Source organism: Streptococcus milleri, from assembly GCF_900636525.1.
In the GTDB taxonomy this organism is placed as follows: domain Bacteria; phylum Bacillota; class Bacilli; order Lactobacillales; family Streptococcaceae; genus Streptococcus; species Streptococcus hominis.
On sequence record NZ_LR134288.1, the window covers coordinates 370,343 to 428,013 of the forward strand.

The window sequence follows — 57,671 nt, forward strand, 5'->3', positions numbered from 1 at the left end:
GAGGAAATGTAGTTGTCCAGCATGCCATTCCCAAGGAAATGGTGGAGGCATACATTGCGTGGACGAAGGAAGTTGGGATTGACTTTGGCCTCGTTGGTAGTCATGAGGCAGCGCTTTCGACGCGAACACCGCTTATTGATGAAGCCATTGATATTGTTTATCCTAATTTACCTATTCAGCCGGATTTTTATCAAGATCACAACGTTTATCAAATGTGGACATTTGAAGATATTGGAGATAGCTTGCAATTGCCCAAAGAGTTAGAAGAACATCTACGATTGGTTCGCTGGCATCCGCATTCATCAGATGTAGTTCTAACAAATGGTTCAAAAGCATCTGGAGTTGCGACAGTTGTGGAGCATCTAGGGTTGAAGCCTGAGAATGTGATGGTTTTTGGAGATGAACTCAATGATTTAGAGTTGTTTGATTATGCAGGTATCAGTATTGCTATGGGCATTTCCCATGTAAAGATCAAAGCAAAGGCTGATTTTGTGACAAAAACAGTAGAAGAAGACGGCATTTTTTATGCCTTAGAGGAGTTAGGAATGGTAGAAAAAGAATTGCATTTTCCACAAGTAACGATGGAAACAACAGAAGGACCGAAAGCGACTATTAAAACCAACCACGGTGATTTGAAATTTCAATTATTTCCAGAACAGGCACCGAAGACAGTGGCTAATTTTATCGCTTTGTCAAAGAATGGCTACTATGATGGAATCATTTTTCACCGGATTATCAAGGATTTCATGATTCAAGGTGGTGATCCAACTGGTACGGGTATGGGTGGCGAATCTATTTATGGTGAAAAGTTTGAGGATGAGTTTTCTCCAGAATTGTACAATATCCGTGGAGCACTTTCAATGGCCAATGCTGGTCCGAACACAAATGGCAGTCAATTTTTTATTGTGCAAAACAGCAAGATTCCTTATGCACAAAAGGAATTGGAACGTGGTGGTTGGCCGACACCAATTGCTGAAATCTATGCAAGCAAAGGTGGAACGCCTCATTTGGATCGCCGGCATACTGTGTTTGGTCAATTGCTAGACGAGGCTTCTTATCAAGTGTTAGATAAGATTGCGGCAGTTGAAACTGGTGCAATGGATAAACCGCTTGAGGATGTCGTGATTGGAACTATTGAAATTGAGGATTGAGATGAAAATTGGTGAAAAACTAAAAGGCCGAATTACTGGTATTCAGCCTTATGGTGCTTTTGTGGAACTAGAAACGGGTGCCATGGGATTGATTCATATCTCAGAAATTCGGACAGGCTATATCGAAAATATCCATGAAATTCTGCATGTTGACGATCAGGTCTTGGTGCAAGTGATGGACTATGATGAATTTTCAGGCAAGGCTAGTTTGTCAATGAGAACTCTGGAAGAAGAGAAGCATCATTTACCTAAACGCCATCGCTTTTCAAATGACCGTTACAAGATTGGTTTTGCACCGCTCACTAAAAATTTGCCGACTTGGACCAAGGAAGCAATGGATTTTCTGAATCAATCAAAAGAAGAAACCAAATGACAAGAATTGTGATATTTTCATATAAAAGACCCCCTCAATAAGAGAGCATTGTATCTTATTGAGGGGGTTATTTATTCTCATACATTTTCAGGTGGATATCAATTCTGTATTCTTTGTTCAAACCACTATCACATTAAAGCATATTCATCTGGCAGCATGATGGTTTCTTTGCCATTATTGTCAGTCACAAAGATTTCTCGTGGAAAAAATGGATCGAAAGCGTCATTAAAATCAAAAGAGACAGTAGTTGACAGACTTGCCTCGGAAAATCGAAATGTTAATTTTCCTTGATGGTTGATGAGTTCGAATCGAAGAAGTTCATCTAATTCAAACACATCTTTTAAAAAATTATCAATGATGTACCAGAAAGAATCAATAATGTCATCTGGCAAACTTGTTACAACGCCAAAGCTGGCATAACGTCCACGTGTATTTGTAAAAGCCATTGTTTCTTCCTTTCTGTGCTCATTCATCAAAGTATTTTCTATATGATACATAAAATAAGCTTGAATTGCAAGAAATTGTTCTTTGAAAATCAAAAAGGACCAGAGGTCCCTTGACAACTTTAGCGATTCTTTAGCTCTACATAACGTTTGTACCAAATATTGACATAGGCCTGTGAAAAAGGTCCACGCTCATTATTAATCCAGTCTACTAAGATTTTTACATTTTCTTTGAGAATGTAATCTAAATCATTGGAGTAGCTCATCTGCCGTTTGTGGCGCTCGTATTCATCTACATCCAGCAATCGCTTTTCACCATTGGTGAAGACTTTGACGTCTAAATCATAATCTATGTATTTTAATGCTTCTGCATCAAGATAATAGGGGCTGGCTAGATTGCAATAGTAGGAAATCCCATTTTCGCGGATCATAGCGATAATGTTAAACCAATATTTTTTATGAAAATAGACAATAGCTGGCTCACGTGTCACCCAACGCCGCCCGTCACTTTCTGTGACCAAGGTATGGTCGTTGACACCAATAATGGCGTTTTCAGTTGTTTTTAGTACCATGGTGTCGCGCCAAGTGCGGTGCAGACTTCCATTATGCTTATAACTTTGAATTGTAATAAAGTCGCCTTCTTTTGGAAGCTTCATAATCTACCAACTTTCTACAATTTATCAGGTTATCGCTTTTATTGTAACATATTTTCATGAAAAAACATAAATAAACCTTACATTTTTTATAGATATTCTTTGAGAGCGCTCGCGATATCAGAAAAATCAAAGCCTTTGCGTGCGAGTGCTTTAGTAAGGCGTTGCTTTAAATCATAGCCGTCGTATTTTTTAGAATACTTGCGGTATTGTTTGTCTAATTCTTTGTAAAGCAATTCTTGTTGTTTTTCGTCATCGTTTTCTATGGTAAGGCTTTGATAAGCTATTTTTGCTTCTTCATAGGAAAAGCCTTTATTGATAAGCTGTTGTAAGATTTTATCGTGAAGTGCTTTTGTCGGGAGCTTCCCTTGATATTTTTTGAGTAATTTTTGAGCAACTGTTTCTGCTAGGTTTGTAAAATCATGTTGATGCAACTCATCATCAATGATAGAAGCAGCAATTCCTTTTTGCATTAACTTTTGCTTGAGCGCATACGCACCTTTGTCTCCTGAGAGAAGATTGGAATGGATAAATGAATGAGTATATTTGGCATCATCTAGCCAGTTGTCTTTTTTTAAGTTGTCAATAACGTGAACAATCGTTTCCTCTTCCATGTCGTGCTTGCGCAAATAATCATTGACTTCCTTTACAGTACGCTGCTTGAAAGAAAGATGATACAGTGCCAGATTTTTTCCATAAGAAAATTGAGCATATTCTTGGATTTCTTTCAGATCTTGCTCAGTAATGTTCATACCTTTTGACAACATAAAATGAACAATGGTATCTTCGGTGACATACAGTTTTTCCGTTTCGTCCAGCTCTAAGAGATAAAGCCGCTTTTTCTTTTCAATTTTTGTAATTTTCATGATTCTATTATACCTCAAAATATGGTAAGATAGGCTTATGAATCTGAAAGTAAAACAAAAAATCCCCTTGAAAATCAAAAAAATGGGAATCAACGGGGAAGGGATTGGATTTTATAAAAAGACATTGGTCTTTGTGCCAGGTGCTTTAAAAGGTGAGGATATTTTTTGTCAAATCACGACGGTTAAGCGTAATTTTGTTGAAGCAAAACTGTTGACGATTAACAAACGCTCCAAGTATCGAGTAGAGCCTCCTTGTGAGATTTATGAAAAATGCGGGGGCTGCCAGATTATGCACTTGCATTATGACAAACAGTTAGAATTTAAGGCTGATTTGCTGCGACAGGCTTTGAAAAAATTTGCACCTCAAGGTTATAAAAACTACGAGATTCGTCCAACGATTGGTATGCAAGAACCTCAATATTATCGAGCGAAGTTGCAGTTTCAAACACGGAAATTTAAGGGAGATGTAAAAGCGGGTCTTTATGCACAGAATTCTCATTATCTGATTTCTTTGAAAAACTGTCTGGTTCAAGATAAAGTAACGCAGAAAGTCATCAATAAAGTGGCTCTCCTTTTGGGAAAGTACAATCTTCCTATCTATGATGAGCGCAGGAGAGCCGGCGTTCGGACAGTCATGATTCGCAGGGCTCGAAAAACGGGACAGGTGCAGATGATTTTTGTTACGGGAAAGAAGTCGGACTTTTCTCCAGTCATTCGTGATTTGTCAGCAGAATTTCCAGAGTTGGAAACAGTGGCGGTCAATTACCATACGACAAAATCAAGTGAAATCTATGGAGATAGGACGGAGATTATCTGGGGGAAAGAAACCATTCAGGAAGGTGTTTTGGATTACGAGTTTTCCTTATCGCCTAGAGCTTTTTACCAGCTCAATCCAGAGCAAACAGAGGTGCTTTACAGTGAAGCAGTCAAGGCGCTTGATGTGACATCTGAAGAGCATTTGATTGATGCTTATTGTGGCGTGGGAACGATTGGCTTTGCCTTTGCTAAAAGAGTCAAGTCTCTGCGAGGTATGGACATTATTCCGGAAGCCATTGAAGATGCTAAGCGAAATGCCGAGAAGATGGGGTTTGACAATGCTTATTATGAGGCTGGGACTGCTGAAAGTATTATTCCTCGCTGGTACAAGGAAGGCTATCGAGCAGATGCCTTGATTGTGGATCCACCACGGACTGGTTTGGATGAAAAACTGCTTGAAACGATTGTTCGCTATGCACCGAAGAAAATGGTTTATGTCTCCTGTAATGTCTCTACTCTAGCTAGAGATTTGGTGCAATTGAGCAAGGTCTACGATGTTCATTATATTCAATCTGTGGATATGTTTCCACACACAGCCAGGACCGAGGCTGTAGTGAAATTGATAAGGAAAGAGGATTAGAATGAATATTTGGGAAAAATGCATAAAAAAGCCAAGGAGCTCTATAATCCGCATGAGGTATCGCCCTTTGTGTACGCTAATCATGTTGTAGCAGCTATTGAAGCAGAGGACGGAAAGATTTATATCGGCTTTTGCTTTGCTCCAACAACTTGAGGACTGTTGGAGGTTGCAGATAAAATCAACGAAGTTGGTATAATAAATGTAGTGTCTTTCATCTCTGTGCTGAAAGGGCAGCAGCTTTTAATATGTATCAGTATTCTGGGCAGACAAAAATGAAACGAGTATTGGCTTTTCGTGATAAACCGTCTTATGGTGGAGGTTCTGGTATGCCTTGTGGGGCATGTAGAGAATTTTTAATGGAGTTGAATCTTGAGAATCGTCATTTAGAGTTTATGTTGGATTTTGAAAAACGAGAAACGATTACTTTGGGAGAACTCATGCCTTACTGGTGGGGACAAGAACGTGCTGAAAATGACGGAAAATGATATGAAGCACTTTTACTGTATGTTAGAATAATATGCAAGGCGCCTCCTAACAACGAAAGTTCAAAGGATCAGGATGTAAAAATTGCAAAGAAGGTATCCTTTAGCAATACTATTGATATTTTATAGCGTTTGGTAAATGGGATAGAATGACTTGTTCATGAGTGAGTCTAGTTTGAAGCAGATGATAAATAGGCGACAGAAGTTGAGTAATAAAATGAAACGCAAATATTTTCAACTACTTCAGCAATAGAAAAACTTGTAGAAAACAATCTCTACAAGTTTTTTTATTTTACAAGGAAATATCTGTATTTTCCAATACTTTTTGTGCATCTGATACGATTGTTTCAATGATTTCTTTGCATGGTCGGATTTCTTTTATCATACCAGCAATTTGACCGCACATCATGGAGCCGTTTTTGGTATCTCCGTCATATACAGCTTTTGAGAGAGCTCCAATAGTAATCTCTTCCAGTTCCTCACGGCTGGTACCTTTATTTTCAAGTTCTATATAATGGTCTGTCATTTCGTTTTGGATACAACGAACGGGGGCACCCGCCCTCCTGCCTGTGACAGCTGTATCTGTATCATTTGCCTTGAGAACTGCTTCTTTATAACTTTCAGCGATTGGGCATTCTTCTGATGCGAGAAATACCGTACCGAGTTGAACTCCTTGTGCGCCTAAAACGAAAGCAGCAGCAAGCCCGCGACCGTCTGCAATACCTCCTGCACCAATCACGGGAATATCAACTGCATCAGTAATTTGTGGCAGCAAAGCCATGGTATTGGTGCTACCGATATGACCACCCGCTTCAGATCCTTCAGCGATAACAGCGTCAACACCTAATTCTTGCATTTTTTTAGCATGTTTCACGCTGGCAATGACCGGAATAACCTTGATACCTGCTTCTTTGAGAGCAGGCAGAATAAATTTAGGGGTGCCAGCACCAGTTGTCACAATAGGAACTTTTTCTTCGATGATAACATTCACAAGCTCTTCGACATTTTTCAGCATCAGCATCACATTAACAGCGAATGGTTTGTCTGTGAGTTTACGCAATTCACGAATTTCTTCGCGCAATTGGTCGCCAGTCATACCACCTGAAGCAATAATCCCCAAGCCACCCGCTTCTGAAACAGCAGCAGCCAACTGATAGTGAGAAATTTGCGCCATAGCACCCTGAAAAATTGGATATTTAATGTTTAATAAAGTTGTAATAGACATACTATCTCCTCAGTCCTATTTTTAAAATTATTATATCACGATTATAAAAGCGTTTTCAAATCTGTGATTTAATAACTTTTCTTTTGTTTGTGAAATATTTTGCTTTGAAGAGAGGATTTATCAATTATTTTAATTGTGAAAAATAAAGAATCGTTTTATTATAATAATTACTTATACTATATTAAAAATAGTTATAGATACTTAATTCAGAAAAATGGAATCAACTAAAGATAAAGAGAGTTTTGCTTTTACTTAGAGAGTAACTAATTTTTTATGTTATAATGATAGAAAATGAATCATGAGGTGAGAAATGGACAATATCATTGATGTCTCCATTCCTGTGGCAGAAGTAGTTGACAAGCACCCAGAAGTATTAGAAATTTTGGTGGAGCTTGGTTTTAAACCGCTTGCCAATCCAATCATGCGCAATACGGTTGGTCGCAAGGTGTCATTAAAGCAAGGCTCTAAGTTAGAGGGAACCCCTATGAATAAAATTGTCATGACATTGGAAGCAAATGGCTATGAAGTTGTGGGGCTAGACTAATGGCAGATGAACGAATTGAAATTTTGAAATCTATTTTGCTGGATTTGCATCATGGTGCAACAGCAGAAGAGGTTCAAGAGCAGTTTAACAAGCATTTTACAGGCGTTTCAGCTATTGAGATCAGTCTTATGGAGCACGAACTGATGAACTCGGATACGGGTGTAACCTTTGAGGATGTTATGTCGCTTTGCAATGTTCATGCGAATCTTTTTAAAGGAGCAGTGAAAAATGTAGAAGTTGCAGATACAGATCATCCAGGGCATCCAGTTCGAATTTTTAAGCAGGAAAATCTAGCTCTTAGAGCTGCTCTGTTGCGGATTCGGCGCCTCCTTGATACCTATGCTCAAACAGATGATGCAGAAATGAAGACAGAGTTGGAAAAGGGACTGATGCGCCAGCTGGACTTGGTCGGTCAATTTGACATTCATTATCAGCGCAAGGAAGAGCTGATGTTTCCGATTATGGAGAAATACGGTCATGACTCACCGCCCAAAGTCATGTGGGGTGTGGACGACCAGATTCGAGAGCTTTTTCAGGAAACAAAGACCGCTGCTGAAGATTTGTCTAACCTAGGTATCGAGCAAGCTCGAGCAACATTTGAAAATTTTGCGGCTGAGTTTGAAGCGATGATTTTCAAGGAAGAATCCATCTTGCTTATGATTTTGCTGGAATCTTTCACACAGGACGATTGGCTGAAAATTGCAGAAGAAAGTGATGCTTACGGCTATGCGATTATCAAGCCGGCTGAGAAATGGATGCCAGCTCGTCAATCATTCACGGAGGCAGAAAAAGAGGCTGCTGAGAAGACTGGAAGCGAAGCGGCAGCTAGTGATGAGCTTGTGTCAGACGGTACTATTCAGCAGGTCATTGAGACACCTGATGGGCAGGTCACCCTTTCTTTTAAGCCAAAAAAGAAAAAGGCAGAAAACAATTTTGATCGACAGGCCCAACAGTCTTTTGGACATGGCTATTTGTCAGTGGAAGAGGCAAATCTAATCTTGAATCATCTGCCGATGGAGATTACCTTTGTCAATAAGGAGGATATTTTCCAGTACTACAATGACAGTGTGCCAGCTGATGAGATGATTTTTAAACGGACGCCGAGTCAAGTGGGGCGCAATGTCGAGCTGTGCCACCCGCCTAAGTTTTTGGAGAAAGTTCGCTTTATTTTTAAGGAATTGCGCGAAGGCAAGCGAGACAAGTTTGTTATGTGGTTTAAGTCGGAGTCGCGAGGCAAATTTGTCCATGTGACGTATGCAGCAGTACGAGATAAAGCAGGAGAGTTTCAAGGGGTGCTGGAATATGTCCAAGATATTCAACCTTTCCGTGATATTGAAGAAGATTTCTACCGAGGAGTAGATTAGAAGGTATATGATGACGTACGAACAGGAATTTTTAAAGGATTTTGAAGCTTGGGTCAAAACTCAGGTGACTATCAACGAAATGGCTCTTGAAGAAAGTCAGAAAGTTTATGAGGAAGATAAAGATGAACGCGCTAAAGAAGCTGCGATTCGTTATGAGAGCCGCCTAGATGCCTATCAGTTTCTATTGGGGAAATTTGCCAATTATCAAGAGGGTAAGGGATTTCATGACCTACCAGACGGACTTTTTGGACAGAGAAATTATTGATTTTCTCTAGAAAACATGTTAAACTAAATGCATTAGAGGTGTTTTGAATCCCATTTGTCACAGAAAGCGGTGTTGCTGAGAAATCCGCACAAATGTCAAAACTGGTTGCTGATGGATGAAAATGAAATAAAAGTGTCTTTTTATTTTAAAGACGAGAGTTGCGGGCTCTGCCCGAAATTGGGTGGTACCGCGGATAAACACATTCGTCCCTGTCAGACTGATGACAGGGGCGATTTTTTATGGAAAGCGAGGGGAAGGATGACAAGAGCAGAGTTACCAGAACGAATCGAGACTGATCGGCTTGTCTTGCGAGTCCGCACAGTAGCTGATGCAGTAGATATTTTTGAATATGCCAGTCAACCAGAAGTCTCTTACCCAGCAGGCTTTCCACCCGTCAAGACCTTGGAAGATGAGATTTACTATCTGGAGCATATCCTTCCTGAGCGCAATCAAAAGGAAAATCTCCCAGCAGGTTACGGCATTGTAGTCAAAGGAACCGATAAAGTCATTGGTTCTGTTGACTTCAATCATCGCCACGAAGATGATGTGCTTGAACTCGGCTATACCTTGCACCCAGACTATTGGGGTCGCGGTTATGTACCAGAAGCAGCGCGTGCCTTGATTGACCTAGCTTTTAAAGAAATGGATCTTCACAAGATTGAACTATCTTGTTACAGCCATAATATTCAAAGTCAACGAGTCGCTGAGAAACTTGGCTTTACCCTCGAAGCTCGCATCCGAGATAGAAAGAATGTTCAAGGAAACCGCTGTGACAGTTTGATATATGGCTTGCTGAGGAGTGAGTGGGAGGAACAAAACTATTAGTTAAACTGTTCGAAAATTTCAAACAGTTGGGATTTACTAGTATTTGAGAGTAGGTGATAAATAGTGGAAGTGGGTCATATTATTACCCTGCTTAGTGGTGCGGGATTAGGCGCTATTTTGAGTGCAATTTTAGTTTTTGTCTCTAATAATAAGTCACGAAGTTTAGACTATATGAGCGAGGAACATCTTTATTATCGAAACAACTTAAGGACAATTATAAAAGATTTGTATTCGTTTAATGATCTTCAAAAACCATTGAATGAATTAAAGTTGTTATTGGATGCAAAAGGAAAGCGAGTAAGAAAGGTTGGTGGTTATTCAACTTATTTAAAGGATGGTCATATTTGGATACTGATCAATAAGATTGAGAGTGAATTAAAGAATAATGGCAAAGTACCTAAGGAGTTAATTGATAAATTAATTTCTTATTCGGAATTACTATTAGATTATGAATTGAGTTCCAGTAGAAAAAAAGTAAGATATAAAGTCTTTGAGACGTTTGTTTTTATATCTATAGTGTTGGGTACTGTGCTATCAGTAATTTGGTTTATTAAACCCAATTGGCGTGATGTGAATGGAAATATTGTTTCAGATTTGATACCGTTAATATGTATAGGCTTGTGTTTAACTTCATTTTTAATATTCTATTTTTTAAGAGATCATGTGAGATTGTCTTTTAGAAATGGAAATTCATTTCTTATGATTTTATTTATAATCTTTTATTTACTACCACTTTTTGGAATTATTCAACGCTATAATGAGAATGCCATCGAAGCACTCTCTCATATATCTTTTCTAGAAAATATTAATAAGGATAAGTTTATCTTTATTATTCGTGGAGCGTTATTTATTTTAGAAATATTATTCTTGTTATTGAGTATAGACGATGAAAAAAGCCAATATATAGAGGAAATTCGAGCTGTGGAAAACGCTGATATTTTTGAGAATCTGTTGAAAATTAATAATGCAATTGATAATGAAGATGATTCATCTAGTATTATGAACAATGACTATATTCGTTGCTTTCAAAAGTTTTTAGCTAAAAAAGATTCAAGAAAACTGGAGGAAATGATAGTCGAAGAGAAATGGGAAGAAGTTATAAGTGATATACAAAAGGAAAACTTATGGAAAAAGAGCTTGTATAAAAAGGAGATTACTTATTTAGAGAAATACTTAAAAGATAAAAAGTAATTTTTGTAAATATAGTTTTAGAAGAGATTTCATACTATTTTCAAAAAGTTTTTTACTACTTAAGATTACTTTAAATCTAAAGTTATCAATTTATATGACCGTTCAAAAAAATTTGGTTGTTAATTTTTAAACAATTATAATCATATATCGTAAATAGAGAAAGGACACACACATGTCTAAAGAACTTTCACCTAAATACAATCCAGCCGAGGTTGAGGCTGGGCGTTATCAAAAATGGTTGGATGAGGATGTTTTCAAGCCATCTGGCGATAAGAAAGCTCATCCGTATTCTATCGTTATTCCACCACCAAACGTAACTGGTAAACTTCACCTTGGTCACGCTTGGGATACTACTTTGCAAGATATTATTATCCGTCAAAAACGTATGCAAGGTTTTGATACTTTATGGCTTCCTGGTATGGACCATGCGGGGATTGCAACACAGGCAAAAGTTGAAGCACGTCTTGCTGAAGATGGTATCTCACGCTACGACCTTGGTCGTGAAAAATTCCTTGATAAAGTCTGGGAATGGAAGGACGAGTATGCGGCAACCATCAAAGAACAGTGGGGCAAGATGGGAATTTCTGTTGATTATTCGCGGGAACGTTTCACTCTTGATGAAGGCTTGTCTAAAGCGGTCCGCAAGGTTTTCGTAGAACTCTATAAAAAAGGCTGGATTTATCGCGGTGAATTTATCATCAACTGGGATCCAAAAGCTCGTACAGCCCTTTCTGATATCGAAGTTATCCACAGAGATGTCGAAGGTGCTTTCTACCACATGAACTACATGTTGGAAGATGGTTCACGTAGCCTTGAAGTTGCCACAACTCGTCCTGAAACAATGTTCGGTGACGTTGCCGTTGCGGTTAACCCAAATGATGATCGTTACAAAGATCTGATTGGACAAAATGTTATCTTGCCAATCGTTAACAAAGCTATTCCAATCGTTGGTGATGAACACGCTGACCCAGAATTTGGTACTGGTGTGGTTAAAATCACTCCAGCCCATGACCCTAACGACTTCCTTGTTGGTCAACGTCACAATCTTCCTCAAGTTAATGTCATGAATGATGACGGTACGATGAACGAACTTGCTGGTGAATTTGCTGGCATGGATCGCTTTGAAGCTCGCAAAGCCGTTGTTAAAAAATTGGAAGAAATTGGTGCGCTTGTTAATATTGAAAAAATGACACACTCTGTTGGTCATTCAGAACGTACGGGTGTTATGGTTGAGCCACGTTTGTCAACACAATGGTTCGTTAAAATGGATCAATTGGCTAAAAATGCGATTGCCAACCAAGATACTGATGATGAAGTGAAATTCTACCCACCACGTTTCAACGATACTTTCCTTCAATGGATGGAAAATGTTCACGACTGGGTTATCTCTCGTCAGCTCTGGTGGGGGCATCAAATCCCAGCATGGTACAATGCTGAAGGTGACATGTACGTTGGTGAAGAAGCTCCAGAAGGTGACGGATGGACTCAAGATGAAGATGTTCTTGACACTTGGTTTAGCTCTGCCCTTTGGCCATTCTCAACTATGGGCTGGCCTGACACAGACTCAGAAGACTTCAAACGTTACTTCCCAACGTCAACCCTTGTGACAGGTTACGATATCATCTTCTTCTGGGTATCTCGTATGATTTTCCAATCCTTGGAATTCACTGGTCACCGTCCATTTAAGAATGTCCTTATCCACGGTCTCATTCGCGACGAACAAGGCCGCAAGATGTCTAAATCTCTCGGTAACGGTATTGACCCAATGGATGTTATCGAAAAATATGGTGCTGATGCTCTGCGCTGGTTCCTCTCAAACGGCTCTGCACCGGGTCAAGACGTGCGTTTTAGCTATGAAAAGATGGACGCTGCTTGGAACTTCATTAACAAGATTTGGAATATCTCTCGTTACATCCTCATGAATAATGAAGACCTTATCCTTGACCAAGCGAGCGAAAATGTTGCAAAAGTTGCGGCTGGTACGGCTGGTAACGTAACTGACCGCTGGATTCTTCACAACTTGAATGAAACAATTGCCAAAGTTACTGAAAACTTTGATAAATTTGAATTTGGTGTGGCTGGTCATATCCTTTACAACTTCATCTGGGATGAATTTGCTGACTGGTACGTTGAATTGACAAAAGAAGTGCTTTACAGTGACAATGAAGATGAAAAAGTTATCACTCGTTCAGTTCTTCTTTACACCCTTGATAAGATTCTTCGTTTGCTTCACCCAATCATGCCATTTGTTACTGAAGAAATCTTTGAACAAATTTCTGAAGGTTCAATCGTAACAGCTGAATACCCAACAGTTAACCCAACGTTTGAAAATGAAGCTGCGCATAAAGGTGTTGAAAGCCTTAAAGACCTTATCCGTGCTGTCCGTAACGCACGTAGCGAAGTGAATGTTGCTCCAAGTAAACCAATTACACTTCTCGTGAAAACAAGTGATAAAGAATTGGAAAGTTTCTTCAATGCCAATGTCAACTACATCAAGCGTTTTACCAATCCAGAGCATTTGGAAATTGCTTCTGACATTGAGGCGCCAGAATTAGCTATGTCCAGCATCATCACAGGAGCTGAAATCTATCTGCCTCTCGCTGACTTGCTCAATGTTGAAGAAGAACTAGCCCGCCTTGACAAAGAACTTACTAAATGGCAAAAAGAATTGGATATAGTTGCCAAGAAACTCAGCAACGAAAAATTTGTCGCCAATGCCAAACCAGAAATCGTCGCGAAAGAGCGACAAAAGCAAACCGACTACCAAGCCAAATATGATGCCACGCAAGAGCGGATTGAAGAGATGGAGAAGTTGGAGGGGTAGTACGCATAGACCTAAAAAACACAGCAGAAATGTTGTGTTTTTGGCATAATGAGAATATTATTTCAGTGGAGTGTCAATTAAGTGAGTTATAATTTAGATTATTTATTTAAAAAGCATTCTGAGATAGAAAAAGAAATACTGAATCACTCTTTTTTTAAACTGAATAGAGATACAGCTATATATTATTTATTTTCTCGTTTGGAGACATCTATACTTATTTCCAAGGGAGAAATATTTACATTGTTTCAATCAGAAGATTTATTTAAATCTTTTAATTTGTTAGTTAATGTTATCCAAGATGCTGTCCCTTTTATTTTAAGCCATTTGAGTAATCAATCTAAAAATGATGAAACGATTGATATTGATCCATTAGAATTGATGAAACTATTAAACATAATTAGTGATTATTTAGAATTTAGTCGATTCATTGAACTTTATAAAAATAAGATTGTTAGAGTAATTATGACCGGTAACTATATTCAGTTTGAATATGAGAAAGACTTATTCAGGATTAATGATATTTATAATGGCTTTTGGCATAGTTTAGAACAAAGTAATGCTTTAATAGGGGTTGATCAATTACAGGATATCACTAATAATATGTTTGATTTGATAGTGGATATAAATTTTGGATCTTTTACTCTAGAAGAATATAAAGTTTTTTGTAAGGGACTTGACTCCTTAATATTTCAAAAATTGTCTAATCCAATTAAAATTGTAAATGAAGTAGGTTTCTTAGTACTTACTGAAGATGAATGGATTCATAAATTATCCCCATATATGTCTTCTTTATCTCATAATAAAATAGCAACCATAATTAACTATTTAAAATATGATTTTTCTAATAGTGAAAGTGATCCTAATATTTCTTACTTTATACCAATGAACGGTAAGTTATTGTTATCTTTTAATCTTTTCTTATGTCAGAGATTGGATAAAAATTTACTACGATTATTAAAAGAGAAAAATCTAAGTTTGTATCAGAATGAACAGAAGAAATTAGAGAAACATCAAATTGAACAAATCAAGGCAAATGCTTCTACATGGTATGATTTTGATGTAGACAAGGATGGAAGTCCGGGTGAAGATTTAATTGTTTATGACAAAAGAGAAAATATTGTTCAAATAATTGAATTAAAATATAAACTTCCTGTCCATACAGTTAAAGAAATTAAAAATTTGAAGAAATTATTATCAAAGGCTACCAAGCAAAATAGGACTGCAGAGAGAGAATTGAACATTCAAAATGTTTTTCAAAAATATTTTGATGGGAAGTATAAGGATATCACTCCTAAAAAAATTATTTTCTTTTCTTTAATAAATTATTCTATAGATTATTCATCGTCTAATCACGTTTTATTGGTTGATCACTATATTGAATTGTTAAAAAGATCAGGTTGCTCAAATAGAATGGAATCAACCTTTCAGGATAAATTCAAGGGGATCAATATATATCCCAAAATTAAATATAAGAAGATTAATCTATTTGGGAATGTTATTAAAGTTCCGAAAAATTATTCTAAGATTCCATAATAATTATTTGAGATTCTAGATATGTTTATCATAAAGATACATTTCAAAAAGGCTTCACCCATGTAACCAACCTACACCATTGATAATCCAATATCATCTATAAAGAAAAACGTGACCTGTGGCAGAGTGTTTTTGGCTTGAATAGGTTGATAGCTTGAAACCTTCTACCTACTATGGTGAAGCTGGTGGAGAAGCAGTCTTGTGGGGAGTACACTAATGAGCAAGTCTATCAGGAAGTGACTATCATAAGAATATTGATGCGAGTATCAGGGAAGCGGACTTGGTGTCTCTATGATTCAGACGACCTTAGACGATGATTTTCAGCAAGAGAAGTCCTGAAACAAGAAAGTTACCAACATCTTCTAACATCCCCACCTATCAAAAAAGAACAGCTCTATTATTGAGCTGTTCTTTTTAAACTGTTGGCAAATCCAAATTTAAAGTTTGTACGTGTATATGCCTTGATTTCTAAACCTCAAAATTATAGAGAGCGGTTGAGAGGTAGCGCTCGCCGTTATCTGGAGCAAGAGCTAGGACTTTTTTACCTGTTCCTAGTTTTTTGGCTACTTCAAGTGCAGCATAGATAGCTGCGGCAGAAGAAATCCCTACAAGAAAGCCTTCTTGTCCACCGACACGGCGTCCAAGGTCAAGTGCTTGATCAGAGGTAACACGGACAATACCGTCATAAGCTTGAGTGTCCAGTGTTTCTGGGATAAAACCAGCTGAAATTCCTTGAATCTTGTGGGGTCCAGGATTTTCACCGGACAGGATAGCGGACTCATCGGCTTCAACTGCGTAAACTTGTATATTTGGATTGACTTTTTTGAGAGCGTGAGAAACGCCAGAAATTGTACCACCTGTGCCAACTCCACCGACAAAGGCGTCCAATCCTTTTTCACCGAAAGCAGAGATAATTTCTGCTCCTGTTGTTCTTTCGTGTACTTCAGGATTAGCTGGATTGTTGAACTGTAGTGGTAGCCATCCGTTACGTTCTTTGGCGATTTCTTCAGCTTTGGCAATCGCACCTTTCATTCCCTCACTTCCGGGAGTGAGCACCAATTCGGCACCATAAGCTTGGATAATTTTGCGGCGCTCCACACTCATGGTTTCTGGCATAACAATAACGACCTTATAACCTTTAGCAGCACCGACCCAAGACAAACCGATTCCAGTATTTCCGCTGGTTGCTTCGACAATGGTTGCACCCGGCTGAATCAAGCCCTCTTGCTCAGCGGTCTCAATCATGCTGAGAGCAATGCGGTCTTTGACAGACGACCCCGGATTGAAAGCTTCTAGCTTGACATAGACATCAGCAGCGCCTTCTGGAACCAGCTTATTCAATTTCACAATAGGAGTATTTCCAATGAGTTCTGTAATGTTATGATAAATTTGTGCCATAAAATAATACCTCAATTCTATTGATACAATCAGTATAAAACGAAAAAGAGCCTTTGTAAAATATAAAAAAACTATCAAGTCGATAGCCTTTTTTAATATTTAGGATGAAGAAATGGGAACCTCAACTTTCCGCAATCCCTGCTCAACAATGTCAATTTTTCCATTAAACAGTTCAATCAAACTTTCTATAACGCTGTCTTTATCGTCTTTGTCAACAAAAATAGTCGTTTGTACTTGATCTGTAAAAGCTGTATCCTGCTCTTGCAACTGTTTGGCTTTAAGAAAATTTGGCAATTCTTGATATTGACTGTAGGAAAGAGTAAGCCTTAGTCCAAGTTGTTCTTTTATGTGGACACTTCCGATTTCTTTGATAGCTAGGGCAACGCTGCCAGCATAAGCCCGAATGAGCCCACCTGCTCCTAGCTTGATGCCCCCAAAATAGCGCGTCACGACAGCACAGACGTTAGTTAGTTGATGATTTTCTAAGACGCCTAGCATAGGCACGCCAGCAGTTCCGCTGGGTTCGCCATCATCGCTGCTTCGCTTCATTTCGCTCCGCTCTCCTAAAATAAAGGCAGAGCAGTTATGAGTAGCTTTGTAATGTTCTTTTTTAATAGTATTGATAAACTCTCGTGCTTCGTCCTCTGTTGTCACACGCTTGATATGACAGATAAAGCGCGATTTTTTGATTTCTTCTTGGACTTGACCGTCCTCTTTGATTGTTCTAAATTCCATATCTTCATTTTACAAAAAAACTTTTATTTTGCCAAAGTTTTTCCGAATAAATAGATATGACGGAATTACAAGATTGCTTAGGTCGTATTTTTACAAAAAGTCAATTGTCACCAGAATTGCAATTGCAAGCACAAAGCTTAGCTGGAATGGTAGAAGAGAAAGGAAAGTTAAGCTGTAATCGCTGCGGACAAGCCATTGACAAAGAAAAACAGCAACTACCAATTGGTGCTTATTATTGTAGGTCTTGCTTGATCTTAGGAAGGGTTAGGAGTGATGAAGAACTATACTATTTTCCACAGGAAGAATTTCCCAAAGCGAATGTTTTGAAATGGCAAGGAAAGTTGACAGAATTTCAAGCCAAGGTTTCTCAAGGACTTGTAGAGGCGGTTACCAAACGCAAAGATAGCTTGGTTCACGCAGTCACAGGAGCCGGAAAGACGGAAATGATCTATCAGGTGGTGGCACAAGTCATCAATCAAGGTGGAGCCGTCTGCTTGGCTAGCCCCAGAATTGATGTCTGCTTAGAACTTTATCGCAGACTGAAAGTAGATTTTACTTGCGATATTTCACTCCTGCACGGTGAATCAGAAGCATATTCCCGTAGTCCTCTCGTGATTGCTACAACGCATCAGCTTCTCAAATTTTATCAAGCCTTTGATCTTCTTATCGTTGATGAAGTAGATGCCTTTCCTTACGTGGACAATCCGATGCTTTATCATGCGGTTCATCAGGCAGTTAAAGTAGAGGGAACGAAGATTTTCTTAACAGCAACTTCCACAGATGAGTTGGATAAAAAAGTGGCTAAAGGAGAATTAACTCGTTTGAGTCTACCTAGACGTTTTCATGGGAATCCTTTGATTGTTCCTCAAAAAATTTGGTTGGCAGATTTTCAAAAATATCTTGGTCAAAAGAAGCTAGTTCCTAAGTTAAGACAGTTTATTCAAAAGCAGAGAAAAACCAGCTTTCCACTTCTTATTTTTGCTTCTGAGATTAAAAAGGGGCAGGAATTAGCAGAGATTCTTCAAAGCACTTTTCCTAATGAAAAAGTTGGCTTTGTAGCCTCGACGACTGAAAATCGACTGGAAATTGTAGAGAAATTTCGTCAAAAAGAAATCACGATTTTGGTAACAACGACAATTCTAGAACGTGGTGTAACTTTTCCTTGTGTAGATGTTTTTGTGGTGGAGGCTAACCACCGTTTGTTTAGTCGCAGCGCTCTGGTGCAAATCGCTGGACGCGTCGGTCGCAGTATGGATCGACCGACAGGCGAGTTAATCTTTTTTCATGACGGTGCGACTATGGCGATAGAAAAAGCGATTAAAGAAATTCAGGAGATGAATCAGGAGGCCGGTTTATGAATTCATGTGTTTTATGTGATAGTCTACTGGATGAAAAACTAACATTTTGTGATTTATTGACTTTGACGAAGCCAAAAGCAAGAGCCTGTGATACTTGTTTTGAAAAATTTCAACGCATTTCAGGGCAGCATTGCCCGAAGTGTTATCGTGACGGGGCAAGTGAAGTCTGCATAGATTGCCAAGTGTGGATAGAAAAAGGAAAAGAAGTTTGTCATAAAAGTTGTTTTGTATATAACGAAGCCATGAAAGACTTTTTCAGCCAATATAAATTTCAAGGAGATTATGCTCTTTATTCTGTATTTGCTGAAGTTTTGCAAAAGGAATTAAAAGTTTACCGTGATTATGCGCTTGTTCCCATTCCTGTAAGTGCCGAAAAGTATCAGACAAGAGGGTTTAATCAAGTAACAGCTCTCCTTGAGGGCGCAAAGTTGCCATTTAAGGAAGTTTTAGAAAAGTATGATACAATTGCTCAATCAAGCAAGACGAGAAAGGAGCGATTGCAAAGTCAGCAGTGTTTTAAAGTGAAAGACAATATTCAACTTCCACCCAAAATCCTTTTGATAGATGACATTTATACCACAGGAGCAACCTTACAACTTGCCAAAGATATTTTGGTGGAAGCGGGTGTGAAAGAAATTGTGACATTTTCATTGGCAAGATAACAAAAAATTTGCAAAAAAAAAATGAAAGCGTTATAATAAAGTAAAGAAAAACAAAATGCTTAGAAAGAAGGTACTTATATGATTAAATATAGTATCCGTGGTGAAAATCTAGAAGTAACAGAAGCGCTTCGTGATTACGTAGTTTCTAAACTTGAAAAAATCGAGAAATATTTCCAAGCTGATCAAGAATTGGATGCTCGTGTAAACTTGAAAGTCTATCGTGAAAAGACAGCTAAGGTTGAAGTAACCATCCCACTTGGCTCTATCACTCTTCGTGCAGAAGATGTTTCCCAAGATATGTATGGTTCCATTGATTTGGTGACAGATAAAATTGAACGTCAAATTCGTAAAAATAAAACAAAAATTGAACGTAAAAACCGTAATAAAAAATCAACTAGTCAGTTATTTACAGACGCTGTTATTGAAGAAGTAGAAGCTGCACCTGCAAAAGTGGTGCGTTCAAAACAAATCGACTTAAAACCAATGGATTTAGAAGAAGCTCTTCTTCAAATGGATTTATTGGGACATGATTTCTTCATCTATACTGATGTAGAAGACAACACAACCAATGTTCTCTATCGTCGTGAAGATGGTGACGTTGGCTTGCTTGAAGTGAGATAATCAATCGGTCCTCTGATTTATATCAGGGGATTTTTATTTGCTCTGCAATCAGCTCAAGATAATTGCAAAAAAACTGTATTAAAAATCATCATGTTTGAACGGCATTTCAAAAGTTAGACAGAAAAACCAATTGACTTACAGTTATCACAGAAGAAAAACTGATACATTCTTTCGAGATTTTGTTATAATATTCTTTATGAGAGTTGTTGCAGGGAAATATGGGGGGCGTCCTCTTAAAACATTGGAAGGCAAAACAACCAGACCGACGACAGACAAGGTTAAGGGAGCTATCTTTAATATGATTGGTCCTTATTTTGATGGAGGACAGGTTCTGGACTTGTATGCTGGAAGCGGCAGTTTAGCGATTGAAGCTATTTCGCGAGGCATGGTTTCGGCTGTTTTGGTTGAAAAAGACCGCAGGGCGCAAGCGATTATCAGCCAAAATATCAGTATGACTAAGGAAAAAGAACGATTTGAACTTCTGAAAATGGAGTCCAATCGAGCACTTGAATTGGTCACAGGACAGTTTGACTTGGTTTTGTTAGATCCACCCTATGCAAAAGAACAGATTGTTTCAGATATTATAAAAATGATTGAACGAGAGCTTCTGAGCGATGATGTACTGGTTGTTTGTGAGACAGACAAGTCGGTGGATTTACCAGAAGAAATCGCAGGGCTAGGTATCTGGAAGCAAAAAATATATGGAATTTCAAAGGTGACGGTTTATGTCAGATAAAATTGGATTATTTGCGGGCTCTTTTGACCCGATTACAAAGGGGCATATTGACTTGATTAAGCGAGCTAGTAAGCTCTTTGATTGCCTTTATGTTGGTATTTTTTATAATCTTGAGAAAACGAGTTTTTTTAGTATTGAAGCGAAAGAAAAAATGATAGCAGCTGCTCTAGTTCATTTGGAGAATGTAAAAATTGTTACTTCTCATGATGAATTGGCAGTGGAAGTAGCTAGAAAGCTAGGAGTGACAACTTTTGTACGGGGATTACGTAATAGTCAGGATTTGGATTATGAGGGGAATCTCAACTTTTTCAATCATGAATTAGCACCTGAGATAGAAACCATTTTTTTGATAAGCAAACCAGCTTATCAGCATCTCAGCTCATCAAGAATTCGTGAATTGATTTCCTTTGAGCAGGATATTTCAAAGTATGTGCCCGAAAGTGTCATAAAGGAGTTAAAGAAACAATATGGAAAAACCAAGAAATAAATTTAAAAAATGGCCGATAATTGCAGTAGTAGGGTTGATTTTGCTTTTCTTATCTTTTGTAGTTCCCTTGCCTTATTATATTGAGGTGCCAGGTGGTGCAGCGGATGTCCGTCAGGTATTGCGCGTGGACAACAAAGAAGATAAGGAAAAAGGTTCTTATAATTTTGTAACGGTTGGAATTCAGCATGCGACCTTCGCTCATTTGGTTTATGCTTGGCTGACACCTTTTACGGATATTTATTCGGCGAAGGATTTGACTGGTGGAACTTCTGATAAAGAATACATGCGGATCAATCAGTTTTATATGGAAACGTCGCAAAACCTAGCTAAATACCAAGGGTTGAAAAAAGCTGGCAAAGACATTACTCTGAAATATCTAGGGGTTTACGTCTTGCAAGTCACAAAGAATTCTACTTTTAAAGGTATTTTAAATATTGCAGATACCGTGACAGGTGTGAATGATAAGACTTTCAATAGTTCAAAAGAATTGATAGACTATGTCGGAGCGCAAAAGATTGGCAGCAAGGTCAAGGTGAACTATGTAGAAGACGGTCAGAAGAAGTCTGCTACAGGTAAAATTATTAAACTTGAAAATGGGAAAAACGGGATTGGCATTAGTTTGATTGACCGAACAGAAGTCACAAGCAACACACCAATTGAATTTTCAACTGCCGGTATTGGTGGACCAAGTGCGGGCTTGATGTTTAGTTTGGCAATTTATACGCAAATTGCAGATCCAACATTGAGAAACGGCAGAAATATTGCTGGGACGGGCTCAATTGACCGCGAAGGAAAAGTTGGCGACATTGGTGGGATTGACAAAAAAGTTGTTTCAGCAGCAAAAAATGGTGCAGAAATTTTCTTTGCACCAAATAATCCAGTTACTAAGGAAGCTAAAAAAGCTAATCCTAAAGCGAAAACTAACTATGAGACTGCTTTGGAAACTGCTAAAAAAATTAAGACCAATATGAAAATTGTACCCGTGAAAACTTTACAAGATGCCATTGATTACCTCAAGAACACAAAGAAGTCATAAAAATAGTTCAATAAAAGAGCAAGTTAATGATAGAAGTTTGACTTTGCTCCTTTTTTCTTTCTCTATTTCAACTATCAAAAACACTTCTTTTTATGGTAAAATAAGTTTAATACAAGAAATAAGATGATAAAGGATGACTATGCGAAAAGAAATTGCACCTGAATTATACAATTACAATAAATTTCCTGGACCGGAGTTTCGGCAAATAGGAACCAAAATTTTGACTGAGACAATTGAATTTGACTTGGTAGATAATTTCAAGGAAGGTTTTGATATAACGGCTTTTAATCAGCGTTTTTCCGATATTTTAACAAAATTTGATTATATTGTTGGTGACTGGGGGAACGAGCAGCTACGTTTGCGTGGATTTTATAAAGATGACAAGGCAAATGAAAGCGAGGAAAAAATCAGTCGCTTAGAAGATTATTTGTTAGAATACTGCAATTATGGTTGTGCTTATTTTGTCTTGGAAAATTTACAGCCGCGTCGCGCATCGTTTGATAAAAAATCACATCACAAGAAAGAAAGTGATAACAAGCCACGTCGTTCTAAACAAGCTCACTCCTATAAAGAAGAGCAACCCAAGCGAGAAAATCGCCAGCGCAGTAAGCGACAAAATCAAAAGCAAAGAGCAAGAAAGCAAAATTCAACGAAGCAACAACAAACAAGCAGCCAGCGCCATTTTGTCATTCGTCAAAAATAGTGGAAATTGAGAATGGGAACAGAGAGGAAGAAAATGAAACCATCAATTTATAGTTTGACCCGTCAGGATTTGATAGACTGGGTAGAAAGTCAAGGAGAAAAGAAATTTCGAGCTACTCAGATTTGGGAGTGGCTTTATCGCAAACGGGTTCAGTCTTTTACAGAAATGACAAACATTTCAAAGGGTTTATTAGCAAAGTTAGAAGATGAATTTGTTGTCAATCCGCTAAAGCAAAGAGTGGTGCAGGAATCGGCTGACGGCACAGTAAAGTATCTTTTTGAACTGCCAGACGGTATGTTGATTGAAACAGTTCTCATGCGTCAGCACTATGGTCTGTCGGTCTGTGTAACCACTCAGGTGGGTTGCAATATTGGCTGTACCTTTTGTGCTAGCGGGCTGATTAAAAAGCAGCGTGACTTGAATAATGGGGAAATTATGTCTCAGATTATGCTGGTGCAAAAATATTTTGATGAGCGTGGACAAGGTGAGCGCGTCAGCCATATTGTGGTTATGGGGATTGGCGAGCCTTTTGATAACTATGACAATGTTCTCAAGTTTGTGCGAACTGTCAATGATGACAAAGGGCTGGCTATCGGAGCTCGTCACATTACGGTTTCCACTTCCGGTCTAGCACATAAAATTCGTGATTTTGCAAATGAAGGAGTGCAGGTTAATTTAGCTGTTTCTCTTCATGCACCCAATAATGAATTGCGTTCTAGCATTATGAAAATCAATCGTGCCTTTCCAATTGAAAAGCTGTTTGCGGCGATTGAATATTATATTGAAACAACCAACCGCAGGGTTACTTTTGAGTATATCATGCTAAATGAAGTCAATGACGGAGTAGAGCAGGCATTGGAATTAGCTGAATTGCTCAAAAACATCAAAAAGCTATCGTATGTCAATTTGATTCCTTACAATCCAGTTAGCGAACATGATCAATATAGTCGCAGTCCCAAAGAACGTGTAATGGCTTTCTACGATACTCTGAAAAAGAATGGCATTAACTGTGTTGTTCGTCAAGAGCATGGTACAGATATTGATGCAGCTTGCGGTCAATTGCGCTCCAATACGATGAAGAAAGACAAGGAGAAGGCACTTGCGAAACATGCCTAGGTTAAAAGTGTGGCTGCAATCCAATGGAGAATTAACAGTTAAAGGACGTAAAATTCTGACTTGGGGAAGCATTTTCTACATTTTATTATTATGTCTAATGTGTTTTCTCCCTCAGGTGACAGAAGAAGGGATGGAAACACCAGGAATTCAGCAGTTTGGTCGTATTGTAGTGCTTCTCATTCCTTTTAATTCTTTGGTCAATCTTGGGCAAATTACTTCTTTCTTTCAATTAATTAAGGTTTTTGTGCAAAATATAATGAATATTTTTCTGCTTAGCCCACTAATTTTTCAGCTTCTCTGGTTGTTTCCGAACTTGCGAAATACCAAACGTGTACTCTCTGTCAGCTTTGTGATAAGCCTTTTTATCGAATGCACGCAGATTTTGTTAGATATTTTAATTGATGCCAATCGTGTTTTTGAAATAGATGATTTATGGACAAATACATTAGGCGGATATCTGGCTTTTCTGTTGTATAAAACTTGTGTCAGCCATTGGAAAGATAAGTTTCTGACTTCTAAATAAAAATAAGAGTCATTGTTCGGATTTAGGATGCTTTTCCATGGTTTTTTCACTATTTTATGGATAGAATGGTAGAAAAACTCTATAATAATGCTCAAACATCAGAAAAGTAGTAAATTGATGCTTCCAGAGAGCTTGTGTTAGGTGTAAACAAGCAGTAGATATTTATGAAATGGGCTGATGTAAATGATATGAATTTGAAACAATAAAAATTCGGTGTGCACACCTTACAGTGTAACTTGTTGATAGACAAGATAGAGATATGCGGATAAGGTCTACTTTTCCCATAACTGAGGTGGCACCATGCTCATACGCCCTCACACAGTTTTTGTGTGGGGGTATTTTGTTGTTTACATTCGGCTCTTTGTCAACTGTAGTGGGTTGATGTCAGCTAAGCTTTAGAGAGGACGAGATTCGTTCTCTCTCTTTTGATGTTCAAAGCGATGAGAATGCGTTTCTTAAAGTTGTCAAAGTTCCTGAATCCAAAAGCGTTTCGCTTAATGACCTTGATGAGATTGTTAGTTGCTTCCAGCTTGGCGTTGGAGTAGGGTAGTTCCAAGGCGTTGGTAATCTTGTCTCTGTCCTTCAGGAAAGTCCGAAAGACGGTTTGAAAAATCGGGTGAACATCCGAAATAACCTCCTCCATCAGGTCAAAGAAATAATCAGCTTGCTTTTCCTGAAAGTGAAAGAGCAGAAGCTGGTAAAGCTCATAGTGCTGTCGGAGTTGGTCCGAATAGCTGAGTAGCTGATGGAGAATCTCTTGATTGGTTAAATGAGCGCGGAAGGCTGGTCTGTAAAAACGCTTATGGCTAAGCTTGCGGCTGTCCTGCCATTGAAAGTTCCCATGCTATTGCAGAAGCAGTTAAACGCGCGTCACAGCTAAGTAAGGACAATATTATTATCGTCAATGTATCTGGGCGTGGTGATAAAGATGTAGCCGCTATTGCTGATTACTTGGAAAAAAGAAACACGAAAAATCAAGAGTGAATAGACGCCCATGAGTACAAATACCTACAGAAATATGAAATCTGGGAAGATGACGTAAAAAAACTAAAATTTGAAAATTGTAATCATCGCTTTCTTGTTTCGAGGTTCCGCTGAATCTGGAGACATTCATCCCAGACTCATGATAGGACGTTATTCTAATTTTATTGAAGCAACAGTTCGCATAAAAGCAGAACAATCACTCCAATCAAAAGACAGGGAACGAAAGCTATCCTGTCTTTTCTCTTTTTTAAGCAAAAGAGACATAAGCCCACTAAGCTGGCAATTTGAATCAGCCAAAGAATCTCTGTCAACTTGAAAACAGTTGAACAAGAAGCTAGAAAAAGAAAGTCTCCTGCGCCAATTCGTAAGTCAAAGAAAAAAGCTACTATTCCAAGGGTTAAAAAACTAATCATTAGAAGATTGAAACCTGTTAAAAAGAGAAGAAGGAAATGGAAAAACAGCCAAATAAGCAGAGGATATTCTTGTTCTCTTTGATCGTAAAGGGATAAGGTTATGCCCATTACAAGTAGGACAAGCTGACCGATATTTAGATAGCCCATAGAAGTTGCAAGAAAGAGAGATCCGATAGCGATTTCTAATACCAAATAGCGGATGGGAATTTTTGACTGACAAAACCGACAACGCAGTCGATTGATAAGCTGAGAAAGGACAGGGACTAAATCGCGAGGTGCTAATTTCTGTCCACAAGCATTACAATGACTGGAAGGAACGAGAATAGACTGTTCAGGGAAACGATCAACGACCAGCCCTAAAAAGGAAGCCACAATGCTTCCAACCAAGAAAAAATAAAAATGAATCATACTTTTTTATTCGCAAATAATTCTAAAAAATTGCAACTTTTCTAATAAAAGAAATTTCTGAGTTCAATCATTTGACTTTCTTATTTAGAAACATTATAATTAAATTATAATCAAAAAGATTAGAATCATTCTAAATAAAAGCGAGGTAGGATAATGGTTAATCTAAAAAATGAAGCAGCAAAAGATGTTGCAACTTTCTCAAGTGTTGAGTCTTTCAGTAAGTCTCTTCCCAAAACAAAAGTGGTATTGAACCAAGCAGTAGCAGATTTATACACTGCTCGTATTGCTCTTCACCAAGTACATTGGTACATGCGTGGAGCTGGTTTTATGGTTTGGCATCCTAAGATGGACGAGTACATGGAAACCTTGGATACGACTTTGGATGAAGTAAGTGAACGTTTGATTACTTTAGGTGGAACGCCGTATTCAACTTTGAGTGAATTTATCCAACACAGCAATATTGAAGAAAAAGAAGGAAAATTCAGTAAGAATGTTGCAGAAAGTTTGGAACGTGTCATCGAAATCTTCCGTTACTTGGTAGGCCTCTACCAAGAAGCTCTGGATGTAACAGATGAAGAAGGGGATGATGTGACCAACGATATTTTTGTCGGTGCAAAAGCAGAACTTGAAAAGAATATCTGGATGTTAACAGCAGAAACCGGTCAAACTCCGGGTTTGTAAGTAAATTTTTGAGAGTAGAAAATAAATTTTTAAAATCTTTTAGAATTTAAGATAAGTTTAAGGAGGTGGCGTTATACTAACATCATCAGATGAAGACCTCCTAACTTTATTTGATAAAAATCCTAAACTTTTCTTTTTCATAATAATCTCCCTATAAGAGTCGCCCAATCGGCGGCTTTTTTGTTGTTTTTGAGCACTTGAAGAATGTTTTACTTACAAAATGAGTTCTTTTCAACCTTGAAATATTCCTAAAATTCTGGTAAAATAAGCCTCATGAAAACACTTTATGATGTGCAGCAATACCTCAAAAGTTTTGGCATTATTATCTATATGGGTAAGCGCTTGTATGATATTGAAATGATGAAAATTGAGTTAGAGAGGATTTATGATGCGGGCTTGATAGAAAGAATGGACTATCTAGAAGCTGAGCGGGTCTTGCGAAAGGAACATCAGTTGGAGTTACAATATTTGAAGAAGAATGAGGAGAAAACATGTTAAACTGGATTTTATTGGCAATTATTGTTGGGATGTTAGGCTGGATGGGCTTTAACTATATTCGTGTTCGTCGTGCGGCTAAGGTAGTAGACAATGCAGAATTTGGTGATATGATTCGGCAAGGTCAGTTGATTGATTTGCGCGATCCAGCTGATTTTCGCCGGAAACATATTTTAGGAGCGCGAAATATCCCGTCACAGCAGTTAAAAACGAGTTTGGGAGCTATTCGTAAGGACAAGGCTGTTTTACTGTACGAAAATAGCCGTGGACAACGTGTTATGAATGCAGCTATTCTATTGAAAAAACAAGGTTATCAAAATATTTACATCCTCTCTACAGGACTAGATGGATGGAAAGGAAAAATCAAAAGTGAGTAATCCAAAGGGTTGCTCACTTTTAATAGCTTTTTTCTAGATAGTGCCTCACTATTTCGAGTTCTGCTTGGTTCAATGCTCGGTATTCTCCTGCGGCTAAGTTTGGTTCTAATTCAAAATCTCCAAAATGCGTCCGTTTAAGAGAAGTAACTTTGACACCGACAGTTAAAAACATCTTTTTGATTTGGTGAAATTTTCCTTCAGAAATAGTGACAGTAGCACAGCTTTTGTTTGAGCTAGAAGAATGAATTGTAAGAATGGCTGGTTTACAACTTGTTCCGTCAAGAAAAACGATGCCCTTTTGAAAGGATTGCACTGCTCGGTCATCTAGGAGACCATTAACTTCAACCTCATATGTTTTTGTGACGTGATATTGAGGATGAAGCAATTGAAAACCGAGCGGACCGTTGTCAGTGATTAACAGCAGTCCAGAAGTATCTCGATCTAGTCGCCCGACAGAATATAACTTATCATTGAAATCTTCTGGTTTGATGAGATCTAGAACCGTTTGGGATTTGGCATCGGAGTTAGCTGTCACGACACCAAGGGGTTTATTCATCATAAAATACTGATGAGGCTTGCCCAGAACAGGTTGTTCTTCTAGCGTAATCGTCTGCAAACCTGTATCAACATTTTGACTGAGTTTTCGAGCAGGACAGTCATCTACCAAGATTTTCTTTTTTAGGAGAGCTTGCTTCATCTTTTTACGACTAATGTGAGCTTGAGCTAGTAAAACATCTAAACGCATACAGTTTCCTTTGTTTTTTTCTTATCATATCATAATTTTGCAATAAAGAATGTAAATAAATTTGTCGGGCATTGATTTTCTAATGAAAACATTTACACCCGGTTTAACCGTGTTTTTTACTGTAATCTGTGGTATAATTGTTCAGTTAGAAATAAAACTTAAGATTTAGAGGATAAAATGACAAAATTAAGAGAAGATATTCGCAATATCGCTATTATCGCTCACGTTGACCACGGGAAAACAACGCTGGTGGACGAATTATTGAAGCAATCACATACTTTGGACGATCGAAAAGAGTTGCAAGAACGCGCAATGGACTCCAACGATCTTGAAAAAGAACGCGGAATTACCATTCTTGCTAAGAATACAGCTGTTGCTTACAACGGTGTTCGTATCAATATCATGGACACTCCAGGACACGCGGACTTCGGTGGAGAAGTTGAGCGGATCATGAAAATGGTGGACGGGGTTGTTCTGGTTGTTGATGCTTATGAAGGAACCATGCCACAAACTCGTTTTGTATTAAAAAAAGCTCTTGAGCAAGATTTAGTGCCGATTGTTGTGGTCAATAAAATTGACAAACCATCTGCACGCCCTGCAGAAGTGGTGGATGAAGTCTTGGAACTTTTCATTGAGCTGGGTGCAGATGATGACCAATTGGATTTCCCTGTCGTGTATGCTTCTGCTATCAACGGAACGTCTTCTATGTCAGACGATCCTGCTGACCAAGAGCACACTATGGCACCGCTTTTTGATACTATTATTGATCATATTCCAGCACCAGTGGATAATTCAGACGAGCCGCTTCAATTCCAAGTTTCTCTTTTGGACTACAATGACTTTGTAGGTCGTATTGGGATTGGTCGTGTTTTCCGCGGAACGGTGAAAGTTGGAGACCAAGTGACGCTTTCTAAACTAGACGGCACAACGAAAAACTTCCGTGTCACCAAGCTATTTGGTTTCTTTGGATTAGAACGCCGTGAAATTGACGAAGCCAAAGCAGGTGATTTGATTGCCGTGTCTGGTATGGAAGATATCTTTGTTGGTGAAACGATTACTCCGACAGATGCAGTAGAACCATTGCCAATTCTTCACATTGACGAACCAACGCTGCAAATGACTTTCTTGGTGAACAATTCACCATTTGCTGGTCGTGAAGGAAAATGGGTGACATCTCGTAAGGTTGAGGAACGCCTGCAAGCAGAATTGCAAACGGACGTTTCGCTTCGTGTGGATCCGACTGACTCACCAGATAAATGGATTGTGTCAGGTCGTGGAGAATTGCACTTATCAATCTTAATTGAAACCATGCGCCGTGAAGGCTATGAGTTACAAGTATCGCGCCCAGAAGTTATCGTCAAAGAAATTGACGGTGTGCAATGTGAGCCATTTGAACGTGTGCAAATTGACACCCCAGAAGAATACCAAGGTTCGGTTATTCAAAGTCTTTCTGAGCGCAAGGGTGAAATGTTAGACATGGTGGCTACCGGAAACGGACAAACACGTTTGATTTTCCTTGTGCCTGCGCGTGGCTTGATTGGATACTCAACTGAATTCCTTTCTATGACGCGTGGTTACGGGATTATGAACCATACCTTTGACCAATATCTACCATTGATTCCAGGTGAGATTGGTGGACGCCGTCGTGGAGCTCTCGTGTCAATTGATACAGGAAAGGCAACGACATACTCTATCATGTCTATTGAGGAACGTGGAACGATTTTTGTCAATCCAGGTACAGAAGTATACGAAGGAATGATTATTGGTGAAAATTCACGTGAAAATGACTTGACGGTCAACATTACAAAAGCCAAACAAATGACCAATGTTCGTTCTGCAACGAAAGACCAAACAGCGGTTATTAAAACGCCTCGTATTTTGACATTGGAAGAATCACTTGAATTCTTGAACGATGACGAATACATGGAAGTGACGCCTGAATCAATCCGCCTGCGGAAACAAATTCTTGATAAAAACCAACGTGCCAAAGCTGCTAAAAAGAAAAAATCAGCTGAATAATGAAAGAACGGTTTGCTTCGTTGCTAATATATTAAAGAAGCGGATGGGCTAGAAAGGAGCAGAAATGTTTTATTTGATTTTTGGAATTCTCATTTTGTTATTTTACATTTTTGCTGCTCCGCAGAGCATTAAAGGAACTTTAAATGTAGTAGTTTTAGTGATTGCCCTAGTCGCTTTTATCATTTTACTAGGATTGGCAGTATTTCAGATTTTTCAATTACCGTCTGAGTTTTTCGTAGGAATTTTGATGATAGGCGTAGCATATTTTTCCCTACGTGATATTTCAAAATTATCACAAAAAGATAAAAAAGTATCGTTTTGCTCAAAACTTCGTAACAGACAAGAATAAAAAGCCGTAAAGGCTTTTTTATTTTCTGAAAAAAAGGTAAAATAGATAGGAAGAATAAAAAAAGAGGCGTGTTATGAAGCACATTACAAATTTTGCAAATAAAAAAGTGTTAGTTTTAGGCTTGGCCAAATCTGGTGAAGCCGCTGCTCGTTTACTAGATAAGTTGGGAGCGATTGTTACAGTGAATGACGGAAAGCCATTTGAGGAAAATCCTGCTGCTCAGTCTCTTCTTGAGGAAGGCATCAAAGTGGTAACAGGTGGTCATCCTTTGGAACTCTTGGACGAAGAGTTTGAACTGATGGTCAAAAATCCCGGTATTCGTTACGACAATCCTATGGTAGCGAGAGCTTTGGAAAAGAAAATCCCAGTCATCACTGAAGTGGAGTTAGCCTATTTGATTTCAGATGCTCCAATTATTGGGATTACGGGCTCTAATGGAAAAACAACAACGACAACGATGATTGCGGAAGTCTTGACTGCAGGTGGTCAAAATGGTCTGCTTTCTGGGAATATTGGCTTTCCAGCCAGTCAAGTTGCAACAACCGCAACCCAAAATGATACATTGGTCATGGAGTTGTCTTCTTTCCAACTCATGGGCATTGAAACCTTTCACCCAGAGATTGCAGTGATTACTAACTTGATGCCAACTCATATTGATTATCATGGCTCTTTTGAAAATTATGTGGCGGCTAAATGGAACATTCAAAAAAATATGAATAAATCTGACTTCCTCGTATTGAATTTCAACCAAACATTAGCGAAAGAGCTGGCTGCAAAGACGCAAGCGACCGTTGTACCATTTTCAACGACGGAAAAGGTAGACGGCGCTTACTTAGAGGGAAACATGCTGATTTTCCGTGGAGAGCCTGTTATGGCAGCAGATGAGCTTGGCGTTCCGGGTAGCCATAATGTTGAAAATGCCCTTGCAACTATTGCAGTTGCGAAACTGCGTGGCATTGAAAATCAAGTCATCAAAGAAACATTGGCAGGTTTCGGTGGCGTTAAGCACCGCCTTCAATATGTCGGTGAAATCAACCATGTTAAATTTTATAACGATAGTAAATCCACAAATATTCTTGCAACGCAAAAGGCCTTGTCTGGTTTTGACAATAGCAAGGTTATCTTGATTGCTGGTGGACTGGATCGTGGCAATGAATTTGACGAAATGGTGCCAGATATTCAAGGGGTGAAGAAAATGGTTATTCTTGGAGAATCTGAAGCACGTGTCAAGAGAGCAGCAGATAAAGCAGGTGTTAGTTATATGGATGCTGCTGATGTGAAAGATGCGACGCAAAAAGCTTTTGCTGAAGCTCAAGCAGGTGACATTGTTCTTCTCAGTCCTGCAAATGCAAGCTGGGATATGTATCCAAATTTTGAAGTTCGTGGCGATGAATTTATTGCAACATTTGAAGAATTAAAGGGTTAAGATGAAAAAGATTGTATTTACAGGTGGAGGAACGGTTGGTCATGTGACTCTAAACCTTATACTCATTCCAAAATTCCTTGAAGCAGGTTGGCAAGTCCACTATATTGGGGACAAGCATGGGATTGAATACCAAGAAATCCAGAAGTCAGGTTTGGATATCACTTTTCATTCTATAGCAACGGGGAAATTACGCCGTTACTTTTCTTGGCAAAATATGTTAGATGTATTCAAAGTGGCTTGGGGCATTTTGCAATCTTTAGGAATTATGTTAAAGGTTCGTCCGCAAGCTCTCTTTTCTAAAGGTGGTTTTGTATCAGTTCCTCCTGTCATTGCAGCTCGCTTAGCTAGGATTCCAGTTTATGTACATGAATCAGACCTCTCTATTGGTCTAGCAAATAAAATTGCTTACAAATGTGCGACAAAAATGTATTCTACTTTTGAACAAGCCCATGCGTTGACAAAAATTGAGCATGTGGGAGCTGTAACAAAGGTAGGAGAAAAAATAACTGCTCCAAATGAGCAGATTCAAGCCATTCAGCAGCATTTTGATGAAAACCTTCCGACACTTCTGTTTGTTGGTGGGTCAGCGGGAGCAAAGGTTTTTAATGATTTTGTAACGGCAAATAAAGCAGAGCTAACTCAGCATTACAATATTATCAATTTATCAGGCGATGCTAGCTTAGACGAATTATCAAATCATCTGTACCGAATTGCCTATGTGACTGACCTCTATCAACCGTTGATGGACTTAGCGGATGTCGTTGTTACACGTGGCGGATCTAATACTATTTTTGAATTGTTGGCTATGGTAAAGCTTCATGTAATTGTCCCTTTGGGACGCGAAGCAAGTCGCGGTGACCAGATTGAAAATGCAGATTATTTTGTAAAAAAAGGCTATGCCAAAAAATTAGACGAGCCTCAATTGAATTTGGAGAATCTTCAAAAAATGATAACAGAGTTGCTTGAACAGAAAGAATTTTATGAAGAAAACATGAAACAGTCCCACGAAATAAAATCGTTAGATGAATTTTATAACCTTTTAAAAAATGACATGAACAAAGGAAGAAAATGACAAAAAAGAAGCAAGAGGATCAGAAAGAGCAAGAAACAGAAAAACTTTCTGAGTGGCAAAAAAGAAACAAGGAATACCTTGAAAAAAAGGCTCAAGAAGAAGCTGAAAAAGAGAAAGAATTGGCAGAGCAAAAAAAGCAGCATTTGCCAAATCCTGAAAAATCAGATGTAGGCGAGGAAGATGAAAAAACAGAAGTAACATCTGATACTCAAGAAGCAGAATCAGAGGACTTAGAAGAATCCACTGTAACAGAGTTCTCCGAGGAAGAACAAGATGCGTCTCTTGATAAAGCGTCCTTGCGAAAAAAGAAGAAAGCAGAACGCAAACAAGCTAAGCAGGAAGCAAAAGAGACAAGAGAAAAAATCGCTCCTCGTCATGTTTACCGTGCTTTGCCAGTATTGATTCTAAGTTCTATTTTGTTAATTTTAGCTGTTTATTTTATAAGTCCCTATTCAAAATTAAAGAACATAGAGGTGACGGGCAATAAACAGCTTTCAAAAACAGAGGTGCTGGATGCTTCTAGTATTCAAAAAGAGGATTACACCTTGACGACGTATTTGAGTCAAAAGGCACATGCTAGAAATATTAAATTATCAAATCTATGGGTGAAAAAAGCAGAGATAAGTTACCAATTTCCGATTACATTTAAAATAAAAATAACAGAATACACAGTGGTTGCGTATGATTATTCTGGGGAGCAGTATTTCCCAGTATTATCTAGTGGAGAAGAAATTGCTACTCCGGTTAAAAAATCACAGTTGCCAAAAAGTTATATAATGCTTGATTTTTCAGATAAAGCAATGCTTAAGAAATTTGTGCAACAATTATCAAGTATTTCTGATACAATCAAATCAGAAATTCAAACGGTTCAGCATACACCGAGTAAAGCGACTGAAGATTTGCTGACAATCACTATGACAGATGGAAATAAAATTCTAGTTCCTTTGTCAGAAGTAGCTAAAAAATTGCCTTATTATGAAAAAATTAAACCACAATTGACGGAAACAAGCGTTGTGGATATGGAAGCAGGAATATTTAGTTATAGAAATAGCTAAAATAATGCAGAAAATCTACCCAATTTTTATTTTTTTATGTTATAATATGCTTTGAATAACTATACTTTTTTGATAGTTAAATTGATAAGTGAGAAACTTGGTAGATAGAGAGGAATGGTCTAATGGCTAGAGATGGCTTTTTTACAGGATTAGATATCGGAACAAGCTCCATTAAGGTCTTGGTAGCAGAACACGTAAACAATGAATTAAACGTAATTGGAGTTAGTAATGCCAAAAGTGCTGGCGTAAAAGATGGTATCATTGTAGATATCGAAGCAGCAGCAAGTGCTATAAAATCTGCAATTTCACAAGCAGAGGAAAAAGCAGGGATTTCCATTAAGTTGGTGAATGTTGGTTTGCCTGCTAACTTGTTGCAGATTGAGCCAACGCAAGGTATGATTCCTGTAACAAGCGAAACGAAAGAAATTACAGATGCAGATGTTGAAAATGTGGTGAGATCTGCTTTGACAAAAAGTATGACTCCAGACCGTGAAGTTATTACCTTTATTCCTGAAGAGTTCATTGTAGATGGCTTCCAAGGTATCCGTGATCCTCGTGGAATGATGGGCATTCGTTTAGAAATGCGTGGGCTTCTCTACACAGGACCACGCACTATTCTTCATAATTTACGAAAAACAGTTGAGCGAGCAGGAGTTCAAGTAGAAAATATTATCATTTCTCCGCTTGCTATGACCAAATCTGTTCTAAATGAAGGAGAACGTGAATTTGGTGCAACTGTCATTGATATGGGTGGTGGTCAAACAACAGTAGCTTCTGTTCGCAACCAAGAACTGCAATTTACCAATATCTATCAAGAAGGTGGCGAATACGTCACAAAAGATATCTCAAAAGTTTTAAAAACTTCTAAAAAACTTGCAGAAAGCTTGAAGTTTAACTATGGCGAAGCATACGTACCTGCTGCTAGCAATGAGTCCTTCCAAGTGGAAGTGATTGGAGAAGTGGAGCCAGTTGAAGTAACAGAGCGCTATTTAGCAGAAATTATTTCAGCACGTGTTAAACATATCTTTGAACAAATCAAGCAAGATTTAGAAAGAAGACACTTATTAGAACTTCCAGGTGGAATTGTTATTATTGGTGGTGGTGCAATTTTACCAGGTGTGGTGGAATTGGCGCAAGAAGTTTTCGGTGTTCCTGTTAAACTATACGTACCAAATCAAATCGGTATTCGTAATCCAGCTTTTGCTCATGTCATTAGCTTATCAGAATATGCTGGAAATCTATCTGAAGTGGATGTTTTAGCACAAGCTGCTGTTCACGGTGATGAACTTTTGCGTCATCAACCGGTTGAATTTTCTCGTCCGACTCAACAAAGTCAGTCGTTCAATCCGTTGCAGCGCTTTACTCAGCCGCAACAGACAACTGTGACTCCGATTGCTGAACCAGCAGAAGAAGTTGAACGTCCCGAACCACTTCCGACACAATCTCAACAACCAAAAGAAAAATTGACAGATCGTGTTCGAAATCTACTTGGCAATATGTTTGATTAAAGGAGAAGGTAATACATTATGACATTTTCATTTGATACAGCTGCGGCACAAGGAGCAGTAATTAAAGTTATTGGTATCGGTGGTGGTGGTGGTAATGCCATTAACCGCATGATTGATGAAGGAGTATCAGGCGTTGAATTTATCGCTGCCAATACAGATGTGCAAGCTCTGAGTGGCTCAAAAGCAGAAACCGTTATTCAGCTTGGACCAAAGTTGACTCGCGGTCTAGGTGCTGGAGGACAGCCTGAAATCGGTCGTAAAGCGGCTGAAGAAAGCGAAGAAGTGTTGACGGAAGCTCTTACAGGAGCTGATATGGTGTTCATTACTGCTGGTATGGGCGGTGGATCTGGTACAGGTGCTGCACCAGTTATTGCTCGTATTGCAAAGGGTCTTGGTGCCTTAACTGTTGCAGTTGTTACTCGCCCGTTTGGCTTTGAAGGAAGTAAGCGTGGTAACTTTGCGATTGAAGGAATCAATGAACTTCGTGAGCATGTAGATACACTTCTTATCATTTCAAACAATAATTTACTTGAAATTGTTGATAAGAAAACTCCTCTTCTTGAAGCTTTGAGCGAAGCAGACAATGTCCTTCGTCAAGGTGTACAAGGAATTACGGACTTGATTACAAGCCCAGGACTTATTAACCTTGACTTTGCCGATGTAAAAACCGTTATGGCAAATAAAGGTGATGCTCTTATGGGGATCGGTATTGGTAGTGGTGAAGAACGTGTTATTGAAGCTGCACGTAAGGCTATCTATTCGCCGCTTCTTGAAACAACGATTGATGGAGCTGAAGATGTCATCATCAACGTTACAGGTGGTCTTGATATGACCTTGATTGAAGCAGAAGAAGCATCAGAAATTGTCAATCAAGCAGCTGGTCATGGTGTTAATATCTGGTTAGGTACTTCTATTGATGATAGCATGAAAGATGAAATTCGTGTGACAGTTGTTGCAACGGGTGTTCGTCAAGAAAAAATTGATCGAGTAAGTGGTGTTCGTCCAGTTGCTCAACAAAATTCTTATGCAGCTGGAACTCGTGAAAATCGTAATTCTAGAGGAAGCCAAGGTTATGACCGTAACTTTGATTTGACTGAAAATCTTGAAGTTCCAAAGCCAAGTCGTCAACGGACAGAAGCGCCACAGGCTTCAGCATTTGGTGATTGGGATTTGCGTCGTGAGAATATTGTTCGCTCAACAGATGCGAGTGCCGCACCAGCTGTGGAACGTTATGAAGACACCAGTTCTGATGACGATGAATTAGAAACACCACCATTCTTTAAAAACCGATAAAATGGATTTAGCAAAGAATACATATCAAGTTTTAGAAAATGTAGCACAAGCTACTCAAAAAGCTAATCGCTCAAAAAATTCAGTAGAAGTAATAGCTGTCACCAAATATGTTGACAGCTCTACTGCTAAAGAGCTGGTTAAAGCAGGAATTCATCATATCGGTGAAAATCGAGTTGATAAATTTCTAGAGAAATATCAGGCTCTGAAAGATGAACGTGTAATTTGGCACTTAATTGGTACACTTCAAAGGCGGAAAGTGAAAGACGTCATCAATTATGTTGATTATTTCCATGCCTTAGATTCAGTAAAATTAGCTCAAGAAATCAACAAAAGAGCTGAACATATCATTAAATGCTTTTTACAAGTAAATATTTCCAAAGAAGCTAGTAAACATGGTTTTGCTGTAGAGGAAATAGATACGATTTTACCTGAGCTAGAAAAACTTGAAAACATTCAGATTGTAGGTTTGATGACAATGGCACCAATTGAAGCAGATGAAGTGGAATTAAATGTCATTTTCCAACAAGCCTATCAATTACAGCAAAGATTACAACGTAAACAGTTATCTAATATGCCTTTTACTGATTTAAGTATGGGAATGAGCCGTGATTATACAATAGCTATTGCAAATGGTTCGACTTTTGTCAGAATTGGTACCGCATTTTTTAAATAGGAAAGTATTATGTCTCTTAAAGATAGATTTGATAAATTCATTGATTACTTTACGGAAGATGGTGAAGATGCTGGCGTTCAAACGCCTGAGCTACCACCACGTGCGAGTAGTCAATCTGTAACACCTACTAAAGAAAGAACAGTACATACAGCAAGTAGTTCTGTACAATCTTCTACAAGGTCAGGAGCAAATGAGAATATCACTCGTCTTCATGCGCGCCAGCAAGAATTGGCACAACATCGGACAATTTCAGATGACAAAGTGACAATCAATGTTCGTTATCCAAGAAAATATGAAGAAACAACTGAAATTGTTGATTTGTTAATTGTTAATGAAAGCATTTTGATTGATTTTCAATATATGACAGAAGTGCAAGCTCGTCGTTGTTTGGATTATTTGGATGGTGCGCGTTATGTGCTTGCTGGGAACATAAAAAAAGTTGCGAGTACAATGTACCTTTTAACACCAATCAATGTTATTGTAAATATTGAGGATTTAAAATTGCCTGATGATTTGCAAAGTGGCGAATTTGATTTTGATATGAAACGTAGATAAAAACATGGTTTGGATTGTAAACATACTTTATAATTTGGTAAGAGTGTATTCATTTATTTTAGTGGTGTATGCTCTCTTATCTTGGTTTCCGGGTGCCTATCAAACATCACTTGGTCAGTTGATTTTACGGATAGTAGAGCCTGTTTTGAAACCATTTCAACGTTTCAATTTACAATTTGCTGGTCTTGATTGGACGATTCTTATCGTTATCTTTCTTTTGAATTTGGTTTCTGGCATCATTTTGAATGCTCTTTTGCTTTTAGCTTAAATTCATGAAGAATATTAAACATTTATACCAACATTTTACAGAAGAAGATCGTGAATTTGTTGATAAAGGTTTAGAACAGATGCAGCGAGTTGAAGATTCTTATTCTTTTGAAGTGACTTCGTTTGTAAATCCACATCAAGTTGAAGTTTTGCGAAATCTTGGGAATCATTTGCAATTGCAAATATTTTCAAGTTCGGATTATTATACGAGTGAATTTGCTAAAGTCATTATTGCTCCTCTCTACTATGAGTTGCAATTAAGTGATTTTGAAATGGAGTTGTTAGAAATTAGCTATGCGAATAAATTTCACCATTTAACCCATTCGCAAATAATGGGAACGTTATTGAATCAATTAGGGATTGAACGTAAAGTTTTTGGTGATATTCTTGTAGCTTCAGGTAGAGCACAAATTATGGTAGATAAGAAATTTACTCAATTTTTCATCGATCATATCTCAAGGATAGCAAAGATACCTGTAAAATTAAAGCAAGTAGATTTTTCACAACAAATTATCGCTCAAACTGATTCAAAACTAAGAGATGTGCTTGTCTCTAGTATGCGTTTGGATAAAGTGGTAGCTGCCTCATTTCATTTGTCACGAAGCATTGCCGCTCGGCTGATAGCAACAAAGCAAGTTAAGGTAAACTATTCCATGCTGGATAATCCCAGTCATCATTTGTTATTAAATGACTTAATTAGTGTACGAGGATATGGGAGAGTAAAAGTTTTAAGAGAAAATGGCTTTTCAAAAAATGGGAAGTATAAGTTAACTGTTGAATTATTGTCTAGTAAGTAAGGAGAAAATATGGCTATTACATCGTTAGAAATTAAAGATAAAGCTTTTGCTCACAAATTTAGAGGATATGATGTTGATGAAGTAGATGAATTTCTTGATATCATTGTCCAAGATTACGAAGATTTAGTTCGTGTCAATCATGAGCAAGAGTCAAAAATTAAAAATCTGGAAGAACGTTTGACCTATTTTGACGAGATGAAGGATTCCCTTAGCCAATCTGTATTGATTGCACAAGATACGGCAGAACGTGTAAAACAAGCGGCAAATGACCGTTCTGAAAACATTGTTCATAAGGCTGAGCAAGAAGCCCAACATTTGTTGGATGAGGCAAAATACAAGGCTAATGAAATTCTTCGTCAAGCGACTGATAATGCTAAGAAAGTGGCTGTTGAAACAGAAGAGTTGAAAAATAAAACGCGTGTTTTCCACCAACGTTTAAAATCAACCATTGAAAGTCAATTAAGCATTGTGAATTCTTCAGAATGGGAAGATATTCTTCGCCCAACAGCTACTTACTTGCAGACTAGTGATGAAGCCTTTAAAGAAGTTGTTCAGTCTGCTTTGGGTGAAGTCGTAACGACTCCAGAAGAAGATGAAGTGGATGTGACGCGTCAGTTCTCTCCAGAAGAAATGGAAGAATTACAAAGACGCATTGAAGAAGCAAATCGTGAATTAGCCGAAACACAAGCGTTTGAAACATTAGATGAGTCTGTCTTAGGATTAAATCTGACAAATGCTGAGACTTCAACAGATAACTCAGAAGCTACTTCAACAGAATCTGTAGATATTTTATAAGAGAATGTAAAAACAAGATGCTAACAAAATATTCGCAGCGAGCAGGTGACGGTGAGAGACCTGTAATCCCTTTTGTTAGGATTATCATTTTGCAAACTTAGATCTGAAAATAGTAAGATTTAACGCTTAACTCACGTTACGAGTAAGAGGGATAGGAATCTTATTCTTATCTAAATGAAGGTGGTACCACGAATTTTCGTCCTTTGGATGAATTTGTGGTTTTTTTATTTTAATTTGTTACTAATATGAAAAAGGAGAACTTATGAAATTAAAAGAAACACTTAATCTTGGAAAAACAGCTTTTCCAATGCGTGCTGGTTTGCCGAATAAAGAACCTCTTTGGCAAAAAGAATGGGAAGATGCAAAATTGTATCAACGCCGTCAAGAATTGAACGAAGGTAAACCACACTTTACACTTCACGATGGCCCTCCTTATGCTAATGGAAATATTCACGTTGGGCATGCCATGAACAAGATTTCTAAAGATATTATCGTTCGTTCAAAATCGATGTCTGGCTATTATGCGCCTTACATTCCAGGCTGGGATACTCATGGTCTTCCGATTGAGCAAGTTCTGGCAAAGCAAGGTGTGAAGCGAAAAGAAATGGATTTGGCAGAGTATTTAAAACTTTGTCGAGATTACGCACTCAGCCAAGTAGACAAGCAACGGGAAGATTTCAAACGCTTAGGTGTTTCTGGTGATTGGGAGCATCCGTATGTGACGTTGACTCCGGATTATGAAGCTGCTCAAATTCGTGTATTTGGAGAAATGGCGAAAAAAGGCTATATCTACCGCGGTGCGAAGCCGGTTTATTGGTCATGGTCATCTGAATCAGCTCTTGCAGAGGCAGAAATTGAGTATCATGATTTGGTTTCAACCTCTCTTTACTATGCAAATAAGGTAAAAGACGGCAAAAATGTGCTAGACACAGATACCTATATTGTGGTTTGGACAACAACACCATTTACTATTACGGCTTCTCGCGGTTTGACAGTAGGTGCTGACTTTGATTATGTTGTGGTAAAACCAGCTGGGGAAAGTCGTAAATTTGTCGTTGCTGCTGACTTGCTCAATAGCTTGTCTGAAAAATTCGGCTGGGAAGATGTAGAGGTCTTGGCAACTCATCGCGGTGCTGAACTGAATCATATCGTGACAGAGCACCCGTGGGATGAGGAAGTAGATGAATTGGTGATTCTTGGTGACCACGTTACACTAGATTCCGGTACAGGAATTGTCCATACTGCTCCTGGTTTTGGTGAGGACGACTACAATGTTGGGATTGCAAATGGCTTAGAAGTAGCCGTTACAGTCAATGAACGTGGTATCATGATGGAAAATGCTGGTCCAGATTTTGCAGGGCAATTTTATGACAAGGTAGTTCCTACAGTAATTGAAAAGTTAGGTCAACTTCTCCTTGCGCAAGAAGAAATCTCTCACTCTTATCCATTTGACTGGCGGACGAAAAAGCCAATTATTTGGCGTGCAGTACCGCAATGGTTTGCTTCAGTTTCAAAATTCCGTCAGGAAATTCTTGATGAGATTGAAAAAGTACAGTTCCACTCTGAATGGGGTAAAGTTCGTCTTTACAATATGATTCGTGACCGTGGAGATTGGGTCATTTCGCGTCAGCGGGCTTGGGGAGTGCCACTTCCAATCTTCTATGCGGAGGACGGAACACCGATTATGACAGAGCAAACAATTGAGCATGTGGCTGAGCTCTTTGCGGAACATGGCTCTATCATTTGGTGGCAACGAGAAGCGAAAGACTTGCTGCCAGAAGGATTTACTCATCCAGGGTCACCAAATGGTACGTTCACTAAAGAAACAGACATCATGGACGTGTGGTTTGATTCAGGTTCTTCTTGGAATGGTGTAGTGGTCAATCGTCCTGAATTGACTTATCCTGCCGACCTGTATCTTGAAGGTTCTGACCAATATCGTGGTTGGTTTAACTCCTCTCTCATTACATCTGTTGCAAATCATGGAGTGGCTCCTTATAAACAAATCCTTTCACAAGGCTTTGCTTTGGACGGCAAAGGTGAAAAGATGTCGAAATCTCTTGGCAACACCATTGCTCCAAGTGATGTTGAAAGACAATTTGGAGCTGAAATCTTGCGCCTTTGGGTGACGAGTGTGGATTCTAGCAACGATGTGCGTATCTCTATGGATATTCTTGGTCAAGTGTCTGAAACCTACCGAAAAATCCGTAACACCTTGCGCTTCTTGATTGCTAATACTTCTGATTTTAATCCAAAAGAAGACGCTGTTGCCTATGATGACCTTCGCACTGTTGATAAGTACATGACTGTTCGCTTTAATCAACTTGTCAAGACGATTCGTGAAGCATATGCAGATTTTGAGTTTTTGGATATTTACAAAGCGATTGTAAACTTTGTGACAGTTGATTTATCAGCTTTCTATCTTGATTTTGCAAAAGATGTTGTCTATATTGAAGCAGCTAAATCATTGGAACGTCGCCAAATGCAGACCGTCTTTTATGATATTTTAGTAAAAATTACAAAATTGTTGACCCCAATTCTTCCACATACAGCAGAGGAAATCTGGTCTTACTTAGATCATGAGCCAGAAGAATTTGTTCAATTAGCAGAATTGCCAGATGCGCTGACTTTCCCTAATGAGGAAGAACTATTGGATACTTGGACAAACTTTATGAACTTCCGCAGTCAAGCTCAGAAAGCTTTGGAAGAAGCACGTAACGAAAAAGTAATTGGAAAATCTTTGGAAGCTCACTTAACTGTTTATCCAAATGAAGTTGTGAGAACGCTACTTGAAGCGGTTAATAGCGACGTTGCGCAACTTCTCATTGTTTCTAAATTAACAATCGCAGACGGGGAAGCTCCTGAAAATGCTATTGCTTTCGAGGATGTAGCCTTTACAGTTGAGCATGCAGAGGGACAAGTTTGTGAGCGTTGCCGTCGGGTAGATGAAACAGTCAAAGAACGCAGCTATCATGCAATTGTTTGTGACCACTGTGCAGAAATCGTTGAAGAACATTTTGCGCAAGCAGTTGTAGAAGGATTTGAAACAAAATAATCAAAAGGGAGTGGGACAAAAATCGGTAATTTCGAAGAAAGTTGATTTTGTCGTCCCACCCCCCGCACAGTTGAGTAGGGCTGTAAAGGTTGATTTATCAACCACATAGAACCCACTCAATCACTGCGACTTGCAAGAAACTCATAAAAATCTGACGAGGTTAAGGACTTTTGTCCCAGCCTCGTCAGATTTTAATTTTAAAGTTGCAAATGCAACTAATGTATGTTATGCTGATTTCATTGAGAATTTTCTATTTTATTGAGGATGGCTTCTAATTGAAAGAGTTCAGAGGAAGTCAAATCTTTCATGACAGTCTGGATATAGGTCGTTTCAAATCCAATCAATCGGTCGTAGATTTGCAAAGCCTTCGTCGTAGGGAAAAGCTCTTTAAATTTCTTATTTTGAGAGTTGACTTTTTTTGTGATAAATCCTTTTTCCTCTAGTTTTCTAAGGGAACGACTAAGTGTTGTTTTATCAATTTTCACCATATGAGAAAGTTGAGATTGATTCAGTCCTTCATGCTCAACAATGCGGATAAGGATAAGAAAGAGATTATTATCTAGGTTATATTGGCTGGCTTCATGATTCATATTCATCATGGCTTGGCGAGAAATTATGCCCATTTGACGAAAGAGATGACGATAATCCATAAAAGGCTCCTTTTATAGTTGCATTTACAATTATTATATAATAAAGAAGAAGGGAAAACAAGTATGTGGTATAAAAGGACATTTGAGGAATTAACCACCTTAGAATTTTATAAATGTTTAAAATTGCGTTTGGAAACGTTTGTCGTAGAGCAAAATAGTGTTTATAATGATTTGGACGAGCACGATTTAGAAGCTATCCATATTTTTCATGAAAATGAAGTCGGCGAGGTAGATGCTTATGCGAGAGTATTTGAAACGGGCACTACTATTCATTTTGGACGTGTCGTAACAGCGGCTTCTACTCGCGGTCAAGGGCTTGGTCGTAAGTTGGTCCAAGCTATTATGGAGACTTGTGCTGAAAAATGGCCTGAAAAAGAGATCCACATAGAGGCGCAAGAGCAGGTGGTGAGCTTGTATGAGAAATTTGGATTTGAAGCTGTTAGTGAACCCTTCATCTTAGAATCACGTGTACATGTGAAAATGGTTTACAAACGAGAATAAATGGAAAAATAAGTTTTGATAATGGGAAACGAAAGAATCTGTTCCTAAAATAATTTAAGTCGTTTACAAAAAGTACTCTATTTTAGTGGAAAATATGATAGAATAGCTGATAGGAGGAACAGTATGTTTCATAAAAGTAAGTTATTTTTTTGGACAACAGAAGTCTTACTACTAACCATTATCTTTTTTATCTGGCGGCAAATGGACGGCTTGATTTCCCCTTTTGTGAGCGTTTTAAATACGGTTTTAATTCCTTTTCTAATTGCGGGATTTTTGTACTATGTGACGAACCCATTAGTGAAATTTTTGGAGAAAGAGCTGAAAATTAAGAGGATTTTTGGAATTTTGATTACCTTGGTTCTCTTGTTTGGAATTATTGCTCTGGGCATTATTTATCTGCTACCTATTTTGATTACGCAGTTGACAAGTTTGATTTCTTCTAGTCAAAATGTTTATGGAGAATTGCAAAATTGGATTAACCAGCTATCGCAGCACTCTCTCTTTAAAAATCTGAATATCCAGTCTATTATTAAGCAGTTAAATTTGTCTTATGTGGATATTTTGCAAAATATTTTAAATAGTGTCACCAATAGTCTGGGGAGTGTCGTTTCAGCAGTAGTGAATACATTTTTGATTCTCATCATGACGCCGATCTTTTTGGTCTATTTCTTAATTGACGGGGATAAATTACTGCCCATGTTGGAAAGAACTGTTTTGAAGCGGGATAAGCTCAACATCACGAAATTATTGACCAATCTTAATGCAACGATTGCTCGGTATATTAGTGGGATTTCGATTGATGCGTTTATTATTGGAACGTTGGCTTTCATTGGCTATAGTGTTATTGGTCTGAAATATGCTTTGATATTTGCTATTTTTTCTATGATTGCTAATCTTATTCCTTATGTGGGTCCAAGCATTGGGTTGATTCCGATGGTTATCACTTATCTGATTGCTGATCCGAAAAAAATGGTGATTGCAGTTATATATATGTTAATTGTGCAGCAAATTGACGGAAATATTCTCTATCCACGGATTGTAGGTGGCGTGATGAAGGTGCATCCAATTACCATTATGGTTCTCTTGCTTTTGTCAAGTAATATTTATGGGATTGTTGGGATGATTGTAGCGATTCCGATTTATTCTATTTTGAAAGAAATTGCAAAATTCCTAGCGAATTTATATGATAATCATCGAGCTGCACAGGAGCAAAAGAAAAATGAGGAGTACGGAATTATTAATAAATAAGAGCAGGACGCTGAATAATTTCAAAGTCTGAAAGATGAATAGACATTCAGAAGGACTATGTCTTAATGTTTTAGAATGATGAATATAGGGAAGTGGAAGCAAACTAAATGCAACAAGAATTTAGTTTGGAATTCCACTCCTTTTTTTCTAATACGTTTTATTAAAACCATAAGTGTATTTTTATGCTAAAATAGAACTAATAAGATAGAGGAGGTACACTTATGGTAACACGTCGTAAATATTCTCCGCAGGAAATAAGAAAAAATTCTTCTTATTTCTCTCCTTTGAAGGCAATAATTGAAACAGCTTTTTATGAAAATCAAGTTGTTGCAATAAAAACAGTGGAAGAAGCTTATCAATTGGCTTCCGCAGCTGCTGGGACAGTTGTCTTAGATATGCCTGTCATTCATACAAAGGAATTGGGCTTGCCTTCTTATGCCCGCGTTTTATTAACGAATTCTGGAGCAGTCGTTGGTCGAACGGCTAAAGCTCGACGGATTTTTGGTAGGGACAGTGAGGAAGATGAAAAGCTGCTTTCAATAGTACGCAGTGCAATTTATCAAGCTCATCATCGAAAATTTTATAAGGCAGATGCAGTTGTAGGGCTTGATGAAGCCTTCATGGCTTGTGCTCATCTTATGGTTCCTGAAGATGAAATTAACAACCTGTATTCTTGGCTTTTAAACTTTCAAATTTTGGATGAAGAGTTTAAAAATCGTTTGAGAGTTTCTAAAAAGTACGATGAAAATGATATATTTGTCTTTTTTGACCCCAAATGGAAGCATCCAGATTATCCTGAAGGGTTGGTTTATTTTGATACTCAGCACAATTGTGTCATTATTTTGGGCTTAAATTACTTTGGTGAGTTGAAAAAAGCGACTTTAACCTTAGCTTGGGCAACCGCTGCTAGAAATGGATATGTAGCTTGTCACGGCGGCTTGAAAATTTTTAAACAAGAAGCGGATAAACAAGATTATGTAGCTTCTTTCTTTGGTTTATCTGGTTCAGGGAAATCCACACTGACACATGCCAAACACAATGGAAAATATGATATTAAGGTTTTGCATGATGATGCCTTTATTATTTCTATCAAAGATGGCTCTTCCATTGCTCTGGAACCGTCCTATTTTGATAAAACGAATGACTATTCCATTGGACATAGGGAGCAGGACTTTTTTGTAACAGTTCAGAATTGTGGTGTGACACTGGATGACAATGGTCTAAAAAAATTGGTGACAGAGGACATTCGAAATGGAAATGGTCGGACAGTCAAGTCTCGCTTTGCAACACCAAATCGGGTCGATCGAATTGATGAGCCGATTCAAGCCATTTTCTGGATTATGAAAGATGATTCTCTCCCACCTTTGATCAAAATCAACGATTCGCTGATGGCTTCTACGATGGGCTGTACCTTGATGACCAAGCGTTCCAATGCTGAAAATGTCACTGGCAAGCACGATGATTTAGTCATTGAACCTTATGCCAATCCATTTAGAGTGTATCCCTTGGTGGAAGATTATCGGAAATTCCGTAGTCTCTTTGAATCTGGTGTCGACTGCTATATCATCAATACTGGATTTTATATGGGAAAGGGAATTTCAAAAGAGGTCAGCTTGAATATTATTGAAAAAATTGTTGATGAAGCGGCAGATTTTAAACCATTTGGACCGTTGGAAGGATTCGAATACATGGAATGTGAAGGCTATCCGATTCCGAATTTTGATGCTCGCTATAAACAGTTAATCAGAGAAAGAATGCAAATACGGCTGAACTTCTTGCTTGCCTTTAATCAAAAATACCCTAAAACGGCACTTCCTGTTGACGCAATTTCACGTTTGGAAACAGTTCTGCAAAATCTAGAATCTTAATAAATCATTATCTTTGTAATTTCCCTCTAAATTTTTCTTTTTAACACTCCTTGTGCAAGAAGTCAAAAAGTATGCTATAATTAAGATTACTTATATATGAGGAGAGAACATTCATGGAAGACCCTAGCAGTCAGACCTTGTTACTGCAAGCTTTACTATTACTAGTTTTAACACTTTTAAATGCCTTTTTTTCAGCAGCAGAGATGGCGATGGTATCTTTAAATCGCGCTCGTGTAGAGCAAAAAGCTGAAGAAGGCGATGCAAAATACATTCGTTTGTTAAAAGTCTTGGAAAATCCTAATCATTTTCTGTCCACTATTCAAGTTGGGATTACTTTGATTACGATTTTGTCAGGGGCTAGTTTGGCCAATGCACTCGGTCAGGAAATTGCTTCTTGGATGGGAAATTCCGAGACTGCAAGAGCCATTGCAAGCTTTTTATCTGTTGCTATTTTGACTTATATTTCGATTGTTTTTGGTGAATTGTATCCAAAGAGAATCGCTCTGAACCTCAAAGATTCCTTAGCGGTTCGTACAGCGCCAGTTATCATCTTCTTGGGAAAAATTGTCAGTCCCTTTGTTTGGCTTTTATCAGCCTCTACCAATCTGCTCAGTCGAATCACTCCCATGACTTTTGATGATGCAGATGAGAAAATGACACGTGATGAGATTGAGTATATGCTGACCAATAGTGAAGAAACATTGGATGCAGATGAAATTGAAATGCTGCAGGGGATTTTTTCACTAGATGAGATGATGGCGCGTGAGGTAATGGTGCCGCGTACCGATGCGTTTATGGTGGACATCAATGATGATACCAAGGAAATTATCGAAAGTATTTTGAGGCAGAATTTCTCACGAATCCCAGTCTATGATGATGACAAGGATAATGTTATTGGGCTTATTCACACCAAACGTCTGTTAAATGATGCGTTTACCAATGGTTTTGATAATATTGTACTACGAAAAATTTTGCAGGAACCGCTCTTTGTGCCAGAAACGATTTTCGTGGATGATTTGCTGACAGAGTTGCGGAATACGCAAAATCAAATGGCGATATTGTTAGATGAATATGGTGGTATGTCTGGTCTGGTAACGTTGGAAGACCTACTGGAAGAAATTGTTGGTGAGATAGATGATGAAACAGACAAGGCCGAAGTAGAGGTGTATCAGGTTTCTGACCATACTTACTTTGTCCTTGGAACTATGAGTTTAAATGACTTTAACGAGTATTTTGAAGTTGAACTGGAAAGTGATGACGTTGATACCATTGCGGGCTATTATTTGACGGGCGTAGGCTCGATACCCGACGTGAAAGAGCGTTTGAGTTATGAAGTGGAAAGTCAGGGCAAAAAGCTCATTTTAACCAATGATAAGGTAAAAAATGGACGAGTGACAAAGCTCAAAGTAGAAGTTTCTGAAATAGTAGAAGAAGAGGAAGAAGTTGAGAAATAATCTCAGCTTCTTTCGTTTTTCAAAAATTGATAAGTTTGCTTTACTTTTATAAATATGTGAATGACATTAAAAATAAAGGAAGCAGATTGATGACATCCTTCCTTTTTGGCTATTTTAAATATTGAAGAGTGAATTTTGTGAAGGTTCATGATCATTTTTGCCGCTTGGCAAAATCAACGAAACGGAATTTTTCGAGTTTATGACGACTATCTGTAAACTGAAATTGCTGTCCGTCTGCGAGATAGACTTTTGATTTGACAGAGACGACATGGTGGTCATTTCCAATGCTCATCAATATTTTATCGCGATTGGTAGCTGGATCAATTGTGATTTCTTTTTGGGCGTAAGCAATGTGTAGCCCCAGTTCATCTTCTAAATAAGCATAAATTGAATGCTCTGCAATTTCACGGCTAATAGAAGGGACAAAACTCTTATCAAGGTAATCAATATCTAAGACGGAGGCAATCCCGTCAACGACCCTTTGGCGAATAATCCGCCACACCAGACGATATTCAGGAAAACCAGTAAGACTGGATAATTTTTTATCAACTGTAATTTTTTCTAACTGGATGACATTGGTTTTAGAATTCATTCCATGTTGCCGAACAAGTTCTTGGTAACTAGTTAGGTTGGAAACGGGAAAGTCAATCTGTTCTTGTTGGATGACTTTAGAGCCTTGACCTCTCATTTTTTGAATGAGACCAGCTTTTTGAAGCAAATCAAGCGATTTACGAATCGTGTCACGGCTGACCTTGTAGGTCTGGACAAGTTCGTGTTCGCTAGGAAGATAATCATTTATCTGATATTTCTCGTTTAGAATATCTTGTTCTAAGAGTTTAAAAATTTGTTCATATTTTTTCATGATATCCTCACTTGTTTTCTTTTTAGCATACAACTAAATAAATTTTACCAAAAAAGAGCCTTTTTTACTACAAACAACTTGCAGACATCTTTGGTATCGTTTACAATAAATGTATCAATCAATTGTACAATGATGAAAAAAAGAAGGAGAGTGTTAGGTTGAGCCTAGCCAAACAGAAAATGGGAAAATTTGAGAAAGACGCCAAGACGCTATTAGATGCTATCGGCGGCAAGGAGAATGTCTCAGCTGTCAGCCATTGTGCAACTCGGATGCGCTTTGTATTGGCAGATGAAAAGAAGGCAGACGTAAAAGCAATTGAAGCCATTCCAGCTGTAAAGGGAACTTTTACAAATGCAGGGCAGTTTCAAGTCATTATCGGAAATGATGTGCCGATTTTCTACAATGATTTTACAGCTATTTCAGGGATTGAAGGAGTATCAAAAGAAGCAGCCAAAGCTGCTGCCAAAAGCAATCAGAATCCAGTACAGCGTGTCATGACAATGCTGGCGGAAATTTTCACTCCAATTATTCCAGCCATTATCGTTGGGGGGCTGATTCTCGGTTTCCGCAATATTCTGGAAGGTGTGCAGATTCAGGCGCTCGGTCAAAAAATGGTTGACGGTGTTGCTCAGTTTGCTAAAGATGGTACTCCGATTTACAATACAATTGTGGATGTATCACAGTTCTGGAGTGGGGTAAACTCATTCTTGTGGCTACCGGGTGAAGCGATTTTCCACTTCTTACCGGTTGGTATTGTTTGGTCTGTTTCTCGTAAAATGGGAACCAGTCAGATTTTGGGAATTGTTCTTGGAATCTGTTTGGTATCACCGCAATTGCTCAATGCTTATTCAGTAGCTAGCACACCGGCTTCAGAAATTGCTAAAAACTGGGTGTGGGATTTTGGCTTCTTTACAGTTAGAAAAATTGGATACCAAGCACAAGTTATTCCAGCTCTGCTTGCAGGATTGTCGCTATCTTATCTTGAAATCTTCTGGCGCAAACGCATTCCAGAAGTTGTTTCCATGATTTTTGTGCCATTCTTATCCTTGATTCCGGCCTTGATTCTAGCGCATACAGTCCTTGGTCCAATTGGTTGGACACTTGGACAATGGCTGTCAACAGCGGTGCTTGCTGGTCTGACTGGTCCTGTTAAATGGTTTTTTGGTGCGATATTTGGTGCTCTCTATGCTCCGTTTGTTATCACTGGTCTGCACCACATGACCAATGCCATTGATACACAGCTGGTTGCAGATACAGGTGGCACGGCACTATGGCCAATGATTGCCTTGTCCAATATCGCTCAAGGTTCAGCTGTGTTTGCTTACTATTTGATGAACCGTCATAATGAACGTGAAGCACAGATTTCTCTGCCAGCAACGATTTCTGCTTATCTAGGTGTTACAGAACCAGCACTTTTCGGGGTCAACGTGAAGTACGTCTACCCATTTGTGGCAGGGATGATTGGTTCTTCTATCGCAGGTCTGTTATCGGTAACCTTTAACGTAACAGCCAATGCTATCGGAATCGGTGGGATTCCAGGTATTTTATCTATCCAAGCTAAATACATGCTGCCATTCTTCTTTATTATGCTGGTGGCCATTGTAGTACCAATGCTATTGACCTTCTTCTTCCGCAAGACAGGTATGCTTACAAAAACGGAAGATGAAAGTGTGAAATCACCGCAAATTGAAGCGATTGACGAAGCTAAAGAAGCAGCAGCAAAAGTGGATTTTGCAGAAATTGTCAGCCCGCTTGCTGGAGAAGTCAAAGAATTAAGCCAAGCAACCGACCCTGTCTTTGCTCAAGGCGTGATGGGACAAGGAGTTGTCATTCTTCCAAGTGAGGGAGAACTGGTGGCCCCTGTGAACGGGACAGTATCAGTACTTTTCCCAACCAACCATGCGGTTGGAATCGTGTCAGATGAAGGTGTCGAATTGCTCATGCATATCGGTATGGACACTGTTAATCTCGACGGAAAAGGTTTTGAAGCTCATGTGGCTCAAGGAGACAGAGTGAGCGTAGGTCAGAAACTGGTTAGTTTTGATATAGCAGCTATTCAGGAAGCTGGCTTAGTGACTGAAACACCTGTGATTATCACAAATCAAGAGCAATTTCAGGCTGATAAACAGGGAACATTACCGCGAACTGTTAGACGTGGAGATAAGCTGATGACAGCTACTCGAATCGGATAAAATGTTTGATACGAGCTATGATGAGTAGGATTTTATCTAACGAATAGACAAATTCATCTCAGTAATCCATTTGCTTCACTGCTAGAAATCCAAGCAGCAATCTCTTAACGAGAGGCAAAAAGGCTCGTAGCAAAGAATAAAAGTAACGATAAAGGGGAGGAGCGCAAGTCCCACCTCTTTCTTTTAGAAATAGAAAAGGAAGACAAATGGCATTAGATAAGACAAAAGTCATCTATCAAATTTATCCAAAATCATTTAAAGATACGACCGGCAATGGGATAGGAGATTTTCAAGGTATTATTGAGAAAATTCCTTACCTCAAAGAATTAGGAGTGGATATGGTCTGGCTCAATCCTTTCTATCCCAGCCCGCAGCGTGATAATGGTTATGATATTTCAGATTACACAGCTGTCAACGCTCTTTTTGGAACGATGTCTGACTTTGAAGAGATGGTCCAAGTTGGAAGAGAGTACGGCATTGATTTTATGCTGGACATGGTCTTAAATCACTGCTCAACTGAGCATGAATGGTTTCAAAAAGCTTTAGCTGGTGATCCGTACTACCAAGATTTTTTCTTTCTGCGCGATGAGCCAACAGACTGGCTGTCTAAGTTTGGCGGCAGCGCCTGGGCGCCTTTTGGAACAACGGGCAAGTACTACCTGCATCTCTTTGATGTGACGCAAGCTGATCTCAACTGGCGCAATCCTCATGTCCGTGAAGAACTTTTCAAAGTTGTCAATTTTTGGCGGGACAAGGGTGTCAAAGGTTTTCGCTTTGATGTCATCAATCTGATTGGAAAAGATGAGGTGTTGGAAAACTGTCCGGAAAATGATGGTAAGCCTGCCTATACGGACAAGCCCATTGTACACGACTACCTGCACATGCTGAATGAAGCGACTTTCGGACAGGCTGACTCATTTATAACTGTCGGGGAGATGAGTGCGACTACTATTGAAAACTGCATTCTCTATACAGATCCGGCGCGTCACGAATTGTCCATGGCCTTTAATTTCCATCATTTGAAGGTGGATTATGAAAATGGTCAAAAATGGAGCTTGAAAAAATTCGATTTCGAGGAACTCAAGCGTCTTTTCCATACGTGGGGCAAGGAAATGAGTGACCATGATGGCTGGAGTGCTCTATTTTGGAACAACCATGACCAGCCACGTGCCTTAAATCGTTTTGTTGATGTTCAGCATTTCCGTAATGAAGGAGCAACCATGCTTGCGGCCAGTATTCATCTGTCTCACGGCACGCCGTATATCTATATGGGAGAAGAAATTGGCATGGTGGATCCAGACTATGACTCTATGGCAGATTATGTGGATGTAGAATCTATCAATGCCTATCAGATGCTGCTGGAGCAAGGCAACACACCAGAAGAAGCTTTTGCAATTATTCAGGCCAAATCTCGTGATAATTCTCGCACTCCTATGCAGTGGGATAATTCAGCGAATGCTGGCTTTACGACAGGCATCCCTTGGCTCAAAGCTGGAAAATCTTATCCTGAAATCAATGTTGAAAATGAGATGCAGGGCCCGATTTTCACTTTCTATCAAAAACTGATTGCTCTTCGCAAGGAGCTTCCTATCATTGCTGAAGGCAGCTATCGACCAGTTTATGAAGACAGTCAGCAAGTTTATGCTTTCGAGCGTCAATTGGGGGCCGAAAAACTTCTGGTACTCAATAACTTCTATCCAGATCCGATTACGATAGATATTTTACCAGAGTATCAAAATGGCGAAGTGCTCCTTTCTAATTATGAAGAAGCTCAAACAGCAGCAGTTGTAACCTTAAGACCTTATGAAAGTTTGGCAATTATTGTAAATAAACACTAAATGTAGCAATAAATCCTAAAATCGACTGAATTGTTCAGCCGATTTTTTTAAAATCGAAGAGAAAGCGTTTGCATTATCCTTCTGTTTTATTTATAATAATTACGGTAGAAATACATCTCAAGGAAATTTGATTTCCAAATTATGATGTAAAGGAGAATATATGAAAAAAACTTCAAAACAATTGCCTGTATTGTTTGCGACAGCTATTTTGTTAGCTAGTAGCGTTCTAAGTCCTGTTGTTCAGGCAAATGAGGCGAGCTCTTCAAGTTCAGAAACTTCTGTAACAACGACTTCAGAGTCTAGTTCTGTTGCTTCGACAACTCAGTCGCAATCATCAGAAACAACTTCTGAAAGTTCGGCAAGCAGTACGAGTAGTACGAATGAGCCAAGTAGCACAAGCGAAGAAACACCTAAGACAGAAGCTTCAAGCAGTGAAGCAAGAGCCACTATTTCTGAATTTACCGAGGTAGCCAATATTGGTCAAATTCAAGGCGAAGCGCATGAATCGCCTTATAATGGGAAAAAGGTGCGCGTGTCAAATGTAGTCGTCACTAAAACGGATCGATATGGCTTTTATGCACAAGACATAAAAGCTGACGGGAACGCAAAGACTTCAGATGCTATCTATGTAGTTTCAAAGGAAAAGGTTACAGTTGGTGATAAGTTGACAATTGAAGGTCAAATCAAAGAAGGTTATATGGAAGAACTCAGTGTTCGTCCTGGACAAACTTTCCGTAAACCAACTGATAGCTTAACTGTCACGCAATTGATAGCTTCAAAGGTAACAAAAGACGGAACAGCGGCATTACCAGCTCCTGTCAATATTTCAGAGCGTATGCCAAAAGATATCGTAGACAATACTCCGACTGCTTATGATCCAGAGCATGACGCCTTGGACTATTGGGAAAGTCTGGAAGGTATGCTGACAACAGTTAAAAAACCTCGTGTGCTTGGTCCGCAATATCGCGGGGATATCTACCTGTTACCTGCTGAATATCAAGAATTGCCGCTAAATAATATCGGTGGTGTCAACCTTCGCCCTAATGTCCAAAATACAGCAACCATTCCAGTTTATGTGGGAAATAAGTTTGTTGCCAAAGCCAAAGATTACTTTAATGAAGATGTTGTTGGAGTCGTGAGTTATCGCAGTAAAGTCTTTAAGTTGGAGCCAACCCAATTGCCAGCTTTGCAAGACGGTGGTTTGCAAAGAGAGGTTTCTAAAATTTACCCAAGTGAAGATAAATTGACGATTGCTTCTTACAATATTGAAAACTTCTCGGCGAACAATGCAGCGGGGGAAACACCTGACGCAAAAGTGGAGAAAATTGCTAAATCTTTTATCAACGAAATTCACAGTCCAGATATTATTACCCTTATAGAAGTTCAAGACAATAATGGAAGCGTTAATGATGGTACTGTCAGCGGTGTGCGAAGCGGTGAAAAACTGGCTGCTAAAATTAAACAATTAGGTGGCAAAGAGTATAAGTATGTCGAAGTAGCTCCTGTTGATGGTGCAGACGGAGGAAAGCCCGGATCCAATATTCGTGTGGCTTTCTTGTACAATCCTCAACGAGTGAAGCTAGTAGAACGTGAAGCAGGAAGTAGCACAGAAGCGGCTGCTTTCAAGGACGGTCATTTGGTGAAAAATCCTGCCAGAATAGATCCAGCTAATCCAGTCTTTGAAAAAGTTAGAAAATCTTTAGCAGCTGAGTTTGAATTTAAAGACGAACGGATTGTCGTGATTGCCAATCATTTGAAATCCAAGCTCGGTGATGATGCAGTATATGGTTCTAAACAACCAGCAGTGCAAAATACATTAGCACAGCGGATTGAGCAAGGGAAGCTGTTGAACGCTTTTGTCAAAGAAGGTTTAAAGCAAAATCCTAATTTGAAGTTTGTCTTAACTGGTGACTTTAATGACTTTGAATTTTCAGAAACTGCCAAAGCAGTGGCTGGTAATGAATTAGTCAATATGATGCTCAATCATGATGCAGCTGATCGGTATTCTTACTTCTACCGTGGCAGCAATCAAAGTTTAGACAATATCTTTGTTTCAAAAAATATTGCGGATAAAACAGTATTCTCACCAGTTCATATCAATGCTTCCTTTATGGAAGAACACGGTCGGGCGTCAGATCACGATCCTGTTATTGCACAGCTTGATTTTAGTCAGAAGAAAGGTAATACGACACCGACACAACCAACTGAACCAAAACCTTCTGGTGACACCACAATGCCACCAAATAAAGATGATAAACTAACTAAAAAGAGGATTTTACCATCTACAGGAACAACAGGCGCTGAAGTCGCTGTTGTAGGGATTGTCATCTTAAACGCAACCCTCCTTTGGCGAAAGAAAGTGGCGGATTAAAAGGAATAGATGATAAACGAGAGAGTTTTAGACTTCTCTCGTTTTTTGAAAAATATTGAAAATGAAACTGAAAAACAGATTATTTTCTAAAAAATAGACAAATTGTGCCTCTATCTAGAAAAGAAGTGTTATAATAATAGTATAAAACGTTTTCAAGAGGATAAGACGATGGAAAAAGAAGTCATTGATTATGGAAAAGTAACAGGAATGGTCCATTCAACTGAAAGTTTTGGAGCTGTTGACGGGCCTGGCATCCGTTTCATTGTCTTTTTACAAGGTTGTAAGATGCGTTGTCAATATTGTCACAATCCAGATACATGGGCAATGGAAACAAATAATTCAAGAGAGCGAACGGTGGAAGACGTCTTGCAAGAAGCGCTTCGTTATCGTGGTTTTTGGGGTAAAAAAGGTGGGATTACAGTAAGTGGTGGTGAAGCCCTCTTGCAGATTAATTTTGTGACGGCTCTCTTTACCAAGGCTAAAGAGCTGGGGATTCATTGTACTTTAGATACTTGTGCGATGCCTTTCCGCAATACGCCAGAGTATCTCAAAGTTTTTGATCGCCTGCTTGAAGTGACTGATTTAGTGTTGCTGGATATTAAAGAAATCAACGATGCCCAGCATAAATTTGTGACAGGGCACACCAATAAAAATATTTTGGAATGTGCAAAATATTTATCTGATAAAGGTGTTCCAATGTGGATTCGCCATGTTTTGGTTCCAACGTTAACAGACCGTGATGACGACTTAAAAGAATTAGGTGAGTTTGTCAAAACGTTAAAAACAGTTGATAAATTTGAAGTGTTGCCGTATCATACAATGGGAGAATTCAAATGGCGTGAATTGGGCATTCCTTATCCATTAGAAGGCATAAAACCACCAACTGCTGACCGAGTAAAAAATGCCAAAGAACTCATGAAAACCGAATCCTATACAGAGTATATGAATCGCATACATAATAGTTGATCAAAAGTAGAAAGTGAAATGTTGACCAGCACCTAAGAAGTTAGATAGAAAAACTGACGATTAAGTGCTTTTCTATTCCTCTCTTTGTGAAAATCTTAAAATTGTGCTAAAATAAAGTATATAAAAAGTTTACGAGGTACGATCATGTCTAAAATTTTAGTTTTCGGTCATCAAAATCCAGATTCAGATGCGATTGGCTCAGCTGTGGCCTTTGCTTATCTTGCGCGTGAAGCTTATGGCTTGG

At 38.6% G+C, this 57,671-nt stretch carries 52 protein-coding genes and 7 pseudogenes (2 of these 59 running past the window's edge); 48 read left to right on the forward strand and 11 right to left on the reverse strand.

Features of this window, described 5'->3' with window-relative positions; all coding sequences use genetic code 11:
- Together EL087_RS01865 and EL087_RS01870 are read left to right on the forward strand one after the other, a co-directional pair.
- Positions 1-1,151 carry the 3' portion of a bifunctional Cof-type HAD-IIB family hydrolase/peptidylprolyl isomerase gene (locus tag EL087_RS01865; protein WP_126406510.1) on the forward strand. The gene continues 250 nt to the left of window position 1, outside the view, so the window shows 1,151 of its 1,401 coding nt (coding positions 251-1,401); the start codon falls outside the window, past its left edge; its stop codon occupies positions 1,149-1,151.
- A gap of 1 nt (position 1,152) precedes the next feature.
- Positions 1,153-1,524 carry a S1 RNA-binding domain-containing protein gene (locus tag EL087_RS01870; RefSeq protein WP_126406513.1) on the forward strand — a complete coding sequence of 124 codons (372 nt, stop codon included), beginning with the start codon at positions 1,153-1,155 and terminating at the stop codon, positions 1,522-1,524.
- 128 nt (positions 1,525-1,652) lie between these two features.
- On the opposite strand, the gene EL087_RS01875 is transcribed toward EL087_RS01870, so the two are convergent.
- From EL087_RS01875 to recX, 3 genes are all read right to left on the reverse strand, one after another.
- A complete protein-coding gene (locus EL087_RS01875) occupies positions 1,653-1,970 on the reverse strand; it encodes a DUF960 domain-containing protein (protein ID WP_049516901.1) in 318 nt (105 codons plus the stop codon).
- 119 nt (positions 1,971-2,089) lie between these two features.
- Complete coding sequence (locus EL087_RS01880; protein ID WP_003028401.1) at positions 2,090-2,623, reverse strand: DUF402 domain-containing protein; 534 nt, start codon at positions 2,621-2,623, stop codon at positions 2,090-2,092.
- A gap of 86 nt (positions 2,624-2,709) precedes the next feature.
- Positions 2,710-3,486, reverse strand: a complete 777-nt coding sequence (gene recX, locus EL087_RS01885; RefSeq protein ID WP_126406516.1) for a recombination regulator RecX — start codon at positions 3,484-3,486, stop codon at positions 2,710-2,712.
- A 37-nt stretch (positions 3,487-3,523) separates the two neighbouring features.
- Between recX and rlmD the strand changes: the two genes are divergently transcribed.
- Both rlmD and EL087_RS01895 read left to right on the forward strand, forming a co-directional pair.
- The gene (rlmD, locus tag EL087_RS01890; RefSeq protein ID WP_126406519.1) at positions 3,524-4,882 is read left to right on the forward strand and encodes a 23S rRNA (uracil(1939)-C(5))-methyltransferase RlmD; all 1,359 of its coding nucleotides are present in this window, start codon (positions 3,524-3,526) and stop codon (positions 4,880-4,882) included.
- A gap of 1 nt (position 4,883) precedes the next feature.
- Positions 4,884-5,367, forward strand: a pseudogene (locus EL087_RS01895) (cytidine deaminase family protein).
- Between the two features lie 289 nt (positions 5,368-5,656).
- Here the strand turns inward: EL087_RS01895 and EL087_RS01900 are convergent.
- A complete protein-coding gene (locus tag EL087_RS01900) occupies positions 5,657-6,589 on the reverse strand; it encodes a nitronate monooxygenase (protein ID WP_126406522.1) in 933 nt (310 codons plus the stop codon).
- A gap of 310 nt (positions 6,590-6,899) precedes the next feature.
- Between EL087_RS01900 and EL087_RS01905 the strand changes: the two genes are divergently transcribed.
- From EL087_RS01905 to EL087_RS01935, 7 genes are all read left to right on the forward strand, one after another.
- A complete protein-coding gene (locus tag EL087_RS01905; RefSeq protein WP_003028395.1) occupies positions 6,900-7,133 on the forward strand; it encodes a DUF1858 domain-containing protein in 234 nt (77 codons plus the stop codon).
- On the forward strand, positions 7,133-8,497 hold the full coding sequence (locus EL087_RS01910) for a DUF438 domain-containing protein (RefSeq protein ID WP_126406526.1): 1,365 nt from the start codon (positions 7,133-7,135) through the stop codon (positions 8,495-8,497). The genes EL087_RS01905 and EL087_RS01910 overlap by 1 nt, the downstream gene beginning before the upstream one ends.
- A 10-nt stretch (positions 8,498-8,507) precedes the next feature.
- On the forward strand, positions 8,508-8,762 hold the full coding sequence (locus EL087_RS01915; RefSeq protein WP_022525301.1) for a DUF1912 family protein: 255 nt from the start codon (positions 8,508-8,510) through the stop codon (positions 8,760-8,762).
- A 258-nt stretch (positions 8,763-9,020) separates the two neighbouring features.
- The gene (locus EL087_RS01920; protein WP_126406529.1) at positions 9,021-9,587 is read left to right on the forward strand and encodes a GNAT family N-acetyltransferase; all 567 of its coding nucleotides are present in this window, start codon (positions 9,021-9,023) and stop codon (positions 9,585-9,587) included.
- Positions 9,588-9,650: 63 nt separating this feature from the next.
- Entirely contained in the window at positions 9,651-10,778 is a 1,128-nt protein-coding gene (locus EL087_RS01925) for a hypothetical protein (protein ID WP_126406532.1), read from the forward strand.
- Positions 10,779-10,950: 172 nt separating this feature from the next.
- Complete coding sequence (locus tag EL087_RS01930; protein ID WP_126406535.1) at positions 10,951-13,602, forward strand: valine--tRNA ligase; 2,652 nt, start codon at positions 10,951-10,953, stop codon at positions 13,600-13,602.
- An 81-nt stretch (positions 13,603-13,683) separates the two neighbouring features.
- Entirely contained in the window at positions 13,684-15,135 is a 1,452-nt protein-coding gene (locus EL087_RS01935; RefSeq protein WP_126406538.1) for a hypothetical protein, read from the forward strand.
- 468 nt (positions 15,136-15,603) lie between these two features.
- Here EL087_RS01935 and cysK read toward each other — a convergent pair whose 3' ends face one another.
- Complete coding sequence (gene cysK / locus EL087_RS01940; RefSeq protein ID WP_003028385.1) at positions 15,604-16,533, reverse strand: cysteine synthase A; 930 nt, start codon at positions 16,531-16,533, stop codon at positions 15,604-15,606.
- Between the two features lie 99 nt (positions 16,534-16,632).
- Positions 16,633-17,268: a YigZ family protein gene (locus EL087_RS01945; RefSeq protein WP_106079174.1), complete on the reverse strand. Its 636-nt coding sequence runs from the start codon at positions 17,266-17,268 to the stop codon at positions 16,633-16,635.
- Between the two features lie 56 nt (positions 17,269-17,324).
- Between EL087_RS01945 and EL087_RS01950 the strand changes: the two genes are divergently transcribed.
- From EL087_RS01950 to EL087_RS01990, 9 genes are all read left to right on the forward strand, one after another.
- Positions 17,325-18,626: a DEAD/DEAH box helicase gene (locus EL087_RS01950; protein ID WP_003028383.1), complete on the forward strand. Its 1,302-nt coding sequence runs from the start codon at positions 17,325-17,327 to the stop codon at positions 18,624-18,626.
- Entirely contained in the window at positions 18,623-19,288 is a 666-nt protein-coding gene (locus EL087_RS01955) for a ComF family protein (protein ID WP_126406541.1), read from the forward strand. The genes EL087_RS01950 and EL087_RS01955 overlap by 4 nt, the downstream gene beginning before the upstream one ends.
- 78 nt (positions 19,289-19,366) lie before the next feature.
- Positions 19,367-19,909, forward strand: a complete 543-nt coding sequence (gene hpf, locus EL087_RS01960) for a ribosome hibernation-promoting factor, HPF/YfiA family (protein ID WP_003032381.1) — start codon at positions 19,367-19,369, stop codon at positions 19,907-19,909.
- Between the two features lie 187 nt (positions 19,910-20,096).
- Positions 20,097-20,645, forward strand: a complete 549-nt coding sequence (rsmD, locus tag EL087_RS01965) for a 16S rRNA (guanine(966)-N(2))-methyltransferase RsmD (RefSeq protein WP_025271932.1) — start codon at positions 20,097-20,099, stop codon at positions 20,643-20,645.
- Entirely contained in the window at positions 20,635-21,132 is a 498-nt protein-coding gene (gene coaD / locus EL087_RS01970; protein ID WP_021001374.1) for a pantetheine-phosphate adenylyltransferase, read from the forward strand. Before rsmD ends, coaD begins: the two co-directional genes overlap by 11 nt.
- Complete coding sequence (locus EL087_RS01975) at positions 21,113-22,168, forward strand: SepM family pheromone-processing serine protease (protein WP_126406544.1); 1,056 nt, start codon at positions 21,113-21,115, stop codon at positions 22,166-22,168. Before coaD ends, EL087_RS01975 begins: the two co-directional genes overlap by 20 nt.
- A gap of 139 nt (positions 22,169-22,307) precedes the next feature.
- Positions 22,308-22,871, forward strand: a complete 564-nt coding sequence (locus EL087_RS01980; protein ID WP_003043206.1) for a YutD family protein — start codon at positions 22,308-22,310, stop codon at positions 22,869-22,871.
- 33 nt (positions 22,872-22,904) lie between these two features.
- The gene (gene rlmN / locus EL087_RS01985; RefSeq protein ID WP_022525296.1) at positions 22,905-23,987 is read left to right on the forward strand and encodes a 23S rRNA (adenine(2503)-C(2))-methyltransferase RlmN; all 1,083 of its coding nucleotides are present in this window, start codon (positions 22,905-22,907) and stop codon (positions 23,985-23,987) included.
- Positions 23,980-24,510, forward strand: coding sequence for a VanZ family protein (locus tag EL087_RS01990; protein ID WP_003028375.1), 531 nt, complete (start codon positions 23,980-23,982; stop codon positions 24,508-24,510). Before rlmN ends, EL087_RS01990 begins: the two co-directional genes overlap by 8 nt.
- A gap of 388 nt (positions 24,511-24,898) precedes the next feature.
- Here EL087_RS01990 and EL087_RS01995 read toward each other — a convergent pair.
- Positions 24,899-25,336, reverse strand: a pseudogene (locus EL087_RS01995) (ISL3 family transposase); the annotation flags it as partial.
- Here EL087_RS01995 and EL087_RS02000 point away from each other — a divergent pair.
- A pseudogene (locus tag EL087_RS02000) lies at positions 25,333-25,494 on the forward strand (tryptophan synthase subunit beta); the annotation flags it as partial. The pseudogenes EL087_RS01995 and EL087_RS02000 sit on opposite strands and share 4 nt — an antisense overlap.
- A 161-nt stretch (positions 25,495-25,655) precedes the next feature.
- On the opposite strand, the gene EL087_RS02005 reads toward EL087_RS02000, so the two are convergent.
- Complete coding sequence (locus tag EL087_RS02005) at positions 25,656-26,315, reverse strand: prepilin peptidase (protein WP_126406547.1); 660 nt, start codon at positions 26,313-26,315, stop codon at positions 25,656-25,658.
- Positions 26,316-26,468: 153 nt separating this feature from the next.
- Here EL087_RS02005 and EL087_RS02010 point away from each other — a divergent pair, with 153 nt between their 5' ends.
- From EL087_RS02010 to EL087_RS02020, 3 genes are all read left to right on the forward strand, one after another.
- Positions 26,469-26,996 (forward strand): Dps family protein, encoded by a 528-nt coding sequence (locus tag EL087_RS02010; protein WP_126406550.1) that lies wholly within the window; start codon positions 26,469-26,471, stop codon positions 26,994-26,996.
- A gap of 273 nt (positions 26,997-27,269) precedes the next feature.
- Positions 27,270-27,494 carry a YqgQ family protein gene (locus EL087_RS02015; RefSeq protein ID WP_003025724.1) on the forward strand — a complete coding sequence of 75 codons (225 nt, stop codon included), beginning with the start codon at positions 27,270-27,272 and terminating at the stop codon, positions 27,492-27,494.
- On the forward strand, positions 27,488-27,868 hold the full coding sequence (locus EL087_RS02020) for a rhodanese-like domain-containing protein (protein ID WP_106082915.1): 381 nt from the start codon (positions 27,488-27,490) through the stop codon (positions 27,866-27,868). Before EL087_RS02015 ends, EL087_RS02020 begins: the two co-directional genes overlap by 7 nt.
- A gap of 19 nt (positions 27,869-27,887) precedes the next feature.
- Here EL087_RS02020 and EL087_RS02025 read toward each other — a convergent pair whose 3' ends face one another.
- Entirely contained in the window at positions 27,888-28,613 is a 726-nt protein-coding gene (locus EL087_RS02025) for a 16S rRNA pseudouridine(516) synthase (protein ID WP_106100128.1), read from the reverse strand.
- Positions 28,614-28,790: 177 nt separating this feature from the next.
- Here EL087_RS02025 and typA point away from each other — a divergent pair, with 177 nt between their 5' ends.
- The 15 genes and pseudogenes from typA to ileS all read left to right on the forward strand — a co-directional run bounded on the left by typA (position 28,791) and on the right by ileS (position 43,477).
- On the forward strand, positions 28,791-30,632 hold the full coding sequence (typA, locus tag EL087_RS02030; protein ID WP_057489582.1) for a translational GTPase TypA: 1,842 nt from the start codon (positions 28,791-28,793) through the stop codon (positions 30,630-30,632).
- Between the two features lie 64 nt (positions 30,633-30,696).
- Positions 30,697-30,981 (forward strand): DUF3165 family protein, encoded by a 285-nt coding sequence (locus EL087_RS02035; protein ID WP_003043425.1) that lies wholly within the window; start codon positions 30,697-30,699, stop codon positions 30,979-30,981.
- 73 nt (positions 30,982-31,054) lie between these two features.
- Positions 31,055-32,407 (forward strand): UDP-N-acetylmuramoyl-L-alanine--D-glutamate ligase, encoded by a 1,353-nt coding sequence (gene murD / locus EL087_RS02040; RefSeq protein WP_126406553.1) that lies wholly within the window; start codon positions 31,055-31,057, stop codon positions 32,405-32,407.
- 1 nt (position 32,408) lies between these two features.
- Entirely contained in the window at positions 32,409-33,479 is a 1,071-nt protein-coding gene (locus EL087_RS02045) for a UDP-N-acetylglucosamine--N-acetylmuramyl-(pentapeptide) pyrophosphoryl-undecaprenol N-acetylglucosamine transferase (RefSeq protein WP_126406556.1), read from the forward strand.
- Complete coding sequence (locus EL087_RS02050; protein WP_126406559.1) at positions 33,476-34,534, forward strand: cell division protein FtsQ/DivIB; 1,059 nt, start codon at positions 33,476-33,478, stop codon at positions 34,532-34,534. The genes EL087_RS02045 and EL087_RS02050 overlap by 4 nt, the downstream gene beginning before the upstream one ends.
- Before the next feature lie 122 nt (positions 34,535-34,656).
- Positions 34,657-35,863 (forward strand): annotated as a pseudogene (gene ftsA / locus EL087_RS02055) (cell division protein FtsA); the annotation flags it as partial.
- Positions 35,842-36,042, forward strand: a pseudogene (locus tag EL087_RS09530) (cell division protein FtsA C-terminal domain-containing protein); the annotation flags it as partial. The pseudogenes ftsA and EL087_RS09530, both read left to right, overlap by 22 nt.
- An 18-nt stretch (positions 36,043-36,060) precedes the next feature.
- Positions 36,061-37,335: a cell division protein FtsZ gene (ftsZ, locus tag EL087_RS02060; protein ID WP_003025701.1), complete on the forward strand. Its 1,275-nt coding sequence runs from the start codon at positions 36,061-36,063 to the stop codon at positions 37,333-37,335.
- A gap of 1 nt (position 37,336) precedes the next feature.
- Complete coding sequence (locus EL087_RS02065) at positions 37,337-38,008, forward strand: YggS family pyridoxal phosphate-dependent enzyme (RefSeq protein ID WP_126406565.1); 672 nt, start codon at positions 37,337-37,339, stop codon at positions 38,006-38,008.
- Positions 38,009-38,017: 9 nt separating this feature from the next.
- Positions 38,018-38,101: pseudogene (locus EL087_RS09535) on the forward strand (cell division protein SepF); the annotation flags it as partial.
- Positions 38,102-38,197: 96 nt separating this feature from the next.
- A pseudogene (locus EL087_RS02070) lies at positions 38,198-38,563 on the forward strand (cell division protein SepF); the annotation flags it as partial.
- 4 nt (positions 38,564-38,567) lie between these two features.
- Positions 38,568-38,831 carry a YggT family protein gene (locus EL087_RS02075; protein ID WP_003028359.1) on the forward strand — a complete coding sequence of 88 codons (264 nt, stop codon included), beginning with the start codon at positions 38,568-38,570 and terminating at the stop codon, positions 38,829-38,831.
- 4 nt (positions 38,832-38,835) lie between these two features.
- Positions 38,836-39,627: an RNA-binding protein gene (locus EL087_RS02080; protein WP_126406568.1), complete on the forward strand. Its 792-nt coding sequence runs from the start codon at positions 38,836-38,838 to the stop codon at positions 39,625-39,627.
- Between the two features lie 9 nt (positions 39,628-39,636).
- Positions 39,637-40,422: a DivIVA domain-containing protein gene (locus EL087_RS02085; RefSeq protein ID WP_003025689.1), complete on the forward strand. Its 786-nt coding sequence runs from the start codon at positions 39,637-39,639 to the stop codon at positions 40,420-40,422.
- A gap of 262 nt (positions 40,423-40,684) precedes the next feature.
- The gene (gene ileS / locus EL087_RS02090) at positions 40,685-43,477 is read left to right on the forward strand and encodes an isoleucine--tRNA ligase (protein ID WP_126406571.1); all 2,793 of its coding nucleotides are present in this window, start codon (positions 40,685-40,687) and stop codon (positions 43,475-43,477) included.
- Positions 43,478-43,713: 236 nt separating this feature from the next.
- On the opposite strand, the gene EL087_RS02095 is transcribed toward ileS, so the two are convergent.
- A complete protein-coding gene (locus tag EL087_RS02095; RefSeq protein WP_003028354.1) occupies positions 43,714-44,127 on the reverse strand; it encodes a MarR family winged helix-turn-helix transcriptional regulator in 414 nt (137 codons plus the stop codon).
- A gap of 63 nt (positions 44,128-44,190) precedes the next feature.
- Between EL087_RS02095 and EL087_RS02100 the strand changes: the two genes are divergently transcribed.
- The 4 genes from EL087_RS02100 (at position 44,191) to EL087_RS02115 (ending at position 49,198) form a co-directional block, all read left to right on the forward strand.
- Complete coding sequence (locus tag EL087_RS02100; protein WP_049533483.1) at positions 44,191-44,628, forward strand: GNAT family N-acetyltransferase; 438 nt, start codon at positions 44,191-44,193, stop codon at positions 44,626-44,628.
- A gap of 123 nt (positions 44,629-44,751) precedes the next feature.
- Positions 44,752-45,876, forward strand: a complete 1,125-nt coding sequence (locus EL087_RS02105; RefSeq protein ID WP_106384591.1) for an AI-2E family transporter — start codon at positions 44,752-44,754, stop codon at positions 45,874-45,876.
- 221 nt (positions 45,877-46,097) lie between these two features.
- Positions 46,098-47,744 (forward strand): phosphoenolpyruvate carboxykinase (ATP), encoded by a 1,647-nt coding sequence (locus EL087_RS02110; protein WP_126406574.1) that lies wholly within the window; start codon positions 46,098-46,100, stop codon positions 47,742-47,744.
- A 113-nt stretch (positions 47,745-47,857) separates the two neighbouring features.
- A complete protein-coding gene (locus tag EL087_RS02115; protein WP_126406577.1) occupies positions 47,858-49,198 on the forward strand; it encodes a hemolysin family protein in 1,341 nt (446 codons plus the stop codon).
- Positions 49,199-49,349: 151 nt separating this feature from the next.
- Here EL087_RS02115 and treR read toward each other — a convergent pair whose 3' ends face one another.
- Positions 49,350-50,060 carry a trehalose operon repressor gene (treR, locus tag EL087_RS02120; protein WP_126406580.1) on the reverse strand — a complete coding sequence of 237 codons (711 nt, stop codon included), beginning with the start codon at positions 50,058-50,060 and terminating at the stop codon, positions 49,350-49,352.
- Between the two features lie 179 nt (positions 50,061-50,239).
- Between treR and treP the strand changes: the two genes are divergently transcribed.
- The 5 genes from treP to EL087_RS02145 form a co-directional block, all read left to right on the forward strand.
- Positions 50,240-52,252 (forward strand): PTS system trehalose-specific EIIBC component, encoded by a 2,013-nt coding sequence (gene treP, locus EL087_RS02125; RefSeq protein WP_126408113.1) that lies wholly within the window; start codon positions 50,240-50,242, stop codon positions 52,250-52,252.
- Positions 52,253-52,458: 206 nt separating this feature from the next.
- Positions 52,459-54,090 (forward strand): alpha,alpha-phosphotrehalase, encoded by a 1,632-nt coding sequence (gene treC, locus EL087_RS02130; RefSeq protein ID WP_126406583.1) that lies wholly within the window; start codon positions 52,459-52,461, stop codon positions 54,088-54,090.
- 160 nt (positions 54,091-54,250) lie between these two features.
- Positions 54,251-56,461, forward strand: a complete 2,211-nt coding sequence (locus tag EL087_RS02135; protein ID WP_126406586.1) for an endonuclease/exonuclease/phosphatase family protein — start codon at positions 54,251-54,253, stop codon at positions 56,459-56,461.
- A gap of 168 nt (positions 56,462-56,629) precedes the next feature.
- On the forward strand, positions 56,630-57,427 hold the full coding sequence (gene pflA / locus EL087_RS02140; protein WP_003025666.1) for a pyruvate formate-lyase-activating protein: 798 nt from the start codon (positions 56,630-56,632) through the stop codon (positions 57,425-57,427).
- 144 nt (positions 57,428-57,571) lie between these two features.
- Positions 57,572-57,671 carry the beginning of a manganese-dependent inorganic pyrophosphatase gene (locus tag EL087_RS02145; protein ID WP_003025664.1) on the forward strand. 836 nt of this gene lie beyond the right edge of the window, so 100 of the gene's 936 nt are visible here — the first part of the coding sequence; it begins with the start codon at positions 57,572-57,574; its stop codon lies off the right edge, out of view.

What these genes read in the sequence shown, in the direction of transcription:
- EL087_RS02005 (WP_126406547.1), bottom strand. Translation starts at nt 26,315, where the DNA reads ATGATTCATTTTTATTTTTTCTTGGTTGGAAGCATTGTGGCTTCCTTT.
- EL087_RS01980 (WP_003043206.1), top strand. Translation starts at nt 22,308, where the DNA reads ATGCGAAAAGAAATTGCACCTGAATTATACAATTACAATAAATTTCCT.
- treP (WP_126408113.1), top strand. Translation starts at nt 50,240, where the DNA reads ATGGGAAAATTTGAGAAAGACGCCAAGACGCTATTAGATGCTATCGGC.
- rlmN (WP_022525296.1), top strand. Translation starts at nt 22,905, where the DNA reads ATGAAACCATCAATTTATAGTTTGACCCGTCAGGATTTGATAGACTGG.
- murD (WP_126406553.1), top strand. Translation starts at nt 31,055, where the DNA reads ATGAAGCACATTACAAATTTTGCAAATAAAAAAGTGTTAGTTTTAGGC.
- EL087_RS01955 (WP_126406541.1), top strand. Translation starts at nt 18,623, where the DNA reads ATGAATTCATGTGTTTTATGTGATAGTCTACTGGATGAAAAACTAACA.
- EL087_RS02020 (WP_106082915.1), top strand. Translation starts at nt 27,488, where the DNA reads ATGTTAAACTGGATTTTATTGGCAATTATTGTTGGGATGTTAGGCTGG.
- EL087_RS02080 (WP_126406568.1), top strand. Translation starts at nt 38,836, where the DNA reads ATGAAGAATATTAAACATTTATACCAACATTTTACAGAAGAAGATCGT.
- pflA (WP_003025666.1), top strand. Translation starts at nt 56,630, where the DNA reads ATGGAAAAAGAAGTCATTGATTATGGAAAAGTAACAGGAATGGTCCAT.
- EL087_RS02010 (WP_126406550.1), top strand. Translation starts at nt 26,469, where the DNA reads ATGGTTAATCTAAAAAATGAAGCAGCAAAAGATGTTGCAACTTTCTCA.
- treC (WP_126406583.1), top strand. Translation starts at nt 52,459, where the DNA reads ATGGCATTAGATAAGACAAAAGTCATCTATCAAATTTATCCAAAATCA.
- EL087_RS01910 (WP_126406526.1), top strand. Translation starts at nt 7,133, where the DNA reads ATGGCAGATGAACGAATTGAAATTTTGAAATCTATTTTGCTGGATTTG.
- EL087_RS02100 (WP_049533483.1), top strand. Translation starts at nt 44,191, where the DNA reads ATGTGGTATAAAAGGACATTTGAGGAATTAACCACCTTAGAATTTTAT.
- EL087_RS02035 (WP_003043425.1), top strand. Translation starts at nt 30,697, where the DNA reads ATGTTTTATTTGATTTTTGGAATTCTCATTTTGTTATTTTACATTTTT.
- EL087_RS02085 (WP_003025689.1), top strand. Translation starts at nt 39,637, where the DNA reads ATGGCTATTACATCGTTAGAAATTAAAGATAAAGCTTTTGCTCACAAA.
- EL087_RS02115 (WP_126406577.1), top strand. Translation starts at nt 47,858, where the DNA reads ATGGAAGACCCTAGCAGTCAGACCTTGTTACTGCAAGCTTTACTATTA.
- EL087_RS02025 (WP_106100128.1), bottom strand. Translation starts at nt 28,613, where the DNA reads ATGCGTTTAGATGTTTTACTAGCTCAAGCTCACATTAGTCGTAAAAAG.
- EL087_RS02105 (WP_106384591.1), top strand. Translation starts at nt 44,752, where the DNA reads ATGTTTCATAAAAGTAAGTTATTTTTTTGGACAACAGAAGTCTTACTA.
- EL087_RS02045 (WP_126406556.1), top strand. Translation starts at nt 32,409, where the DNA reads ATGAAAAAGATTGTATTTACAGGTGGAGGAACGGTTGGTCATGTGACT.
- ileS (WP_126406571.1), top strand. Translation starts at nt 40,685, where the DNA reads ATGAAATTAAAAGAAACACTTAATCTTGGAAAAACAGCTTTTCCAATG.
- coaD (WP_021001374.1), top strand. Translation starts at nt 20,635, where the DNA reads ATGTCAGATAAAATTGGATTATTTGCGGGCTCTTTTGACCCGATTACA.
- EL087_RS02135 (WP_126406586.1), top strand. Translation starts at nt 54,251, where the DNA reads ATGAAAAAAACTTCAAAACAATTGCCTGTATTGTTTGCGACAGCTATT.
- EL087_RS02095 (WP_003028354.1), bottom strand. Translation starts at nt 44,127, where the DNA reads ATGGATTATCGTCATCTCTTTCGTCAAATGGGCATAATTTCTCGCCAA.
- EL087_RS01920 (WP_126406529.1), top strand. Translation starts at nt 9,021, where the DNA reads ATGACAAGAGCAGAGTTACCAGAACGAATCGAGACTGATCGGCTTGTC.
- EL087_RS02075 (WP_003028359.1), top strand. Translation starts at nt 38,568, where the DNA reads ATGGTTTGGATTGTAAACATACTTTATAATTTGGTAAGAGTGTATTCA.
- EL087_RS01875 (WP_049516901.1), bottom strand. Translation starts at nt 1,970, where the DNA reads ATGGCTTTTACAAATACACGTGGACGTTATGCCAGCTTTGGCGTTGTA.
- EL087_RS01905 (WP_003028395.1), top strand. Translation starts at nt 6,900, where the DNA reads ATGGACAATATCATTGATGTCTCCATTCCTGTGGCAGAAGTAGTTGAC.
- EL087_RS01990 (WP_003028375.1), top strand. Translation starts at nt 23,980, where the DNA reads ATGCCTAGGTTAAAAGTGTGGCTGCAATCCAATGGAGAATTAACAGTT.
- recX (WP_126406516.1), bottom strand. Translation starts at nt 3,486, where the DNA reads ATGAAAATTACAAAAATTGAAAAGAAAAAGCGGCTTTATCTCTTAGAG.
- EL087_RS01880 (WP_003028401.1), bottom strand. Translation starts at nt 2,623, where the DNA reads ATGAAGCTTCCAAAAGAAGGCGACTTTATTACAATTCAAAGTTATAAG.
- EL087_RS01975 (WP_126406544.1), top strand. Translation starts at nt 21,113, where the DNA reads ATGGAAAAACCAAGAAATAAATTTAAAAAATGGCCGATAATTGCAGTA.
- treR (WP_126406580.1), bottom strand. Translation starts at nt 50,060, where the DNA reads ATGAAAAAATATGAACAAATTTTTAAACTCTTAGAACAAGATATTCTA.
- hpf (WP_003032381.1), top strand. Translation starts at nt 19,367, where the DNA reads ATGATTAAATATAGTATCCGTGGTGAAAATCTAGAAGTAACAGAAGCG.
- EL087_RS01950 (WP_003028383.1), top strand. Translation starts at nt 17,325, where the DNA reads ATGACGGAATTACAAGATTGCTTAGGTCGTATTTTTACAAAAAGTCAA.
- EL087_RS01915 (WP_022525301.1), top strand. Translation starts at nt 8,508, where the DNA reads ATGACGTACGAACAGGAATTTTTAAAGGATTTTGAAGCTTGGGTCAAA.
- cysK (WP_003028385.1), bottom strand. Translation starts at nt 16,533, where the DNA reads ATGGCACAAATTTATCATAACATTACAGAACTCATTGGAAATACTCCT.
- EL087_RS02015 (WP_003025724.1), top strand. Translation starts at nt 27,270, where the DNA reads ATGAAAACACTTTATGATGTGCAGCAATACCTCAAAAGTTTTGGCATT.
- EL087_RS01900 (WP_126406522.1), bottom strand. Translation starts at nt 6,589, where the DNA reads ATGTCTATTACAACTTTATTAAACATTAAATATCCAATTTTTCAGGGT.
- EL087_RS01945 (WP_106079174.1), bottom strand. Translation starts at nt 17,268, where the DNA reads ATGGAATTTAGAACAATCAAAGAGGACGGTCAAGTCCAAGAAGAAATC.
- ftsZ (WP_003025701.1), top strand. Translation starts at nt 36,061, where the DNA reads ATGACATTTTCATTTGATACAGCTGCGGCACAAGGAGCAGTAATTAAA.
- EL087_RS01930 (WP_126406535.1), top strand. Translation starts at nt 10,951, where the DNA reads ATGTCTAAAGAACTTTCACCTAAATACAATCCAGCCGAGGTTGAGGCT.
- EL087_RS01870 (WP_126406513.1), top strand. Translation starts at nt 1,153, where the DNA reads ATGAAAATTGGTGAAAAACTAAAAGGCCGAATTACTGGTATTCAGCCT.
- typA (WP_057489582.1), top strand. Translation starts at nt 28,791, where the DNA reads ATGACAAAATTAAGAGAAGATATTCGCAATATCGCTATTATCGCTCAC.
- EL087_RS02110 (WP_126406574.1), top strand. Translation starts at nt 46,098, where the DNA reads ATGGTAACACGTCGTAAATATTCTCCGCAGGAAATAAGAAAAAATTCT.
- EL087_RS02050 (WP_126406559.1), top strand. Translation starts at nt 33,476, where the DNA reads ATGACAAAAAAGAAGCAAGAGGATCAGAAAGAGCAAGAAACAGAAAAA.
- EL087_RS02065 (WP_126406565.1), top strand. Translation starts at nt 37,337, where the DNA reads ATGGATTTAGCAAAGAATACATATCAAGTTTTAGAAAATGTAGCACAA.
- rlmD (WP_126406519.1), top strand. Translation starts at nt 3,524, where the DNA reads ATGAATCTGAAAGTAAAACAAAAAATCCCCTTGAAAATCAAAAAAATG.